We start from the raw sequence: 56784 nt of genomic DNA, 5'->3' as shown, positions 1-56784 counted from the left end.
CGCGTTGCCGGACATGCCCGCCATCTGCCGGAGCGGCCCAGGCCAATGCGGCCGATGCGGCTTGCCAGAACCGTCGTGCTCCGGGCAGGCTGCCGCCGCCGGAAAGGGATGCTAGATGACCGAAGCCGAGACTGAGTTCCGCCCGCACAGCGCGCATTGGGGCGCCTTCTCGGCTGGCTGGCGGGACGGCCGGCTGGTGGTCCGCCCGCATCCCGGCGACCCGGACCCGAACCTCATCCTGCAGAATTTCCCCGAAGCGCTGCGGCACCAGGCGCGCATCGCCCGGCCGATGGTCCGCCGCGGCTGGCTGGAACGCGGCCCGGGCGCCGATGACCGCCGCGGCCGCGACGACTATGTCGCGGTCTCCTGGGACCGTGCGCTGGAGCTGCTGGCCGGCGAGCTGGCGCGGGTGCGCGATGCACATGGGCCGGAGGGGGTATTCGGCGGCTCCTACGGCTGGTCCTCGGCCGGGCGGTTCCACCATGCGCAGAGCCAGGTGCACCGCTTCCTGAACATGACCCTCGGCGGCTACGTCCGCAGCGTCAACAGCTACAGCGCCGGCGCCTCCAACGTCATCCTGCCGCATGTCGTCGGGCCGACCGAGGATGTCAGCCGCCGCAACGTGTCCTGGGAGGCGGTGGCGGCGCATTCCGAGGTGGTGCTGGCCTTCGGCGGCATGGCACTGAAGAACAGCATGGTCGGCGGCGGCGGCATCAGCCGGCATATCGAGCGCGACGCGATGCGCACGGCGGCGGCGCGCGGCTGCGAGTTCATCCTCGTCGGCCCGCTGCGGGACGACATGCCGGCGGATGCCGGGGCCGAATGGCTCAGCATCATCCCCAACACCGACACTGCACTGATGCTGGCCCTGGCCCATACGCTGGCGAGCGGGGGGCTGCACGACCGCGGCTTCCTCGACCGCTACACCCTAGGGTGGGAGAAATTCGAGGCCTATCTGTTCGGCCGCACCGATGGCCAGCCGAAGGATGCCGCCTGGGCGGCGCCGATCACCGGCATCGCGGCGGAGACCATCACTGCCCTGGCCCGCCGGCTGGCCGGCCGGCGCAGCCTGATCACCGTCGCCCATTCCCTGCAGCGCGCCGAGCATGGCGAGCAGCCGGTGTGGATGGGCTTGGTGCTGGCGGCGATGCTGGGCCAGATCGGCCTGCCTGGCGGCGGCTATGCCTATGCGCTCGGCGCGCTGGCGCATACCGGGCGGCGGCAGAACGCCGTCTCCCCCGCGGCCCTGCCCCAGGGGCGCAACCGGGTCGGCGCCTATATCCCGGTGGCACGCATCGCCGACATGCTGCTGAATCCCGGCGGCAGCTACGAGTACAACGGCCAGACCCTGACCTACCCGGCGCCGAAGCTGGTCTATTGGGCAGGCGGCAACCCTTTCCACCACCACCAGGACCTCAACCGCCTGCGCCGCGCCTTCCGCCAGGTGGAGACGCTGGTGGTGCACGAGATCGGCTGGACCGCCACGGCGCGCCATGCCGATATCGTGCTGCCGGTGACGATGACGCTGGAGCGCGAGGATATCGGCAGCAGCCAGACCGACCCGCTGATGGTGGCGATGCACCGGATCGCCGAACCCTATGGCGAGGCGCGCGACGACTACGCCATCTTCAGCGATCTCGCCGCAAGGCTGGGCAAGGCGGAGGCCTTCACCGAAGGCCGCAGCGCGGGCGACTGGCTGCGCCACCTCTACGCCAAGACCGAGGCCGACCTTATTACCAAGGGCCTGCCGGCCCCGGATTTCGACAGCTTCTGGCGGAAGGGGGAACTGCTGCTGCCGCAGGCCGAGGATGATGGCGGCATATTGCGCGCCTTCCGTGACGACCCCGATGGCGCGCCGCTGCCGACCCGCTCCGGCCGCATCGAGATCTTCTGCGAGACCATCGCCGGTTTCGGCTACGCCGATTGCCCCGGCCACCCCGCCTGGCTGCCGCCCACCGAGGCACCGCGGGGCGAGGCACCGCTGCATCTCATCGCCAACCAGCCGGCGACGCGGCTGCATAGCCAGTTCGACTACGGCGGCCACAGCAGCGGCATGAAGCGGCGGGGGCGGGAGGTGATGCGCATCCACCCGGCAGACGCCGCGCCGCGCGGGATTGCCGATGGCGATGTGGTCACCCTGCGCAACACCCGCGGCGCCTGCCTCGCCACCGCCAGCGTGAGCGAGGACATCCGCCCGGGCGTGGTGCAGCTGCCGACCGGCGCCTGGTACGATCCGGAAGATCCGGCGGAGGAGAACCCGCTCTGTGTCCACGGCAACCCGAATGTGCTGACGCGGGATGCCGGCACCTCGCGGCTGGCGCAGGGCTGCACCGGCCAGATCACCACGGTGGAGGTCACCCGCTTCACCGGCAACCTGCCGCCGATCCGCGCCTTCGTGCCGCCGGACCTGGCGGCGGCGGAATAGAGCGGGTCGCGGAGGGGCGTGAACGCCCCGGAGCGTGAATCCGCTCCATCAACAACGGCCTGCAGCGGAGCAGCGTTCGGGATTGAACGCTATCCGTGGCAGGCAAGGAGGAAGATAGGAACATGGCCTGGACGCAGATCGCCGTTGAACGTGCCGGCGCCGTCACCACCATCCTGCACGACCGTCCGGCGATGCGGAATGCCGAGAGCAGCGTGCTGCTGGATGAGCTGGACACGGCGCTGCGCGAGGCGGCGGCCGACGACGGCGTGCATGTCGTCATCATCGGCGGTCGCGGCGACCACTTCTCCGCCGGCCACGACCTGAAGGAAGGCCAGGAGAAGCGCCAGGGCTTCAGCGTGGAGCAGCGCTATGCCTATGAGGAGCAGCGCTACCTCGACTACAGCCTGCGGATCTGGGATTTCCCCAAGCCGACCATCGCCATGGTGCAGGGCGCCTGTATCGCCGGCGGCTTCATGGTTGCCAACATGTGCGACCTGATCGTCGCCTCGGAGGATGCGTTCTTCGCCGATCCGGTCTGCCGGACCCTGGCGGCCTCGGCGGTAGAGGTGCTGCTGCACCCCTGGGTGATGGGACTGCGCACGGCGAAGGAGTTCCTCTACACAGGCCGTCGCATGAGCGCGGTGGAGGCCAAGCAGCTCGGCATGGTCAACCGCGTGGTGCCGCGCGCCGAACTGGAACGCGCCACCATGGCGCTGGCCGAGGAGATCGCCGCCGCGCCGCCCTTTGCCTTGAAGCTGACCAAGCGCTCGCTGAACCGTACCGCCGATATCCAGGGCTTCCGCAATGCGGTGCAGGCGCATTTCGACACCCATCAGCTTTCGCATGTGACGGAGGAATTCCGCCGCACGCGGGAGGCGGGGCTGGCCTCCGCCATCGCCCGCGGCAAGGCGCAGACGAGATGAACGCGCCGGACGCCCCGCTGCTGGTCGAATGCCGCGACGGCATCGCCTGGCTGCGCTTCAACCGGCCGGAGCGGCTGAACGCCATCGACGTGCCGATGGCCGAGGCGTTGCGCGACGCCGTGCAGGGCCTCGCCGCCGACCGCGGACTGCGCTGCGTGGTGCTGGCCGGCGCCGGGCGTGCCTTCATGGCCGGCGGCGATGTCTCGGCCTTCCAGGGGGTGGGGCGGGAGGCGCGGATCGCCGCCATCCTCGACCCGATGCATGCGGCGGTGGAGGGGCTGGCGGCCCTGCCGGTGCCGGTGCTCGCCAGCGTGCAGGGGGCAGCCGCCGGGGCGGGGATGAGCATCGCCCTTGGCGTCGACCTCGCCATTGCCGCCGCGGATGCGCGCTTCACCCTGGCTTATCTGCGGCTTGGCACCGTGCCGGATTGCGGCGGCACCCATGCGCTGGCACGGCTGGTCGGGCTGCGCCGGGCACTCGGCATCGCGCTGCTGGGCGAGAGCCTGGATGCCGCCGCGGCGCTGGCCGCCGGGCTGATCAACCGCGTGGTACCGACCGAGGCGCTGGCGGCGGAAACCGAAGCCCTGGCCCGCCAGCTTGCCGCCGGCCCGCGTGAGGCCCAGGCGCGGGTCAAGGCGCTGCTGCGGGCGGCGGCTGGGCGTGACCTGCACGGCCAGCTCGCGGCGGAGCGGGGGGCTTTCCTGGCCTGTGCCGCCACCGCGGATTTCGCTGAGGGGGTGGCGGCGTTCCTCGGGCGCCGGGCGCCGGCCTTCACCGGCGGTAAGGGCGCGGGGGCCGTCAGCCCTTGCCGAGGCTGACGGCTGGCCGGCCAGGGCGGCCGCATTCGGCGCCTCCCGGAACCAGGCACTGCCGCCGCTCATCGCGGCGATCAGCCCGCCATAGGCCACCAGCAACACCGCCAGGGCGGTGAATACGCCCGACAGTGAAGCGCCCATCACAGCGCCAGCCCGGTGCAAGCCGTGTCAGCGGCACCTGACGGAAGTCCCGGCCGCGCTCGGTCAGCAGGTATTCATGGCGGGCCGCCGGTCGGAGTAGCGCAGGCGCTCCAGCAGCCCGGCCTCGACCAGCGCGGCCAGCCGGCGGGTCAGCATGTCGGGGGCGATACTGACCCCTGGACATGGCTGCCCCCGACAATCCTGCGTGGCACGCAGGATTGTCGGGGGCGGGGCTGGCGTGGGCTACTCGGCGGCGGCGGCCTGGTTTTGCCCGCCCAGACGGAAGCCCTCGTAGCCGGCGGCGGCAATGGCATCGCATTTCTCGCGATAGACCCCGACGCCGCCGATATAGGGCAGGAAGACCCGCGGCTTGCCCGGGATATTGGCGCCCATGTACCAGGAGGCCGCCGAGGGATAGAGCGTGCGGTGGGCGACCTCATTGCCATGCGCCACCCAGCCATCCTCCGCCTCCTGCGTCGGCTCGATGGTGTCGAGGCCGCGGGCGCGGAGATGGGCGATGCAATCGGTCAGCCAATCCACATGCTGTTCGATCGAGACGATCATGTTGCTGAGCACGGAGGGGCTGCCGGGGCCGGTGATCATGAAGAGGTTGGGGAAGCCCGCGCTCATCAGCCCGAGGTAGGTGCGTGGGCCTTCCGCCCATTTCGCCGCGAGGTCGATGCCGTCGCGGCCACGGATCTCGATGGCGGCGAGCGCGCCGGTCATCGCATCGAAGCCGGTGGCGAAGACGATGTCGTCCACCGCCACCTCGCCCGCGGCGGTGCGCACGCCGGCCGGAGTGATGGCCTCGATCGGCGTCGCGGCGACATCCACCAGCGCGACGTTTGGGCGGTTGAAGGTCTCGTAGTATTCGGTGTCGACGCAGATCCGCTTGGTGCCGATCGGGTGGCTCTTCGGCGCCAGGATCTCTGCCACCTTCGGGTCGCGCACCATGCCGCGGATCTTGTTGCGGACGAACTCCGCGGCGGTGTCGTTGGCCTGCCTGTTGGTGATCAGGTCGCTGAAGGCGCCCATGAAGGCGGTGCCGCCATTGGCCCAGCGGCGTTCATACTCGGCCTGCCGTTCTTCCTCCGACACCTCCAGCGCGGATTTGTCGTTCAGCCCGTAGAGGATGCCGGTGCGCATCGCCCGTGCCTTGGCGCGGTGCGCGGCATAGTCGGATTTCCACCAGTTTTCGTACTCCGCATCCATCGGGGCATTGCGCGAAGGGATGCTGAAATTCGGCGTGCGCTGGAATACCGTGACATGCGCCGCCTGCCGGGCGATGACCGGAATCGCCTGGATGGCGGAGGAGCCGGTGCCGATGACGGCGACGCGGCGGCCGGTGAAATCCACCCCCTCATGCGGCCAGGCGCCGGTGTGGTAGGTAGGGCCGGCGAAGCTGTCGCGACCGGGGATTTCCGGCAGCCGCGCGGCCGAGAGGCAGCCGGTCGCCATGACGCAGAACCGTGCCGTCACCCGGTCGCCGCGATCGGTCGCCACCTGCCAGAGCGCGCGCTTCGCATCGAAATGCGCGCTGGTGACCCTGGTATCGAACTGGATGTCACGGCGCAGATCGAGCCGGTCCGCGACATGCCCGGCATAGCGCAGGATCTCCGGCTGCGAGGCGAAGCGTTCGGACCAGGACCATTCCTGCTGGAGGGCATCGTCGAAGGAATAGGAGTACTGCATGCTCTCGACGTCGCAGCGGGCGCCGGGATAGCGGTTCCAGTACCAGGTGCCGCCGACATCGCTGCCGGCCTCGTAGACCTGCGCGCGCATTCCCAGCCTGCGCAGCCGATGCAGCATGTAGAGGCCGGCGAAACCGGCTCCGACGATGATGGCGTCATAGCTCTGGGTTGTTGGCACGGCCGCTTCCCTATCCATTGGTTACCGCAAGCCGACCCCGGAGAGGGCGGCTTGTCAACCTGCGCCGCGGATGGGGCAGGCGAGGGGGCGCTTCACCGCGCCAGGCCGGGCCGGCCTGACACGATCGCGACCCGCCGCTAGGCCTTCCGCTGTTTCGCCCGAGCAGTGCCGGCCCCGGGATAATGCGTCCGTCACGCCTCGTTTCGGCCGGGGGCGGCGATGCGGCCGCCTTCATTGGCAACAGTGGCCTTGTGCAGGATCGTGCCGGCTGTTGCGACGCCGGTGCGGTGGATCGACAGGATCATGCGCGCCTCCGGTGGCAGGACGTTGCAGCCTGGCGGGAAGCAGTGAAGACTGCCGGCAAAACAACGGGAGGGAAACATGCTCCGACGTCGTCATCTGCTGGCCGGCGGTGCCGTGCTGGGCTTGGCGCGACCGGCCCTCGGCCAGGCGCCGAAGGTGCTGACGCATGTGCCGCAGGCAAGCCTCGGCAGCCTCGATCCGGTCTGGACCACCGCCGTCGTCACCCGCAATGTCGCGACCATGCTGTTCGAGACGCTGTACGGCCGGGACGAGAGCCTCGACCCCAAGCCGCTGATGCTCGAAGGGCATCAGGTCGCGGACAATGCCCGGCACTGGACCATGCGGCTGCGCGAGGGGCTGGTGTTCCATGATGGGGAGAAGGTGCTGGCGCGCGACTGCGTCGCCTCCCTCCGCCGCTGGATGGTACGCGACCCGATCGGCCAGACCATCGCGGCGCGGCTGGATTCGCTGGAGGCGCCGGACGACCGCACCCTGGTCTGGCGGCTCAACAAGCCTTTCGCATCACTGCCCTACGCGCTGGCGAAGACGCAGCCGAGCCCGGTCATCATGCCGGCCCGGCTGGCCGCGACAGACCCTTACCGGCAGGTATCGGAGATCGTCGGCAGCGGGCCGTTCCGCTGGGTGGCCGAGGAATACCTGCCGGGCAACCGCGCGGTCTTCGCCAAATCCGACCGCTACCGGCCGCGCGACGAGCCCGCCAGCCATTGCGCCGGCGGCCACCGCGTGCTGGTCGACCGGGTCGAGTGGCAGTTCATTCCCGATGCGGCGACCGCGGCGAATGCGCTGATCAACGGCGAGGTCGACTGGATCGACCAGCCCCTGCCGGACCTGCTGCCGCGGCTTCGCCGTGCGCGCGGCGTGACCGTCGGGGTGATCGACAGTTACGGGACCTTCGGGGCGATCCGGCCGAACCACCTGCACGGCCCAACCGCCAATGCCGGGGTGCGCCGTGCCCTGATGGCGGCGATCGACCAGGTGGAGGTGATGACGGCCGCCATGGGCGAGGACCGCTCACTGTTCCGCGCCCCTGTCGGCTTCTTCCTGCCCGGCACCCCGGCAGCGAATGACGCCGGGATGGAGGTGGTGCGCCAGCGGCCGGGCAAGGACCGGGTCAAGGCCATGCTGGCGGAGGCCGGCTATGCCGGGGAGCGCATCGTCTGCATGCATCCCACCGACCAGAGCTTCTACGACGCCTTCACCAGCGTCTGCGTCGCCGCCTGGCGGGAGGTGGGCGTCAACGTCGACGACCAGTCGATGGACTGGGGCACGGTGGTGCAGCGCCGCACCAGCCGCGAGCCGCTGGACAAGGGCGGCTGGTCGGTCTTCCCCTCCGGCTTTCCGGCGGCGGAGTACCGCGACCCGGTCTTCGCCACCAACCTGCGGGGCAACGGCAAGGACGCCTGGTTCGGCTGGCCGGAGGATCCCGAGATCGAGGCGATGCGCGACGCCTGGATGGGCAGCACCGACGAGCAGGAGATGCGCCGGCTGGATCAGGCGATCCAGCGCCGCGCCTTCCAGCAGGTGCCCTTCATCCCGCTCGGCCAGTATTTGCCGCCTGCCGCCTGGCGGAGCAACCTGCGCGGCATGCTGAAGGGCCCGGTGCCGGTGTTCTGGAACATCGAGAAGGGCTGACCGGCCGCCGGATGGAGAGGGGATTGGGATGGCATTGAAGCGCATGGTCCTGGAGATCGGCATGGGCACCGATATCCGTGGGCAGGATTCCACCAAGGCCGCGGTGCGGGCGCTGCGCGACGCGCTGTGGCACAACGCACTGACCGTCACCCATGCGCTTGGGGTCGATGTCGATTCCATGCAGGTGAAGGTCACCATCGGCGTGCCGCGCCCGCAGACAGTGGACAAGGCCCAGGTGCTGGCGGTGCTGCCGCATGGCACCGGAACGGTAGACTGCGTCGAGGGCGGGCTCGAGATCCTCAACGAGGCCGGCACCGGCGGCACGCTGGTGGCGCATGCGGCGGCCGAGGTCTTCCTCGACCTGCCGGAAGGGGGGCGCTGAGATGCCGGCGAGGCGGGTGATCTTGGAACTTGGCGCCGGCAACGACCTGCATGGCGGCGACTACACCAAGGCGGCGCTGCGGGCGGTGCAGGATGCGCTGCATCATTCCTCGCTTTCCATGCTGCGGGCGCTGCAGGTCGATCCGAAGGCCATGCTGGTGGACGTCACCATCGGTGTGCAGCAGCCTGGGCAGGTGGATGCCGAGCGGGTGCGCGCGTCGCTGCCGCATGGCAAGGTGACGGTGCAGGTGGTGAAGGGCGGGCTGGACGTGCCGGATGCGGAACGCCACGACCCGGCGGTGATCGCCACCGCCGCCATTGCGGTACGGCTGGAGCTGCCGTAGGGCCGGCAGGCGCGGCCCGACGCCCCGGGCCGCTACCGCCGGGCGATCGGCGGGACGAACTGCGCCTCGGTGTCCCAGGGGAATAAAAGCCTTAAAATCCAACACGATGATTTTAAACGGAAATACCGGAGACTAACCCCCTGGCCCATACGCGTCCCATTCAGATCAAAATTGGGCGTTGCTCCCATGTGTCCCGTAGCGGTATGAGCCCGCCCCCGTTCAGGGATCAACCGCATGAGCGTGGTCTACAAGCCCGTCCTAGGCTGGCACTTCGGCCGGGCCGTCTACTGCGACCCCACGACGGGGCAGCCGATAATCCATCCGCTGCCGGGAGCCGTACAGGCACCCGAGCCCGCCCCGGTCGCCCCACTCCCGCCCGCCGCACAGGCGGCGCTCGACGCCAATCCCGACCTGAGCAGGGAGGAGGCAGCGCGGGTGTTGAGTGTCACCGCAGCCACGCTCGCAGACTGGGCGTCGAAGAAGCGGGGGCCGCCGTACACCGATCTCGGGCAGGCGGTTCGCTACCCGTTCCGCGACCTGATGGAGTGGAAGGCCGCACATTTGAAGAACACGGCCGTCGCGCCAGAGCCGGTGCCGGTCAAGCGCGGACGCGGTAGGCCCCGGCAGCAACCTGCCTGAGAAGCGATGTGCTCCGAGACATGAGGCGTCATGTGTCCGCTTGGCAGCCATGTTCTTAACGTAAGACCACGGCTTCGCTATTCAGAAGGCGCGTAGTCCCCAAGCGGAGCCATGCCCAAGGCGCAGGTCGCGCACCCGCGAGGCGCATCACACGGGGACGTGATTGGTCGTAGGCGCTGTGGTATTATGGCGCCCCATTTTGACGTAGAGATTGAAGATGTCGGAAGCGCAGGTCGTAGAAGCGCGTAGATCGCTTGAGCGCGTCCAGAACTTCGACGCCAAGGTGCTGCCGCAGATCGAGAAGCTTGGCGCTGACCTCAGCTTCGCCGAGGCAGTCGCGCCCGCGGAGCGCATCATCAGCCTCTTCGCCCAATTCCCGGCCCAGTACCTTGACGAGTTGCCCGACCAGATGATCGCGCACATAAAGTCCAGTGCGGATTCGCTCTACAGCATCCTCGACGAGATCATTAAGTTCGACGCCAGGCAGGGCGACGCATTTTCGCGGCGGACTAACCTCATCGCCACGCTACAGACGCAGTACGTCCAACACTTCACCACCCTGCACTCGATGATCTCCTACGGCGCGTCGCGGCTGCGCGACTACTCGGCGCTAGAACGAGATGCCCGAGCCGCCATGCAGGCTGCGTCGGACCGCGCCGATGCAATCGCGGCGGAGCTTGAGGGGCATCAGGCCGAGGCGCAGCGCATCTTGGAGGATGTTCGCAAGACGGCCGCCGAGCAGGGCGTGTCGCAGCAGGCAATCTACTTTAAGGACGAGAGCCAGGAGCATGATGCGGAGGCTCACCGCTGGCGCCGGTACACCGTGTCGGTTGCCGTCGCGCTCGGCGTGTACGCGCTGCTCTCGATCGGCCTGCACAAGGTCCCCTGGCTGGCTCCTACCAACACCTACGAGGCCGTGCAGTTGGGCCTGAGCAAGGTGCTGATCTTCGCTGTCATGGGCTACATGTTGTTTCTGTCCGCGCGGAACTTCCTGTCGCACAAGCACAATGCGATCGTGAACCGCCACCGGCAGAACGCCCTGCTGACCTTCAAGGCTCTGGTCGATGCCGCCGGGCAGGAGGAGAAGCGCGACATCGTGCTCACCTACGCTGCGGCCTGCATTTTCGCGCCGCAGGAGACCGGATACACGAAGGGCGGGGCGCAAACCGATCTCCCGACCAACATCTTCCAGGCTGTTCCCAAGCTGACGAGTGCAGCGAGCTAATAATCTTCTCTCGTGTAGCTGTTGCGCCTGCCTTGTGGAGGGGCCGCCTCGGGCGGCAGCGGGGGCCATCAGCGCCGTCAGGAACTTCGGTGAGGGGGTGAGCCACCTCCACACCTTACCCCACCCCAGCGGTGCGGAAAAAGGCTCAGGAGGGGTGCTGGCGGCAGCGGCCGTCATCCTTCCCAGCATGCCGTCAGGAGGCTTGCTGCACAGCGCGCCTCGTCGCACCCCTGCACATCAACGGCGAGGTGGGCGATGCCAAGTCCAAAACATGACCGAGAACCGGCCGGTATTAACGTTGATTTTTCAAAACATATGGTGTAACACCTCTTTCGACGTTCGTCGAAAGGGGTGTGGCAGGGTGGTCAAGAGCAGGTTCGTCGCGCTGTACCGGGTCAGCACCCAGCGGCAGGGTCGATCCGGCCTCGGCCTCGAAGGCCAGCGCGAGGAGGTGCTGTCCTACCTGAACGGCGGCCAGTGGGAGTTGGTCGCGGAGTTCACCGAGACGGTCTCCGGCGCCAAGCTCGATGACGAGCGGCCAGAACTGGCGGCGGCCATTCAGGCGTGCCGCATCCACAAGGCCAAGCTCATCGTGAGTCGCTTGGACAGGCTGAGCAGAGACGCGGCATGGCTCCTTGGCCTTGAGCGGCGCGGCATCGACTTCGTGGTGGCCTCCTGCCCCTCGGTCAACCGCATGACCATCGGCGTCCTCGCGCTCGCCGCCGAGGAGGAGCGACGGGCCGTGTCCATCAGGACCAAGGCTGCGCTGGCGGCGCGTCGCCGTCGTGGCCTGCCGCTGGGCAACCCGGCGAACCTGAGCAACCAGGCGACGGGCCGCATCAACGGCGCCAAGGCGAACAAGGCCAAAGCCGTGGAGTTCGCCAGCGACATCCGCCCGGTGGTCGAGCAGATCATGGGGACGGGTGCCACCAGCCTGCACACCATCGCCGCCGCGCTGAACGCGAAGAACATCCCGACGCGCGGCGGCTCGGCGTGGAGGCCGGTGCAAGTCGCGCGCGTGCTGGAACGGCTCGGCCTGCGAGCCTGACGCGGCACCCACCAATTTATACACTCCCCGAATCCTGAGCCGATCGACATGTCAGGCGATGATGAACGGCATGGGCTCGACCTCGACGCAGCGAACCACATGCAGTGGCACCACCGCCTTCATCGGCTTGAACGAGACGCGCATCGGTTCAAGGCCACGGCGGAGCGAGTGCAGCCAGCCCCACCACTCGGCCCGCCACGACACGGGCCACGGCTCCTCGATCCCGTCCGTGTTGGTGCAGGCATCGAATTTGGAGGCGTAGCCGTTGATATCGGCGGCGTTCTCCCCAGCGAGCTTGTCGCTGTGGAACTCTCGCACGTCCACACGGTGCGGGCCTTCCCACCGCGCTTCCAGAGCCGCCCGCAGTTCCGCCCTGTCCACGTCAGGGTGGTGAACGGCCGCATGGAGGTGCGGAAGCCAAACCACCGGCCCGGCCGCACCGACCATCGGCAGGCAGGGCAGCATCGCGGCGCGGTCGGACAAGAGAAGCGGAACGTCGCCCGACGCCATCGCGTCTACCTCCACGACGCCCGCCACCTCGACGCTGCGCCAGCGGTGCCGCTGACGTGCCTGCCGGTCGCGCAGATCACGGAATGCTCGGCGCGCACCCGCCACCACCTCGCGGATGTCATTCAGGTCGCCGACACGCGCGAGGTGGACTGTCACCAGGCTGCAATCCTCGTTGTCGGCATCGACGAAGCGGTCATGGACCCTAACCTGCCATTCGCGGATGTGGTGGGCACGACGACAGGCCGAGCAGGCCACGGTCTTGCACTGGTAGCCCCATCCCACTCGGATGACATCGCGGAGGTCGCGCCACCGCGACTTCTCGGCCCGCGACTGCTGGCAGCGCACCATCCTCTCGGCAAGCGCACGGAGCGCCGGGTCATCCGACGCGGCGAAGATCGCGGCCATTTCGGCGTCGGCCTGCTCGCGCGCCGAGATCACGATGCGGTTGCTGCGCGCGGTCATGCGGATGCGATCCGCTCGCGTAGCCGCGCCACCGCCCGGCGGTGACGGTCGCGCTCGGCCGCCTCCTGCTGCGTGATGCGGTTCATGCGGGCCAGCCGCGCGGCTGGCTTGTCCATCGCCTCTGCCTCGGTGCGCGCGAGGGCGAGGTCGCGCATCTTGTCGCGGTGTCGGGCGCGCTCGTCGTCGAGCTTTGCGTGGATGGTGGCGACGCGCTCCATCCGCCGGGTCATGTCGCCCGGCTTGAGGGGCTTGCGGGTAGCCATTCACCGGCCTCCCGAGATCAAGGGAGACGGTCGCCCGGCGAGGGCTGCGGAGTAGCACAGCCGGAAGCGCAGCGCGGCCATCGAGGTGGCGAACCGGAACTTGTAGCCGGTACGCTGGTGCTGCTCGTAGATGGCCTCGACGAGATGGGCGCCGGGCGCGAGCCGCGCGGCGGCGGCACGGGCGGTCTGGAACACGCGAACGAAGCGCCAGTCGCCGAGCTTGGCGCGGGAGAGGTCGTGCAGGACGACGACGTGCGGGTGGAGGGCGAGGTCGGTGGCGGTGGGCCAGCCGAACCGAAGGCCGGTGCGTGCCAGGCGGTCACGTAGAGCGGCAGGGTCGAAGGGTTTCACCGGCTATTTAGCCAGCATGGTTCCCCGAACTCTGCGCCAGAGCCCGTGCCCCGTGCGCATCTGCTATGCTACACGTGATGAGCTTGATCGGCCCGCCGGGCCGCTCGCGTATCTTCGTGCAGTGGTGTTCGGCTACGCGGCCTCCGATGTCTCCATTGCCAGCAGCCGGTCGATCGCTGCCGATACTTCGTCGGCGGCCTGCTTGCGAATTTGGTCCTCAACCAGCCGGTAGTGCTGGCGCGTCGTGGCGATGTTGCGGTGGCCGACGTTCCGCTGCACCACTTCAAGCGGCGTGCCCTGCCTGACGGCGAAGTTGATGTAGACGCTGCGGAGATTGTGGACGATCAGCCGCCGGATGCCCGCAACCTGGCAGGCGGTGTCGAGGCAATCGTTGACCGAAGTTATGACCTCTCCGGCCTGTCCAGGGAACACCAACGGCCCGCTGTAGCGCATGCTCTCGCGGAGGCGCGCGGCTTCGTCCAGCACGCGGAGGGCCTGAGGCGAGAGGTGAACCCGCTTCGCGCCCGTGTCGTCGGTTTTGTGCTCCCCGATGACCGCCACGTCCCCCAAGATGTCGCCCACGTGCAGCAGTTCGGCTTCCGCGCGGCGGCAGCCGGTATGGATCAAGAACTCGACGGCGAGATACCCCGCGGGCCACCGCATTGGGACTTCGTCGATGCCCGGCCTCGCGCGCCGCCCGCCGTCCCAAACACCTTTCGCGCGTCCGATGCCGCGCATCAGCGCCACGATCTTGGCGTCGCTCAGTGAGGCCGCGTAGCTGTTGCGGTTGCGTACTTTCAGCAAGCGCTCGTCGCGGATGAGGTTGGAGGCCGGGTTGGTCAGTGGCGCGCCGTCGCGGCCGAACGGAGCTAGGACGCCGCTACGCTGGCAGTAGTTGAACGCTGCACGCAGCGCCTTGACCAGCTTCATCCCCGCGGGCCGGTTGGCCAGCCCGGCAGCCTCCACGACGCGGAGGATCATTTCGCGGCTGAGGTCGATGACCCGCTCTTCGCCGTAGCGCGCCAGCAAGGGCTTCAACGACGAGCGCGTGCCAGCCTCCGTGGCCTTCGGCCGCCGGGTGCGGGTGAAGTCGCGGACCTTCTTAGTCAGATAGTGCTCGCACATTTCGGTGACGGTTCGGACGCGCGGCGTGGCGATAGCGGACTCCACGCTGTGCCCGCGATCAAGCGCAGCGTTCAGCGCGTCGGCGCGCCTTTTGGCCTCCTGATAGGTCAGGCCGCGCTCCCCGGCGGGATCGAAACGGCCCAGCAACTCCGTCCGTTGCCCGGCGCGCCAGTCCCAAACATGCCGCCCGCTGCGGGCCACCCGAAGGCGGAGCCGCTGCGTTTCGAGGTCGGTGAAATAAACCTGTACCCGGTCGGGCGGGCAGGTCAGCGAGGGGGCTTCGGTGCGGAGGCGGATCGTCGGCACATGGGGGCCTTATGGGATCAGGTGTCCGCTTTAGGCCGTGTATGGGCGCTCCGCAACTCATACAAGCACCATACATTCCTCCCCCGATTTCGCCCGTAATTGCGCCTAATACCTACGAATTGCACGCGAAAGGAGAGAGGTGGTGTGGCCCAGGGCAAGAATATGAAACCAAAAAAACTAACAGAATCAGATTTGTAAGCGTGGCCTCACGGCTGATTGGTTGATCTAGCGATCGGTTCTACAAATCGCGCTTCCGTGTCCCAGGGGAACAGGATCCAGGTGTCCTGGCTGACCTCGGTGATGAAGGTGTCGACCGCCGGCCGGCCCGCCGGCTTGGCGTAGACCGTGGCGAAATGCGCCTTCGGCAGCAGCGCCCGCACCGCCTTCGCGGTGGTTCCAGTGTCGATCAGATCGTCCACCAGCAGCCAGCCCTCGCCGTCGCCGGCGGCGGTGGGCGGCTTCACCACCTGTGGCGTGCCGCGCAGCGTTTCCTCATAGGTGACGACGGAGACGGTCTCGATGATTCGGCACTCCAGCTCCCGCGCCACGATCGCCGCCGGGATCAGCCCGCCACGGGTGACGGCCACAACGCCACGGAACCCGCCACGCTCCACCAGCCGCCAGGCCAGCGCCTTGCTGTCGCGGTGGAGCTGGTCCCAGGACACGGTGTAGTAGCGCGGCGACGGCTTCGGGGCCGGGGCAGGCGCCTCGGCCATCAGAACATCCGCCCGCCATCGGGTACCTTGAGGTCGGGGCGTAGCAGCACCACCGCACCATTCTCGTCCGGCGCGCCCAGCACCAGCACCTCGGAGACAAAGGGGCCGATCTGCCGCGGTGGGAAATTCACCACCGCCAGCACCTGCCGGCCGATCAGCCGATCCGGCGGGTAATGCACGGTGAGCTGGGCGGAGCTGCGCTTCACCCCGATAACGCTGCCGAAATCGACCCAGAGCTTGATCGCCGGCTTCCGCGCCTCCGGGAAGGGCTGGGCGTCGATAACGGTGCCGACCCGGATATCGACTTTCTCGAAATCGGCGAAGGCGATCTGGTCTCCCATGCCGCTGGCATAGCGCGTCTCGGGCCGCGAGGGGAAGGGCGGCGAGCGGCCAGCGGGCCGGGGAGTGGTTGCCGTCCCAGCGGGGCCATGCAACAGGATCGGAACAGGACCGCCCGTCGAACACGAAAGACCACCCCATGAAGCGCGATTTCCACGCCCCTGGCCGCAGCGCGGTCTACGCCACCGGCGGGATGGCCGCGACCTCCATGCCAATCGCCACCCTGACCGCGCTCGAGGTGCTGAAATCCGGCGGCAATGCGCTGGACGCCGCCATCGCCGCCGTCGCGGTGCTCGGCGTGGTCGAGCCGCAGTCCACCGGCATCGGCGGCGACTGCTTCTGCCTCTACGCCCCGGCCGGCACCGGCAAGGTCGTCGCCATGAACGGCAGCGGCCGGGCGCCGGCGGCGGCGACGCCGGAGGCGCTGCGCAGCCGCCAGGTCAGCACCCTGGTCAACACCTCCCCGCATGTGGTGACGGTGCCCGGCGCGATCTCCGCCTGGGAGTTGCTGAACCGGACCCATGGCCGGAAGCCGCTCGGCGAGCTGCTGCGCCCGGCGATCCGCTGCGCCGAGGAAGGCTGGCCGGTCCACCCGCGGGTCGCCGCCGATTGGGCCGCAGCCGCTGGCAAGCTGCGCGGCAACGAGGCCTCCGCCCGCCGCTTCATGGTGGATGGCGAGGCGCCCGCGGTCGGGCATCGCTTCGTCCAGCCGGAGCTGGGCCGGACGCTCCGGGCCATTGCCGAACGCGGCGCCCGTGCCTTCTACGAAGGAGAGATCGCCGCCGACATGGTGGCCGCGCTGCGTGCCCTCGGCGGGCTGCACACCGAGGAGGATTTCGCCCGCGGCCTGACCCAGGCGGAGTTCGTCGAGCCGATCAGCATCGGCTGGCGCGGCATGCAGGTGTTCCAGTGCCCGCCGAACGGGTCGGGGATGCATGTGCTGCAGATCCTCGGCATCCTGGGCGGCTTCGACACGCCGGCCCAGGGGCCGATCAGCGCCGAGCGCTACCACCGCCATATCGAGGCGGCGCGGCTGGTCTACCGCGATCGCGACGCCTTCCTCGCCGATCCGTCCCAGGCGGATGTCCCGGTGGCGGCGCTGACCGACCCTGGCTACCTGGCGGCGTTGCGCGGGCTGATCCGCGACGACCGGGCGATGAGGACGCTGCCGCCGGCGGGCCCGGGCGACCTGACGCGGCACAAGGACACCGTCTATCTCTGCGTGGTGGACCAGGACGGCAACGCCTGTTCCTTCATCAACTCCCTGTTCGAGAGCTTCGGCAGCGGCATCCTGGCCGAGAAGTCGGGGGTGATGCTGCACAACCGCGGTTTCGGCTTCCGCCTGCAGGAAGGCCACCCGAATTGCATCGCGCCGAACAAGCGGCCGCTGCACACCATCATCCCCGGGATGGTGATGAAGGATGGCGAATGCATCATGCCCTATGGCGTCATGGGTGGGCATTTCCAGCCGATGGGGCAGACGCTGTTCCTGACCAACCACTTCGAATTCGGCCTGGACGTGCAGGAGGCGATCGATTGCCCGCGGCTCTTCCCCTCTCCGGCGAAGGGCGTGGTGCAGGTGGAGCGCGGCATCCCGACAGCGGTGCTCGATCGGCTGTCGCGGCTTGGCCATGAGGTGGCGCAGATCGAAAAGCCGCATGGCGGTGGCCAGGCCATCCTGATCGACCGGAAGCGCGGGTTGCTGGTGGGTGGCAGCGATCCGCGCAAGGATGGGTGTGCGCTGGGGTTCTGAGAGTGGGGGAGACGCTGTTTCCCCTGCGCCCCCACCGCCGAGGGCCGAAGGGCCCTTGGACGCCGTGAGTTCGACTCAGGCCGGTCCAGGGGGCGCCCGACCCCTGGCAGGTAGGGCCTGAGGAGGACAGCCTCCTCCCCGACCTTGCGTCAGGACCGGTCTGCCATGCTGCGTGCCCTGAAAGCCGACATCACCACCCTCGAGGTCGACGCCATCGTCACCGCGGCCAATGCCGCGTTGCGCGGCGGCGGCGGGGTGGATGGCGCGGTGCATCGCGCCGCCGGGCCGGAGTTGCTCGCCGCCTGCCGCCGGCTCGGCGGCTGCCCGACCGGCGAAGCGCGGATCACCCCCGGCTTCCGGCTGAAGGCGCGGCATGTGATCCACGCCGTCGGCCCGGTCTGGCAGGGCGGTGGGGCAGGGGAGGCGGCGCTGCTCGCCGGCTGCTACCGCGCCGCCCTCGCGCTGCTGCATGGCGTCGGCGGGCGCTCCATCGCCTTTCCGGCGATCTCCACCGGTGTCTACGGCTACCCGGCCGAAGCGGCCTGCGCCATCGCCGTGGCGACGCTGCGGGAGGCACTCGCGGCGCATGCCTCGGTGGACATAATCCTCGCCTGCTTCGACGACCGCACCCTGGCGCTCTACGAAAAGGAACTTGCGACGTGACACGGATGGCGACCGAACCCTGCGACCTGACCGCGACCGAAGCTCGCCGGCTGATCGGCCGCAAGGCGCTTTCGCCGGTCGAGCTGCTGGAAAGCTGCCTGGCCCGCACCGCGGCGGTGAACCCGGCGGTCAACGCCATGGTGGCGCTGGATGCGGAGCGCGCCCGTGTCGCGGCGAAGGCGGCCGAGCAGGCGGTGATGACCGGAGAGAGCCTCGGCCCGCTGCACGGCCTTCCGGTCGGCATCAAGGATCTGGACGAGACAGCCGGGCTGCGCACCACCTATGGCAGCCCGATCTTCGCCGATTTCGTGCCGGAGCAGGATTGCGGCATGGTGGCACGCATCCGCGCCGCCGGTGGCATCGTCATCGGCAAGACCAACACCCCGGAGTTTGGCGCCGGCGCCAATACCCGCAACCGGGTCTATGGCGCGACCGGCAATCCCTTCGACAACACCCGCTCGGCGGCCGGCTCCTCCGGCGGCTCGGCGGTGGCGCTGGCGACCGGGATGGCGCCGCTGTGCACGGGTTCCGACACCGGCGGCTCGCTGCGCAACCCGGCGGCCTTCAGCGGCATCGTCGGCTATCGGCCAAGCCCGGGGCTGGTTCCTTCGGAGAAGCGGCCGCATGGCTGGTCGCCGCTGCCGGTGCTCGGGCCGATGGCGCGCAACATGGCCGATGCCTGCCTGCTGCTCTCGGCCATGGTCTCCGACGATGCCCGCGACCCGCTGGCCTATACGCTGCACGCCCGCCCGGTGCGCGGCGAGGCGGGGCTGTTCCACCCGCCGCGCAGCATCGATCTGGCCGGGCTGCGCCTGGCGTTCTCCGAGGATTTCGGCCAGGCGCCGACCGAGCAGCTGATCCGCCGCGCCTTCCGCCAGCGCGTCGCCGCCATCGCCCCGCTGTTCCGCTCCGCCGAGGCGGCGCATCCTGATTGCAGCGGCGGCGACGAGGCCTTCGAGGTGCTGCGCGCCCAGGGCATGCTGACCGCGCATGGTGAGAAGGTGCGCACCCGGCCGCAGGATTGCGGCCCCAACATCATCGCCAATGTCGAGGAGGGGCTGCGCTACAGCCTGGTCGACGCCGCCCGCGCCGCCGCCTCCCAGACCCGGATCTACCGCGATTTCCAGCGCTTCTTCGCCGAGCATGACGTGCTGGTGACGCCGGCCATCACCATCAGCCCGCGGAACTGGCGGGAGCTCTATCCGGCGGAGATCGACGGCCAGCCGACCCGCACCTACTTCCACTGGCTGGCGCTCGCCTATTACGTGACCCTGGCCGGCCATCCGGCGGTCTCGCTGCCGCTCGGCATAGATGAGCGGGGCATGCCCTTCGGCCTCCAGATCGTCGGCCCGCGTGGTGGCGACGCCTTCGTGCTGGGGGTCGCCACGGCGCTGGAGCAGGCGCTGGCCGGAGATGCGGTGCTCGGCCGGCCGCTGCCCGATCCGGCGGCGCTGCGGGCGGCGGCGCCGATCGCCGGCATGGAAGGATTCCTCGGCTTCGGCTGAGGCGCCCTACCAGCCGCGATAGCGGCCATGCCCATAGCCCGGGCCGTAGCCCCGACGCCCGTAGCCGTGCGCGTGGTGGTTTGGCCGGTCGGTCGCGGCGCCGGCGACCAGCCCGGCGGCGGCGCCGAGGCCGGCGCCCAGCAGCAGCGTATTGCCCCAGTTGGTCGAACCATCCAGATTCTGGCAGCCACCGAGCAGCAGGGCGGTGGAGAGGGCGAGGGCAGACAGAATGCGCGTCATCGGATTATCTCCTCGACGCGCATCCTGCCACCCGGTCGCGGCGGCCATCGGGCCGCTTCGCGGCGAGGTCGGGCGGAACCGGGGCAGGGGTGGCGGAAATCGGGCGGCTTCGTGGCCGCTGGGTCAGGTTTTCCCGGCGGAGAAGGCGTTGAAGGTCTGCAGCGTGTAGGTGTCCTTCACCCCGGGCACGGTCTGCAGTGTCTCCACCACGAACAAGCCGATGTCCTGGTCGGGCTCGAGATAGAATTTTCCCATCAGATCGTACTGGCCGGAGATGGAATGCATCTCCGACAGCTCCGGGATATTATCCGCCATTTCGCGGGCGACGCGGTAGGCGTGGCCCATTTCGCATTTCACCATGACAAAGATCGCGCGCAATGTTTTCAATCCTCTGCTAAGTGTTTTCCGCGTTTTCTCGCTTGGCGCCTTCTAGTGTCACGATGGCGGCTCTGGCGAGGTCCTCCTGATCGGCCGAGCGGTCGTAGTGCTGGACCATGGCCAGGGTCCGCCACCCGCCTGCTGCCACGATCTGGTGCGCCGTGCAGCCGGCCTCGGCTACACATGTCGCGCATGGTTTCCTGAACCCATGCACCGTGAGCCGGCCAAAGGCCAGGGCCTTGACCTGCTCGGTTAACACCCGCCTGGGATAGGGTGGTGTCCATGGCAGTCCGCGCGGGCTGGTCAGGATATGCGTGGTCGGCGTTTTGCGGGCGGCGCTCTCCGCCTTCCATGCGTCGAGGCGTAGCTTCAGATCTGTATGAACAGGAATGGTTAGGGTTGGCTTCTCAACCTGCCGATCCTTACTTCTACTTGACCGGGATGTTCTGCCCGTCATAGGCGCCCCAGGTCACGGCGCAGAGATCCCCGCGGCCCTGTCCGGCATGGCCGCCAAGGATCACGGCCGGCGGTATGCCTCGGGCAGAGCCTTCAGCGCGGCCGATAGCACCTCATCCGTCCATGCAGGCAGCGTGTGGGTCCGCGGATTGCCTTTGCGGTCCCGACCGATCGGCATTCGGCCGATCGGGCCAATGGCCTCCGGCTTGGCCCAGCGCAAGCCGACCCGGTCGTGTCCTGGACAACCGGAACCAAGCCGGCCGTGGACACGAAGCGGCCGCCGGTGGCCTTCGCGTCGGCCCAGTCCTGGCACGCCAACGGCAGCGGCGCGCCCACCGCCCCCTTGAGATGCTGCGGCAGCCGCAATCGGTCGCAGAGACGATTGTCCCCAAGCGCGCATCTGGCCACCTCCGCATCGATCCAGGATGCCCCGTCAGCGGTACCACGCTGCAGCTGCTGTCGCTCGCCTGTTGCGCCACCGTCGGTATCGCCGCTTCCCATCGCGCGGTCCCGTGCCGGCTACGGCATCACCTGCAGGACCGCGTCATCAAGAAGCGCGAACGCCGCCGGAATGTGGGTAATCGGAAGCCCGGCACCTCCTGTACGAGACGCAGCCGCCAATCGAAGCTCGACGCATTCGTCGGATCAGTGCGTCCCGCTTGACAACCTCCAACCTCGTTGGAACCTTGGTCTTTCCCGGCCACTAGAAGACAAGGCTCTCCACTGGCGTTCCTGCTCGACATGGTGACCGCCCGTCTCTTCGTGTCGGTCCTCGAGGAAGGGAGCATCGCGCGCGCCGCCAGACGGGAGGCAATCGCCGCTTCGGCCATCAGCAAGCGCATCAGCGAGCTTGAGCACCGGCTGGGCCTCATGCTGCTGCGGCGCCACGCCGGTGGCGTGGAGATCACCGCGGCAGGTGCAGCGGTCCTGCGTCGCGCGCGAAACCTGCTGCACGAGGCCGGCCAGCTTGAGGCAGAACTGCGCCAGCTCGGCAGCGGCGTCACCGGCCATGTCCGCGTGGCCTCCGGCGAGACCATGCTGGTCAGCCATCTTCCCGACGTGCTTGCGACCTTCCTCCACGACAATCCCGGCATCCGTGTCGATCTCGACGAGCGGATCCACATAGATGTCCTGCGGGCCGTGCAGGATCAGGCGGCGGACATCGGCGTGCTGCCGGGGGAAGCGATGCCGCCGGATGTCTGGACCCGCCCGTGGCGCCGCGACCAGATCGTCGCGGTGATGCGGCCCGACCATCCGCTCGCCGGCTATCCCGGCGTGACCATGGCGGAGATGCTGGACCACGACATGATCGGCCAGGATCGGCGTGGTGCCCTCGGCGCTTTGCTGAACCGGCAGGCGACCGCGCTCGGGCGGTCGATGCGGGTGCGGGTGAGTGCCGATGGCTTCGATGTCGTCTGCCGGCTGGCGCAGCAGGGCCTGGGCATCGGGATCGTCGCCGAAAGCTCAGCGAACCTCCTCGCGCCAGCGATGGGTCTGGTCGCCCTGACGGTGCTGGACTCCTGGGCGCGGCGACAGCACCGGCTCTGCGTGCGGAACCCGGAGCAACTCTCACCTGCCGCCAGGCTGCTGCTGGACACGCTTCTCCAAGGGGCAGGAGAGGAGGCTTCAGGCATCTCCGTTGGAGATGTCATCCTCTCGAAACGCTAGCTCCGCAGGCGGGACATCCGCTCCTACGATCACATGGCAGATCGCAGCAGGACCCTCGCCATGACCCATTTCACGGCCAACAGCCCGCATGCGCGTGACATCGCCTCGGTCCTGCATCCGCAGACCAATGCGCGGAAGCACCGCGAGACGGGTCCGACGATCATGACCCATGCCGAGGGCATCTTCGTCCACGATGATGCCGGCAATGCCTTCCTTGATGCCGGCGCGGGGCTGTGGTGCGCCTCCCTTGGCTACAGCAACGAGCGCCTGGCCAAGGTCGCCTACGAGGCGATGAAGACCCTCGGCTACTACCAGATCTTCCGGCATGCCTCGCACGGGCCGGCGATCGACCTGTCGGAGAAGCTGCTGTCGATCGCGCCGGTGCCGATGTCGAAGGTGCTGCTGCAGTGCTCGGGCTCGGAAGCCAATGACAGCGCGGTGAAGCTCGTCTGGTACCATTGGCATGCGCAGGGCAAGCCGGAGAAGCGGAAGATCATCTCCCGCCGCGGCAGCTATCACGGCTCCACCTGCGTCGCCATCAGCCTGACGGCGAAGCCCGAGTACCAGACCGGCTTCGGCCTGCCTTTCGACGGCTTTCTCTACACCGATTGCCCGGACTACTACCGCACCGCGCTGCCGGGCGAGACCGAGGAGGATTTCTCGCAGCGTCTGGCCGACAAGCTCGAGGCGCTGATCCTGGCGGAAGGTCCGGAGACCGTCGCCGCCTTCTGGTGCGACCCGGTCCAGGGCGGTGCCGGGGCCTTGCCACCGCCGCGCGACTACTTCCAGAAGATCCAGGCGGTGCTGCGCAAGTACGATATCCTGATGGTCGCCGATGAGGTGATCTGCGGCTTTGGTCGCACCGGCCACATGTGGGGCTGCCAGGCCTATGGCATGGAACCCGACATGATCAGCTGCGCCAAGGCCCTGTCGGCCGCCATGCAGCCGATCTCCGCCGTGCTGCTGAACGAGCGCATCTACCAGTCCGTCCTGCAGCAGAGCGACAAATACGGCGCCTTCATCCACGGCTACACCTATGCCGGCCACCCGGTCGCCGCATCGGTCGCGCTGGAGACCCTGAAGATCTACGAGGAGATCGGCATGATCGGCCATGTGAGGTCGGTCGAGCCAGTCTTCCTGCGTGAGCTCGGCGCGCTGAGGGACCATCCGCTGGTGGGTGACTTCACCGGCATCGGGCTGATCGGCGGGCTGGAACTGGTGCGCGACAAGGCCACCAGGGAGAACTGGCCGGCCGAAATCGGGCTCGGCGCCCGCGTGGACGCGCATGCGCGGCGCAACGGGCTGATCCTGCGTATCGTCGGCAACCGCATCGCCTTCTCCCCGCCGCTGATCATCACCGCGGATGAGATCCGCGAGCTGGCGAGGCGCTTGCGGGCGACCCTGAACGCGGTGCATCACGAGGTCAGCGCTCTCTGACCGGGGAACCGACTGACTTGACCGATGCTGCCCGCTTTGTCGTCTTCGACAAGGTCAGGAAGACCTATCCGGGCGGAGTGCACGCCGTGCGCGACCTTGACCTTGAGATCGCCCGTGGCGAGTTCGTCACCTTCCTCGGGCCTTCGGGCTCGGGCAAGACGACCTCGCTGATGATGCTCGCGGGATTCGAGACGCCAAGTGCCGGCGACATCACCCTGAACGGAAAGGCGCTGGCCAATGTCCCGCCCTATCGGCGGAACATCGGCATGGTGTTCCAGAACTACGCCCTGTTCCCGCACATGACGGTGGCGGAGAACATCGCCTTTCCTTTGACGGTGCGCCGCACGCCGCGCGCCGAGATCGAGGCGGCGGTGCTGGGCGTGCTGGACCTGGTGCAGCTCTCCGGCATGCGCGACCGTCGCCCGGCACAGCTTTCCGGCGGCCAGCAGCAGCGCGTCGCGTTGGCCCGCGCCCTGGTCTTCAACCCGCCGCTGGTGCTGATGGACGAGCCGCTGGGTGCGCTCGACCGGCAGTTGCGCGAGCACATGCAGATCGAGATCAAGCACATCCATGCCCGGCTCGGCGTGACGCTGGTGTATGTGACGCATGACCAGGGCGAGGCGCTGACCATGTCCGACCGCGTCGCGATCTTCCGCGATGGCCGGCTGGAGCAGGTCGGCTCTCCGCTCGATGTCTACGAACGCCCGGGCACCAGCTTCGTCGCGCGCTTCGTCGGCGAGAGCAACCAGTTCGCCGGCACCATACGCGAAGTGCGGGGCGAGGCCTGCGTGGTGGAGCTGGATGGTGGCTGGACCGTTCCGGCGATGCTGGCCCATGCCGCCGGTGTCGGTGCGCGCACCATCGTCTCGGTCCGGCCCGAGCGTATCCGTCTCAGCGCCAGCGAAGGGGCGCCGGCCCGTGTCGCGGAGCTGATCTACCATGGCGACCATATTCGCGTGCGGCTCGGCGCGGAGTCCGGGCAGGAGCTGTTCGTCAAGATTCTCAGCGGCGCTGCCCCCGAATGGCTGCGGCCCGAGGCGATCCTCCGGGCCGCTTGGCGCGGCGAGGATGCTCGTGCGCTGGATCCGTCGCCTGCCGACGCGCCTCGCTAGGCGCGCCACCCGCTACCGACAGGAGTAGAGACGAGCATGACCGGTTTCCTGCCCAAGCGAGCGATGGGGCTTCTGGCCCTTGGCGTCTCCCTCATCGCCGGCTCGGCCTCGGCGCGCGATCTCACGGTCGTCGCCTGGGGCGGCTCCAGCCAGGCGGCGCAGCGCGAGGTCTATTACCGCCCCTTCACGGAGCAGACGCGGGTGCCGCTGCTGGAGGATTCCTGGTCCGGCGGCCTCGGCATCCTCCGCACCCGCGTGCAGGCGGGGAACCCCACATGGGATGTCGTGCAGGTGGAGTCCGACGAGCTGCAGCTTGGCTGCGACGAGGGTCTCTACGAGCGCATCGACTGGGCGGCCCTCGGCGGGCGCGACGCCTTCATGCCGGAAGCGGTGAGCGATTGCGGCGTCGGCGCCGTCGTCTGGTCCGTGGGGCTGACCTATGACGGGTCCCGCCTGCGTGACGCGCCGGCCTCCTGGGCGGATTTCTGGAATACCCAGCGCTTTCCCGGCCAGCGCACCCTGCGCCGCGGCCCGAAGTACACCCTCGAGATCGCGCTGATGTCGGACGGCGTGCCGCAATCCGAGGTGTATCGCGTGCTGCGCACGCCGGCGGGTGTGGACCGCGCTTTCCGCCGCCTCGACCAGCTCCGCCCCAACATCGTCTGGTGGACCGCGGGCGCGCAGCCCGGCCAGTTGCTCGCCTCCGGCGAGGTGGTGATGGCAGCCGCCTACACCAGCCGCATGTTCGCCGCCCGGCGCGATGACAGGCGCGACTTCCGGGTGGTGTGGAACGGCAGCGTCTATGCCGTGGACCATTGGGTGGTATTGCGCGGCTCCCAGAACCGCGACAATGCGATGCGCTTCGTGCAATTCGCGACACGCCCGGAGAATCAGAGCCGCTTCCCGACTCTGGCCATGCAGGGTGTCACCAACCTGCGGGCAGCGCGGCAGGTGGATCCGGCGGTGGCGACGAGCCTGCCGACGCATCCCGACAACCTCGCGGTCGCCGTGTCGCTCGATGTCGAGTTCTGGGTGGACAATATCGAGGAGCTTACCCAGCGCTTCAACGCCTGGGCAGCCCGATAGGGATGGCTTGCAGCCCAGGAAGGAGCCTGTGGTGAGGCGCACCCTGCCGCAACTCTCGAACTGGCTGCTGGTCCTGCCGCTGTTCCTGTTCAGCGCGGGCATCTTCGTGGCGCCCATCGCGCTGATGCTGCTGCGGAGCGTGCAGGACCCGGAACTTGCCGCGGCCTTCCCGCGCACCGCGGCCGAGCTGGCGCGCTGGGACGGGCAGGACCTGCCCCGACCGGAGGCGATGAGCACCTTCATCACCGAACTCCGAGGCGTGCGGGGCACGGACCGGATCAGCTTCGCGGCCAATCGGCTGAATGCCGATATCAGCGGCTTCCGGTCGATGCTGCTGCGTACGGCGCGCATGCTGCCGCAGGCTGATGGCGGCGATGCGGCCGAGACCCTGCGCCGCATCGATGCGCGCTGGGGGGAGCGATCCACCTGGACGGCCATGCGGCGCGCCTCAGGTCCTGTCACCGATTACTTCCTTCTTGCCGCGCTGGATCTTCAGCGCGACGATGATGGCGCGGTGGCTGCCGTGCCAGCCGAACGCGCGGTCTTCGTCGGCGTCTTCCTGCGCACCCTGTGGGTTTCCATCCTCGTCACCGGCTTCTGCCTGCTGCTTGGCTACCCGCTGGCCTATCTGCTGGCGAGCCTGCCGGCGAGATACGCGAACCCGCTGCTGGTCCTGGTCTTGATTCCGTTCTGGACCTCCGTCCTGGTCCGCACCACCGCCTGGATTGTGCTGCTGCAGCGTGACGGGCTGGTGAATGGCTTGCTGCGGCGCATCGGCCTGATCGAGCAGCCGCTGACGCTGATCTACAACCGCACCGGCGTGCTGATCGCCATGGTGCATGTGTTGCTGCCGCTGATGATCCTGCCGCTCTACAGTGTCATGAAAGGCATCGGGCGGGCGCCCATGCTCGCGGCCATGTCGCTCGGGGCGCGGCCGTTCGAGGCCTTCCTGCGGGTGTACCTGCCGCAGTCGAGGGCCGGCATTGGCGCGGGCTGCCTGCTCGTCTTCATTTCGGCGCTCGGCTACTATGTGACGCCGGAGCTCATCGGCGGCGGCGGCGACCAGATGATCAGCTACTTCATTGCCTTCTACACCAACCGCACGACGAACTGGGGTTTGGCTGGCGCGCTTTCACTGATCCTGCTGCTGGCGACCGGTCTGCTCTACATCGCCTATGCGCGGCTCAGTCGCGCCACAGGGCCGGCGCGATGAGCCTGCCGCTCGCCCCTGTCGACCGTGCGCTCCGCTGGGGCCTGATCACGCTCTGCGTCACGATTTTGGCTTTCCTGCTGGTGCCGGTCCTGGCGGTGATCCCGCTGTCCTTCAATGCGGGATCGTTCCTTACCTATCCGCTGGCCGGTTTCTCGACACGCTGGTACGTGGATTTCTACACCTCCGCCCGCTGGCTGCCCTCGCTCTCGAACAGCCTGTTCATCGGCTCCATTGCCACGCTGATCGCCACCCTGCTTGGCACCGCGGCCGCGCTGGGTTTGGACCGGATGGGCGGCATCCCGCGCCAGGTGCTGAATGCTGTGTTCCTGCTGCCGGTGGTGGTCCCTGTCGTCGTCATCGGCAGCAGCCTCTACGCGCTGTTCGCCAGGCTGGGCCTGACCGGGAGTTATCTTGGGCTGATCCTCGCCCACGCGCTGCTTGGCGCGCCCTTTGTGGTGATCACGGTGGCTGCAACCCTCGCCGGCTTCGACCGCAGCCTGCTGCAGGCGGCCTTGAGTCTCGGGGCCACGCCCCTCGAGGCCTTCCGCCGTGTCACCTTGCCGTTGATCCTGCCGGGCGTTGTCTCCGGCGCGATCTTCGCCTTCGCGACCTCCTTCGACGAGATCGTCGTCACCCTCTTCCTCGCCGGTCCGCAGCAGCGCACCCTGCCGCTGCAGATGTTCGATGGCGTGCGTGAGCAGATCAGCCCGGCCATCACTGCGGCGGCGACGCTGCTGTTCCTCGTCTCGGTGGGTCTGGTAGGTGTCATCGAACTGCTGCGGCGGCGCACGGAGCGCCTGCGGGGGGCGGCATCGTCCGGGAGTTAGAACTCCTCGAAAAGCCGCCTCGCGGTTGCGCGGGGGCCGCTTCAGAGCGGATTCAAGCCCCGGGGCATTCACGCCCCTCCATGAACCGCTCTAGCCTGGATGATGCCCTCAGCCAACAAAGACTCGCCCGACCTGCCGCCCATGCCCTGGGCCCTGCTGGCCGCCGCCTGCCTCGGCATGTTTGCCGCCTCCTGCAGCGGCACTACCCGGGCACCCTTCCTGCTCGACATGGCGCGGGATCTCGGCACCACCCTGCCGCTGGTCGCCAACCTCATGGCAATGACCTCGGTCAGCTGGGGCATCACCTCGCTGCTGGCTGGCGCCGGTTCGGACCGCTGGGGGCGGCGGCCATTTCTCATCGGCGGCCCGGTCGGGCTCGGGTTCAGCCTGGTCGCCATCGCCGCTTCCGAAAGTTTCCTCGGCGTCGCCGTCTGGGCGGCCATCGGCGGTGGCTGCGCCGGCGCCTATACCGGCGTCATCATGGCGGAGGCCTCGGCCCGCACCGTCGATCGCCAGCGGGGCAGGGCGCTCGGCTGGGTCATGGCCGGGCAGTCGCTGACTCTGCTGGTCGGCGTGCCGCTCGCCGCCTGGATCGGCAGCTTCATCGGCTGGCGCGGGGTGCATCTCACCGTCGCCGGGGTGACACTGCTTGCCGCCATCGCGCTTTTCGTCACCACGCTGCGGCCGGTGGATGGGCCGCGCACCGCCGGTACCCGAGGGCCGAGCGCCCGTGCGGCGCTCTCTGGCCCGGTCGTGCGGCTGCTGGCGATGGGGGTGGCGGAGCGCATCTGCTACGGCCTCACCGCCGTCTTCTTCGCCACCTTCCTGCAGGCGACCTATGGGCTGTCGCTGGCCGGGGTGGCGTTGCCGCTGGCGTTGTTCGCCGGTGGCAACATCCTGGGCACCATCCTTGGCGGGCAGCTGGCGGACCGGCTGCCGAACCGGCTGCTGACCTTCGCCGCGGCGATGGCCGGCTCCGCCGTTGCCGGGCTGGCATTGTTCAGCTGGACTACCGGGCTGGCGGGGTCGGTGGTGCTCGGATTCGTCTATGTTTTCGTCAACGCCATCGCCCGGCCGAGCCTGATGGCGGCGCTGGCCAATGTGCCGGATTCGGTGCGCGGGACGGTGCTGGGGCTGAACGTGACCTCGGCATCGCTCGGCTGGCTCGGCGCGGCGGCGCTTGGCGGCTGGATGATCGCCGAGGGCGGCTTCGCCCTGTTCGGCCCGCTTACTGCCGCCATCGCGCTGATCGGCGGCGCGCTGGCGCTGGTCGGACGGCCGGGCCGCCGCTGAGGCCCGCGGGCCGGGCAGGGGCCCGGCCCGGCGGCCGTCACATCCGTTTGCCGGCGGTCCAGCCGCCGTCCACCGTCAGTACCGTGCCGGTGATGAAGCCGTTCTCCTCGGCGGCGAGGAACAGGATGGCGGTGGCGATCTCCGCCGGCTCCGCCCAGCGGCCGAGGGCGTGGATGCCGCGGATCGTCTCCGTCATCTCCGGGTCCTGGAAATAGCGTTCGGTCAGCGGCGTGCGGACTACGCCAGGCGCCACCGCATTCACCCGGATGCCAAGGCCGCCGAACTCCATCGCCATCTGCTTGGTCAGCCCGACCACGCCATGCTTGGAGGCGACATAGGCTGCCCGCTGCGGCGCCGCCATCAGACCGAGGGTGGAGGCCAGGTTGACGATCCGCCCTGACCGGCCCAGCGCCACCAGCCGCCGGGCGAAGGCCTGGCTCGGCAGGAAGGTGCCAGAAAGGTTCACCCCGATCACCCGCTGCCAATCCTCGAAGGAAAGTTCCAATACGGGAACGACCTCGCGGATGCCGGCGGAATTCACCAGCACGTCGAGCCGGCCGAGCGCGGCCTCCGCCGCCGCCACGAACCCGGTCACCGAAGCCGGGTCGGCGACATCGAGACGCAGCGCCAGCGCCTCGCCGCCGCGTTCGCGGATGCTGGCGGCCGTTGTCTCGGCGTGCTCCAGGTCGAGGTCGCCGACCGCGACCCGCGCGCCCTCCCGCGCCGCGGCGTAGCAGACCTGCTGGCCGATCCCGCTGCCGCCGCCGGTGACCAGCACCGCCTGATCCTGGAACCGCATCCTGTTCCCTCCTGTGTTTGATGGCAGGCTACAGCGGATTTCATTCATGTCTGACCGCAATCCGCTGCATTTCTTGTTTGTGGAGCGAATTCATACCCTTCCGCGATCCGCCCTACGAGCGGGCCTGCACCGGCGCAACGCTGCGTCGCGGCAGGGTGGCGGCGACCAGTATGCCGAGCGCGTTGCCCGCCATGGCCAGCATGATCGCCCCGGCATAACCGCCGCTGAGATCGAAGATGCGCCCGGCGACGATCGGCAAGGTCACCGCCGCGACGCACCAGGCGATGTAGAGCCGCGCGGCGATGCGGCCATAATGCGCCGCACCCCAATAGGTGCCGATCGCCGCGGCGGTGCTGCCGCTGACGATGCCATAGCCGGTGCCGATCATGATCAGCGTCGCCACTGCCATCAGCGGGCCGGGAAAGCCCAGCAGCAGCAGGTCGCCCAGCAGCGCCAGCGCATGCGCGCCGGCCATCACCGCCGGCACGGTGGTGCGGTCGGCCAGCCAGCCGCCGCCGAGCCGCGCCACGGCGATGCAGCCGGTGATGGCGGTGGCGGCGAACAGCGCGAGGCCGCTGCCGCCGCCATAAGCCGCGACGATGCCGGCGGCCTGGCCGATCACCGTCAGCCCGGCGGCGGCGGCCAGGAAGAACACCGCCCAGAGCCGGGCGAAGATCCCGGCATGGCGCTGTGGTGGCACGGTCGTGCCGCCCGCCGGTGCGACCACGGTCATCGCCGCGGCCCGGGCCAGCAGCGCCGCCGCCAGCCCGGCCATCGCCAGGGTCGTCGCCAACCCGGCCAGCGTCGGCCGCAGACCCCATTGGCCGATCGACCAGCCAAGCAGCGGCGCCCCCAGCATGGCACCTGCCGGGTAGAGGCTGACGATGAAGCCGTTCACCAGCCCCTGCCGCTCGCGCAGCAACAGATTCACGCCCTGCAGCAGCAGCACATAGGCGGCCCCGCCGCCGAGGCCGAAGCCGAGGCCGTAGCCGATGGCCAATTGCCCGAGGCCCGTTGCCGCGGCCGCGAGCCCCATGCCGCCGGCGGCCAGCGCCGCGGCGCCGCCGACCAGCGCCCAGGCCGGTGCCAGCCGGTACAGCAGCGGCGCAAGGTTCATCCCGAGGGTGAAGCACACCAGCGCCAGGCCGAAGACGAAGGAGAGCTCCGCCCGGCTGACCGCCAGCGTGGCCTCCAGCGGCCGCAGCAGCACGCTGAACGCATAGACCGTGCCGAGCGGCAGGTTGAGGACCAGCGTCGCCAGCAGCGCCAGAGGAAGGCGCCGCGCCGGCGGCTTCGGCGCGGCGCGGGTCACTCCAGCTCGATCACCACCTCGCCGAAGCCCTGGAAGCCGCCGACGACGCGCTGCCTGCCCTCCACCCAGATGAGCCCGGTGCAACTGCCGGTGGTCACCACCTGGCCGGCTTCCAGCTTCAGCCCGACGCTCGGCAGGAAATTCGCCAGCCAGACCAGCGGCGTCACCGGGTCGCCCGAGGGATTGCCGCCAACCTTCTCCACCTGCACCACGCCGCCGCAGCTCTGCCGCACCGTCAGCCCCGGCAGGTCCATGCCGCGCCAGCCCGGCACGTCGGCACCGACCACCAGCCCGGCATGGGCAATGTTGTCGGCCATCGCTTCCATGAGCGAGACCTTGGACGGATCAAGGTAGCGGCTGGAGACCAGCTCCACCGCCGGGAAGGCACCGGCGACGGCATCCAGCACCTCCTCCCGCGTGTAGGGCGTGCCGCGCGCCGGCAGGTCTTGCCCCAGACGGAAGGCGATCTCGGTCTCGATGCCGATCTTCTCGCCCGCCGGCACCGGCCAGGCGGTCGGCGCGCTGCGCAGCCCGGCCGCGTTCAGCAGGGCGGCGGAGGTTGGCTTGCCCGGCGGAGCGGCGCATTTGTAGCCGCCGATGCGACCACCGATCGCCGCCAGCACCGCACGCTGGATGGCAAAGGCTTCGGCCTCATTGGCCGGGGCGGCGGCGCCGAGGCCGGCGACCTTCGGCTTGCCCTGGCGGACACCCAGCAGGATGTCGGCCGCGATCTTGGTATTGCTTTCGCCCATGAGTCTCGCGCCTGGCTGTTTCCTGGCGCGCAGCATGGCCGCGGATGGCGCGCAGCGGAAGCCCTGGTGCGCCTGCCCGCGTCCCCGCGATCCCCGCCTCGGCACGGCCCGGCGCGGTCAGCGCTGGGCCGCGGGCGCGGGCCTGGACCGGTCGGTGAACCGGTCCATGGCCATCACAGCACCCAGCTATCCGCCGGTGCGGTGAGGTCGGTGAGGGTGAAGTTGACGGTGCCCGCACCCAGCAGCGTCGCGGTGCCGCCGGCCACCGCCTTGCCGTCGTAGGTGATGCCTTCGACGTAGAGGTTGCGGTCGGTCTCGGGGGTGCCGTCATAGGCGTCGTTGAGGAACTTCACCGACAGCCTGTGGTCGCCGGCGGCCCAGCTGCCCTTGACCGTCAGCGTGTCATGCTCGCCGAGGGCATGGCTCGCACCCGCCGTCAGCGTGCCGCCGACCTGCTCCCCATCGACCAGGATGACGTACTGCGCGTCACCATCATAGGCATCCTGTGCGATCTTCAGCACGATGCTGTCGGTTCCGCTGCCGATGGTCGCGTCGGAGCCGGCGGCATCGGGGCCGGTCGCATCCTTGACCGTGAAGTGGGCGGCGCCATTGCCGTAGAGCGTGGTCGCCCGGCCGGCGGCGACGCCGTTGTAGGTCACGCTGTCGACATGCAGGTCGCGGTCGGTGCTGCTGCTGCCGCCCCAGGCGTCGTTGATGAAGCTCACCGACACCTCGTGGCCGCCGAGCCCCCAGTCGCCCTGCAGCGTGACCGTATCCGACTCGCCCGAGCCGGACAGCGCCCTGGCGGTCAGGGTGCCGCCGAGCTGCTCGCCATCGACGCTGACGGTGTATTGCGCATCGCCCTGCCAGGCATCCTGCGAGATCTTCAGCACGAGCGTGTCGCTGCCGGTGCCGATGACCGTGCCGCCGGCATCCACGACGGGCGGCTGGGTGGCCGGTGGCTGGGCGACCGGCGGCTCCTCCTCGGCCGGAGACTCGGCAACGGGCGCCGTCGACGGGCCGGCGATGTCGATGATCAGCGGATGGTCGGTGACCTCGACGGTGATGCTGTCGGCATCCTTCGCGCTGGCAATCGCCGAGGTCCCGGTCAGCGGATCATACACCGTGATCGTCCCGGCCGCGGTGCCGAGGGTGATGGTCACCGACTGGGTCGGGGCGCTGATGGCGGTGCGGCTCTGCTCGTTCCAGATGTCCGGCTCGGCCCAAATCGCCAGGCTGTAGCTGCCGTCCGCCTTCTGCATCAGCAGGGTCCGGCCGGTGTCGGACAGCCCGTCCACCGAGACATCGAGCGCGCTGGTGGTGAAGCTGCTGGCATTCGCCGCGCTGTCTTCCAGGATGACGCCGAGGTTGTGAATCGCCGTCGCCGCCTGCTTGGGCGTGCCGTCGCTGTGGAACAGGCCAAGGCTGCCCTCGATCGTCGTCGTCGGGCTCAACCCGTTGTCCAGCAGCTCATACAGGTAGGTGCGGGCGACGCCGCCCTTGGCCGCATCCAGCAGCAGGTTAAGGTCGAACTTCGCCTGCACCTCCTCGGTGACGCCGCCGCCGCCCCACTCCATCGAATCGACCGCGGTGTAGTAATTGGTTTCGGTGATCTGCACCGCATCCGCGGGGTTGAGCAGCCTGGCCGCGGCGATGCCGGAGGTGATGTTGGCCAGGGGCTGGTCGCCATTGCCGAAATAGGTGTGCCAGGTGCCGTAATCCGCCAGTTCACTCATGTCGCCCATGACCGAGGCCTGCTGCGCCGTGAGGCCGCCGACGGTGAGGTTCAGCACGGGAATGGAGGCCAGCGCGGCGTCGGCCTGGACCTGGCTGTAGAGCAGCGCCTGCACCTCGCGGCCCAGCGCCAGGTTGCTGCCGGTGTTCTGACCCTTGTAGTCGACGGTCCAGGTATTGATCTCGTTCAGCCCCTCGATCGAGGCGACGCTGCCCGGCGAGATCTCGGCCAGGGCGCTGATGCGGTCTAGGTCCGTCTCGAAGCTGCCGGTCTCGTTGAAGGCTGTCGCCATGGTCAGCAGGTTGAACTTCACTCCGGCGTTGGCAAGCTCCTGGTAGAACGGCAGCGTCCAGCCCTCATAGGGTACGCCGTCACGAACGTAGCCGACCCCGAGATACTCGATCGCCTCCTTGATGGTCTCCTGGTTGGCATAGGCGCTGCCGCTGTCCTGCCAATTGATGTGGGTGTTCACGCCAATGGTGTCGAGGAAGTTGGCGGTGCGCATTGCGACCGGAGTAGCTGCCATACAGATGCACTCACGTTTCTGTGTAATGCAGACAATATGCAAAATCTAAAGTTCACAGGCAACCCCAAGTTGTCCTTGCTCGCCCCGTATGCCAGAAGGATGGTCGCCGCTCATGCGGCTTGGCAGCGGCCGAACTCAGCCCCAGGCGCCTGCCCGCATCGCCGCCAGCCGCGCGGCGGCGTATCGTTCGGCAACCCGCAGCTCCACCGCCTCGGGCGCGCCGAGGCAATCGCCCAGCCGGGCCGCCATCCGGCCGGCGAGGATCGCCGCCGCGGCTGGCAGCGAGCCGGACGTCGGAAGCGGTGCGCGCATCGATGCCGCGAGCGTATCGGCTGAGGCTCGCCGGAGCACCGCCAGGACGTGCGGTTCGAGCTCCGCGATGGCGGCGGCGGGCAGGGCGAGTTCGAGGACCGTGCCGAATGGCGGGCAGAGCCGCCAGCCAGCCCCGCCGGGCGGCATTGCCAGCCGCGCCGCGCCGCCACCTGCCACCGGCACGGCGCCGCAGTCGCGCAGCCCGAGGCCAAGCACGCCATCGCCGCGGCATTCCAGCCGCAGGCCGCCGAGTTCCGCGCTGCCCTCCGGGGCGCATCCGCCCTCCACGAGGCCGGGGAACGCGATAATGGCGCAAGGCCAGGCATGCAGCCCGCGCAAGGCGAAGCCGCTCCGCCACAGCGCCGCGCCATCGGCGGTGCCAAGCCAATGCGCCAGTTCGCCGGCGCCCATGCCGAAGGGGAAGCCGGCGAAGGGCTCCAGCGCCGCACCCAGTGACACCGGGCCGAAGCCAAGGCTGCCGAGCACCGCGCCACCCGGACCCGGAACCAGGGTGCAGGCGCCGCCGGACAGCGTCGCGACCCGTCGCGCCAGCGCGCGCAGCCATGGCGTCAGGGCCGCCGCCGCGGGCGCCACCTGAAGCGCCGTCGCCGGCGCGCGCGCCGCTGTGACCGGCAGGACGAGGCCCGGCAGATGGCGACGCCGCAGCATTTCCCTTAGCGTCCGCTCCCGCATACAGGACGGCAGCATGTCAGATGACGGAATGCGCCGTCAGCCGATGGCGGTGGTCGATCGCGGTGACGTTCTCGCGGGGGTCGGCAGCGACGGCGTCACCCGCCCGCTCAGCGTCGCGGCGCTGCGCGGGTCACGCCTCGTCTCCGTGCGCGACCTGGGCGCGGTCGGCGACGGAAGGCATCATCCCCTGTCCGAGCGCTACCGCAGCCTCGCCGCCGCGAAGCGGGACTTCCCCCAGGCCGAGAGCCTGAACGACGAGATCGACTGGGCGGCGACCCAGGCGGCGATCGCGCTGGTCGCGGCCTCGGGCGGCGGCACCGTGCTGTCGCCCGCCGGCACCTACCTGTGCAACCGCACGATCAGCTTCCCCGAATGCCGCGAATACGGCGAGCGCGGGGTCGAGGTGAACTGGCTGGGCGAGGGAAAATTCGCCACCCTCTACCGCTGGCCGATCGATCTCGGCGAGGAGCGCTGCGCCGTGCTCTGTCCGCAGCGGCGCGCGGCGGATGGCATGTACGAAGGGCTCTGGCAGGATATCGGCCTGATCGGCCCGGCCCGCGTCGCCCCGGCGCCGGGCGTGCTGCCGGCCCGGATGGACGGCTGGGGCTGGGGCGCCCGCCGTCGCATGACCCGCTGCGCCGCCAGCCGGTTCCGCGCCGGGCTGAACATCATCGGCGACCATTCGCGGTTCGAGGATCTGGTCAGTCGGGAGAACTACTACGCCGTCTATTTTCCCCGCCCGAGCGAGCATCTCTACGGCGATCTGCTGTTCGAGAAATGCATGTTCTCCGGCTGCGCCATGGCCGCCATCGCGGTGCACCCCGCGGCGCAGATGGGCGGCTGCACGATGATCTCCTGCTACATCGGCGGCTCGCCCTATGCGATCATGAAGGAGGCCGGGCCGCGCGGCGCGCCGGGGAACGACGACGTCATGCTCAGCAATTCGGTCTTCCTGAATTGCATGTTCGAGTATGTCGGCAATGCCTGGCTGCAGGATGCCAACCAGCCGCGCCGCGCCCTGGTGCGCAAGGTCACCTTCGACACCTGCTATTTCCAGTGGTCCGATGACAGCCGCTGGCAAGGCGCGCCGCGCGCCGCGGTCTGGGACCTCTACCGCGCCGAGCACATCCGCTGGCTGCAGCCGAAGGAGCCCTTCGCCCTGTTGCCCGGCGATGAGGCGTTGCTGAAGATCGCCGCCGCGGAAAGCTGCGAGATCGTCGGCCATGCCTCCCATCTGACCTATAATTGCGCCGAGCAGAAGCGGCCGATGCTGCACCCCGGCACGGTGCGCGACAGCAGCTTCCGCGGCTGGCGCCTGGCCGAGCCGGGCGCCTGGGAAGGCCGCTTCGCGCTGGTCGCCGAGGACACCCCGCCGGTCATCCCCGGCGATGTGCTGGAATGGGCGCCGGGCGGGCGGGTGCGGCGCGGCACCTCGGGTCCGGCGCCGGTCGCTGGCGTCTGCGTCATGGGCGCGCCGCCGGGCGGCCTCGCCGTCGCCGCCACCGCCGGGCCGACGCTCACGGTGCGTTCCCCGCCGGGCCGCGCGGATGTCTGGCTGGTCAAGGGCCCCGACGGCACCGCCGAGCCGGCGCCGGCCGCGGGGCCACGGCAGAACACCGTGGGCTGGGCCTACTACGCGACGAATGGCCTGGCCACGGTCGAGCTTGGCGCCGGCGGCTGAACCATGTCGGGGACCGGCTCACCGACTGGTCCGTTGGATGAGGGGCGGGTGATCGGGCGAGCCGGGCGGCTTGTGGTCCCAGAAGGTGAGGTAGGGAAACTGTCCCAGCGGCACATCGCGCGCCGCCAGGATGAAGGCGTGCTCGTCCCAGGTGCCGGCGTTGTCGAAGGTGCTGATCGACAGCGTCGGCAGCCGCAGCAGGGTGGCGCAGCCGGCGATCAGCGCGAGGTCGGCAAGCCACGGCCAGAGCCCTGAGCTTCGCTGCGCATCGCTGCTGGCCTCCACCTGTGGCCGGGCGCGCGGTCAGCCGGATCGCCGGCCGCCGGCCAACGCCAAGCCGATGGCGAGCCAGGCCGGAATGCCCTGCTCGCCGATGTGCACCGCGCCGAAAGGCAGCTGGACCACCCAGCCGAGCACGATCGCCGCGTAGAGGAAGCCCTCGCCCGGCAGCTGCCGGACCAGACCGAAGACCCGCAGCACGACCAGGCCCAGGGCGACGAAATAGAAGGTTGCGGCCACCACGCCGAGGGCGACGACGGACATCAGCAGCCCGCCGTCGATGTAGCCGGGACCGGCGCCGGCCTCCTCCACCTGCGACCCACCGCCGGTGCCGAGGCCGGCGCCCAGCAGCAGCCCGTCGTTCTGGTCGAGCAGGCGTTCGTATTGCTGCAGCCGCTCCTCGCCGCTGGCGTCGGAACGCAACTCGGTCAGCGAGCGCAGCCGCTCGCCGAGGGTGAACTCGATCTCCGGCACCGTGCTCAGCGCGCCCAACGACAGCACCACCGCAACCGCCGTGACCAGGATCCGCCCGCGTTCCCGCACCGGGCCGGCCAGCGCGACGCAGCCGATGGCGAGCAGCGTGCCGGCCCAGATGGCGCGGTACTGGCACAGCCCGATGGTCAGCATGACCGGCAGCAGGCTGGGCAGTGCCAGGGTCACCGGCAGTGCCAGGGCGAACAGCATCGCCGCCATCAGGAAGGCGCCGAGTGAGCCCGCCGAATGCATCGTGGCGAAGACCCGGATGCCGAAGGGCTCCGGCGTCCCGGCCGAGGTCATGCCGATCTGCCGCATGTTGGCGACCCATTCGGTGTCCCAGACGGTGGGACGGAGGAATTGCGCGACGCCGTACAGCGCCATCGCCAGGCCGGCGGCGACGAAGGCCAGCACCACCACGCGGCGGAACGCCGGGCGCAGCGCCGGCTGGGCGATGACATGCAAGGCAAGCAGCGGCCCGACCGCCCATTTCAGCGTCTCCACCGCACCGGAGAGCATCCGGCCGCTGAACACCGCGACGCCGAAGCCGAAGAGGATGCAGCCGAGCATGAGCATGAAGGCGCCGGCATAGCGCGGCCGGGGCCCGAGGCAGTAGCCAAGCCCGGCCACCCCGGCCCAGAGGCAGGCCAGGTAAGGGGCCAGCAGCACCGTGCTCGCCGGCTCGAAGCCGAGCGCGTAATCCGTCATCCGGCGGACCAGCGGCGAGGCGGCAAACAGCCAGATGCAGAGGCCGAGATACCAGGGCGACCGCCGGGCCTGGAGGATGCCGGCCGCGACGAAGGCCAAGCCGGGGTAGAAACTCCGGTTCAGCGCCGACAGCCCGGTCAGGTACAGGACCAGTGGCAGGACCAGCGCGACCATGGCGCAAAGCAGGGGCTCGACACCCCAGAGATCGGCGCCGGGCGCCAGGCGTGATGCCGGGCCGGCGGCAACGCCGGCCTTGGGCTGGACGGCCGTCGTCATGGCTGGCCCCACATGGTCCCGAGTGGCGCCGCGGCCTCGGGACGCCGGCCCGCCGGTGCCGCGATGGCCGCGATGTCGCCCGCCGATGCGCCAGCCAGCCAGACCGGTGCCGGTGTGGCGCCGAGCGGCAGCTTCGGCAACTGCGGCGAGACGATGCCGTCGGCGACCTGCACGACCGGAACGGCCCCCCTTCGCTGCGTCAGTCTGTCCCGCGTCGATACCGCCCGGGTGGCGGTGCCGTGCGCCGGGATCTTGCCGTCACGCCAGGCGCGGTCGAGGAAGGCGAGGATATCGTCCGACATGTCCTCCGACTCGCATTCGTGCAACAGCAGCAGCTCGACGTGGTCCACCCGCAGCGCGCGCAGACTGGCTTCTAGGCTTGCCATGGCGCTTGCGACATCGAATGTGCCGGTGCGGATTATCTCCTGTGCGCGGCGGTTCACCAGGCGGCCGAGGCTTGGATGCCAAGGCGACCAGGCGTGCTGCGGCCTTCGCCGCCATCACCATCGGGGATCGCCGCGGCGCCGGAATGCCAAATTTGGTGGCGACGGCGACCCGGTCCCGCCCGACCGCTGCGAGCAGATCGCCAACCGCGACCTCCGCCTCGCCGTAGCCATGGGAGCGCGCAGTGTCGAAATGCGTGGTACTGGCATCGAAGGCTGGCTGCAGCAGGCGCACCGACCTGTGCCCGTCGGTCCTGCTCATGAGCGCGACGGCGTCATAGCCGAGCCGCGACACGCACGGCGTAGTTCCCGGAAGCGTCAGGCTGTCGATGGCCGATCCTGGGTGGCGGACCGGCGCAGCTGCCGCCGCCCGAGGCTGGCCATCGCGGAACGTATGGTGCTCAGGCACGTGTCAGGTTCCGCCAGAACAGGCCGAATTCGCCAGGCTCCGGAACCAGGCGTGGCAAGCCCATTCCCAGCACCAGGCGCACGCCCGCGACCAGCATGCAGAGCCGCAGCAGCGTGCCGAGTGTAAGGCCGATGGCCACCCCAAGCGCCCCGAGACCCGGCACCAGAAGCAGCATGGCAAGGAGCGACACCACGAAGCTCACAGCCTGGGCGATCGAGACCTGGCTCGGACGACCAAGGCTGAAGTAGAGCTGCGCGACAACCTGCCCCAGGCAGGCGAGCGCCGCTTCCACGACCAGCACGCGAAAGAAGCCGTTTGCGGCGGCGAAATCCGGGCCATAGACCAGGGTGATCGCGGGGCCACCAAGCGCCCAGCCGCCCGCGACGATGCCAAGGACGGCATATAGGACGAAGCGGAGGACCCGATCGTGCAGCGCCTTCGCTTCCGCTGGCGTCCGCCCCGCCATGGCGGCCATGCCGACCGAGGCGACGGTGGTCTTCACCACCTCCATCAGCCGCGACAGGCTGAAGGCGATCGCGTACAGGCCGAGCTCGCGCGGGGTGATCAGAGCGATCAGGATCAGGCGGTCGAGGTGATAGGACAGGTTGGTCAGCAGCCCTCCGGGCGCGGCCCGCAGCGCATAGCCGCTGATCGGGCCCAGCCAGCGGCGGAGTCCGCCGAGCCCCGAGGGCCGCCCGGCCCGAAGCCCGTAGAGCACCACGCAGAGGGTCACGACCGCGCCACCGAACAGGCAGGCCGCCGCGATCTGCGGCGTGAGCGGGACAAGGGCGGCGGCGAACAACAGGAGCACCAGGTACAGCACGGGATCGGCGAAACCGAACCGGTTGGCCAGCCCCTGCCGGTCGAGCGCACAGAGGCTGCTCTTGAGCAGCATCGCCAACAAGTTGACGATGGTGAATGCGACCCCGAGTTGTGCGAAGGCCACCACCGCCGGCGGGTGGCCGTGCGACATCGCCACGGGAACGATGACAGCGCCGGCGAGCATCCCGAGGCAGCCGAGCCCGGCCGCGAGAGCCAGGCCGGCGGTGAAGATTTCCCGCCGTGCCGCAGGCGTGGCCCGGAGGTGGAAGATGACAGAATAGGGCAGGCCAGCGAGTGCGAGCGATGCCAGGAACTGCGGCCAGAAGACGATGGCCGCCAGTGAGCCGCGTCCCTCGGGCCCGAGCAGCCGCGCCACCAGCAGGCCGGTGACGACGTTGACCAGCACGACCGCGACCTGGATCGACAGGGCCTGCAGGAAGCGCGCATGGGTCCCTCGGCCACGCAGCAGCACACTCAGCAGCGCTGCCGCCAGCCCATACAATAGCGCGCCGCGCCGCGCGCCGGATCGTACCCTGATGGGCGAAGATCGGCCATCCATGCTCAGCCGTCCTTGCCCGCGACCAGCTCCGGCGGCGGGTGCGGGACGCGTCGGATCCTCTGCCGCTCCCACAGCATCGCCCAGCGCAGCCACTCGGCATGCGCCACCATCATCCCTTGGACCAGCCCGGCCTCGCCCATGCGCCAGCCGCCGCAGGCGACATAACACCAGAGGAAGCGCAGCGGCGGCTGCAGGATCATCCGCCAGACGCTGCCGCGCTGGCCGCGTGCCATCATCTGCGCCACCTCCAGCTCGGCATTGCCGAGGTAGCGGTGCAGCTGCTCCGCCATGGTGAAGCTGCGCCAATGCAGCAGCACGCCCGGCAGCGGGATGGACCGGCCGGGCACCGTGACCTCCTCATGAATGAGCTGGTCGGGGTTCCAGCGGCCGTGGCCACGGTGGAACAGCCGGATGAAGGCGCGCCTGCGCGCCCGGTTCTTCAGATTGGGAAACAGCCTGCCGAAGAACTCGTCGCGGCGGTCGAGAGCGAAGCCGTCGCGCGGGTCCGGCCCGGCCAGGATCGCGGCGCGAATCGCCGCGGCCAGGCGCGCATCCACCACCTCATCGGCATCGAGGCAGAGCACCCAGTCATGACGCGCCAGCGCCACGGCGCGATTGCGCTGCGCCGAGAAGCCGAGCCAGGGCTGCTCGAAGACCCGGGCGCCGGCAGCGGCGGCAATCTCGCGCGTGCCGTCGGTGCTGCCGGAGTCGAGCACCACCACGTCGTCCACCCAGCTCGCCACCGCGCCGATGCAGCGGCCGATCATCATCGCTTCGTCACGCGACATGATGACGACGCTGAGCGGCACCCGGTCGGGCCGCACAGCTTCCAGGGGCTCCATGGTGGCGGCGAGTCCCGCCATGCTCATGCCTCGAAGTACCGCTTTCGGCTGCCGATCGCATAGGTGGCGCCGCCACCGTACTCGGGTAGCCGGTCCGGGTCGGCGTCGTTGAGCGCGACACCGAATACCCGGACCTGCGCCGTCGCCAGCGCCCGCGCCGCGGCCCGCAGCGCCGCCACCGGGGTGCGGTCCCAGCGGGCGATCAGCAGCATGCCCTCGACCTGGCCGCCGACCACCGCCGCATCGGTCACCAGCCCGGCCGGAGGCGTGTCGATGATGACGTAGTCGAAGCTCCGGCGCGCCTCGGCGAGCAGCCGCTGCATCACTGGCGAGGCCAGCAGGTCCTGCGGCGGCGCCGCCGGCGGGCGGTCGTTGGCGTGCACCACCCGCAGCGGCGTCGCATGGTCGGTCAGCAGCACGGCATCCAGCGGCAGGTCATCCTCGATCGCCGCGGCGAGGCCCGGCTCGACCGGCGGCCGGCCCCAGATCAGCCGCGCCACCTTCGGCTTGCGCAGGTCGGCGTCGATCAGCAGCACGTTGAGGCCGGAGGTCGCCATGCTGCGGGCCAGGGCGACGGAGATGGTCGTCTTGCCCTCGCCGGGCAACGCCGAGGTCAGCCCCAGGGTGCGGGCGCCATGGCCGCGCCCTTCCAGCCCGCGCTGCTGCAGCGCCAGCGCGCTGCGCAGGGTGCGGATCGCCTCGGCGGCTGCGGATTTCGGCTTCTCCACCACCCGCCGGTGCATCGGCGAGCGCAGCGGCATGCGCGGCATGGCGCCGAGGCCGGGCGTGTTCGCCACCTCGCTCGCCTCCTCCAGCGAGGTGATGCGGGAGCGCAGTCGGTCGCGCAGCAGGGCGATGCCGATGCCTGAGCCGCAGGAGCCGAGGAAGGCCACCGCCAGGAACAGCGGTACGTCAGGGAAGGTCGGCCGCAACGGCACGCCGGCCGGCGAGACCATCCGCGCATCGGCCCGCTGGATGCCCTCCTGTGCCGCGAATTGCTTCTGCCGGACCAGCAGGTTCTCGTAGAGGGTGCGGGTGGCGCTGGCGACGCGTTCCAGGTCGCGCGCGCCGGTCTCGGCCCGCTCGGTCTCCGCCAGCCGCTGCTCAAGCTCGGCGACCGAGCGCTGCAGCTCCTGCACCCGGATCCGGCCGATGGCCGCCTCGCTGGCCTGGCCGCGCAGGATCGTCTGCACCTCCTCGGCGATCTTGGCCTGCACCTCGCGCACCTCGGCGCGGGCCGCCACCACCTCCGGATGGCGGTCGCCGAGCCGGCTGCCCGCCTCGATCGAGCGGCGGCGGGCAGTGGCTTCCTGATCGCGCAGCCGGGCAATGGTGTCGGAGCCGGTCACCGCCAGCTCCGCCTCGCTGGCGCCGGACTGCAGGCGGGCGAGTTGGATGCTGCGCAGCCGGGCTTCCTTCTGCGCCAGGTCGGCGCGGGCGATGGCGAGCTGGTTGTTCACCTCGGACAGCTCCTGCCCGACCATCGAGATGCCGCGCGGCGCGAACAGGTTGTTGCGTTCCCGGTAGTCCTGCAGCGCATGCTCGGCCTCGCGCAGCCGGGCCGCCTGGTCCTCGACCTCCCCGGTCAGCCAGGTCCCGGCGGCGACCAGGGCCTCGCGCTTGGCCCGGCGCTGCTCCTCGACGTAGAGCGCGACATGGCGGTTGGCGATGCGGGCGGCGAGCACCGGATCGGTGGACTGCACGCTGACGGAGATGGCGAAGGAACGCCCGTCGTTGAACACCGACAGCGACCGCCGGTAGGTCTCCACCGCGAAGGCGGTTCGCTCGGCTCGGGTCAACGGCTGGTCGGGCGGCGCGGCGCCGACCGGGCGCCAATCCGGCGGGATGCGGAGCGCATCCTCGGCCTGGCGCACCAGCCCGGCCGCCCAGGCCAGCACCGCCGCCCGCCGCGACTGGCGGGGGCGGAAGGCTGGCGCCTGGGTGAGGTCGAGGTCGGCGACCACCTGCCGCGCCAGCTCCTCGCTCGCCAGCATCTCGACCTGGCTGCGGACGATGGTGCTGTCGAGCGAGGCAAGCGAGCCGCTGAGCGGGCCGCGGACGTCGCCGAGATTCAGCTCGCGCATGTCGAGCATCACCAGCGCCGTGGCGCGGTAGCGCGGCGTGAGCTGGAGGATCGCCGCCATCGCCAGCCCGAAGGTGACCAGCACCCAAAGCGCCAGCAGGCCGCGGCTACGCCGCAGCGCGCTGAAGGCGGTGCGCAGCCCGCCGTCGACGTACGGGCTCCCGGGCGCCGGGGCCGCCGGCGCCGGCGTTGCGTCGGGCGGGGCTGATGCGACGGGCTGGCGCAGGGCAGGATCATGGATCATGGCGTGGTCCCTCGGCGGCTCGCGGCCCATTTCGTTCGTGGTCATCAGCCGGTCTGGCTGGCGGCATGGCCGGGCGGTGCCTCGACGGGCCAGTCGGCCAGCCGACGGCCGATCACGCGGAGCGGCGCCTGGCCGCCGCGCTGCCGGGCCAGGGCGCCCTGCACGATGCCGATGAGCTGGGCGCGGAAGGCGACGGCGTCGTAGGTCTCTGCATGCGCCCGGATCACTTCCGAGTCGTAGCGTTCGGGCCGGAAGTTGCGCAGCGCCTCGGCCACGCTGTCGACGGTCTGGTGGGCGAAGAACTCGCCGGTGACGCCGGGGCGCACGGTGTCGAGCGCACCGCCCTCGCCCAGCGCGATGACCGGGCGGCCGGAGGCCATTGCCTCCAGCGCGGTGATGCCGAAATCCTCCGCCGAGGGCAGGATGAGGGCGATGCTGCGGGCGTAGATCTCTGCCTTCTCGGCGCCATCGACGCGGCCGGCGAAGCGCACGGTCGGGCCGGCCATGGAGCGCAACCGGGCCTCATCGCGGCCGTCGCCGGCGACGACCAGTGGCAGGCCGAGGCGGTTGCAGGCCTCGATGATGATGTCGGGGCGCTTCCAGCCGACCAGCCGCATCAGCAGCAGGAAATGCTCGCCCTGGGCGGGGCCGGCGTGGAAATCGGCGACGCGGATCGGCGGTGGCAGGATGATGCTGTCGCGGCGGTAGTATTTGCTGATCCGCTTCTGCACCAGCCGGCTGGTGCTGATCCAATGATCCACCCGATGCGCCGCGGCGGTGTCCAGCGCGCGCAGCCGAGGCAGCATCGCGGTGACCACGCCGCGGGTGACCGGGCCGAGCCGCTCGCGCTCCGCATAGGCGGGGAAATCCCACAGGAAGCGGCCCGGCGAATGGCAGTAGCAGACATGCACCGCATCCGGCCCGGTGACCACGTTGTGGGCGAAGTTGAAGGAACTGCTCAGCACCACGTCGAACTCGCGTAGGTCGAGGCTGTGCATGGCGCAGGGGTAGAGCGGGAACATCGCCCGGTGGTAGCGCCGCGCGCCCGGCAGGCGGTCCAGCCAGCTGGTGCGGATGTCCCAGTCGCGGAACCGCTGCGGCAGGCAATCCGGTGCCCACAGGCCGAGGAAGATCGGCGCCTCGGGGAAGGCCTCGTGCATCTCCTCCAGCACTTTCTCGGCGCCGCCGTACTGGCTGATGCTGTCATGGACGATGGCCAACTTCATAGCGGCATGTCCTTGCCGACTTGGGCGCCGACCCGGGCGCCAAGCAGCGGCTGGTGGCGCTGAACGCACTGGCCGGAGGTGCGCCGCCAGGCACCGAGCACGGCATCGAACCGGCCGGCGACGGCAGCGCAGAAGATCTCCGGCCGGAAGCGAGTGGCATCGGCGGCGGCGCGGCCACCGAAGCCGGCGGCGTTCAGCCCCAGCATCCGCTCCATCGCAGCGGCGAGCGCCGCGGCATCGCCGGGCGGCACGATCAGGCCGGTGCGGCCATGGGTCACGATCTCGGCGGTGCCGCCGACATCGGTGGCGACGATCCGGCAGCCGAGGCTCAGCGCCTCGATCAGCGCCATGCTCAGCGATTCGTGCCGGGTCGAGGCCTGCACCACCACATCCATGGCGCGCAGGCAGCCCGCGACATCGGCGCGGTAGCCGGTGAAGGTGACACGGCCGCGCAGCGCCGGCGCCTCGGCCATCGTCTGCAGCCGGTGCAGGTAGTCTGCATGGTCGGCGAGGGCGAGCTTGCCGACGACCCAGAAGCGTGCCTGCGGCCAACGCGCCGCCAGTGCCGCGGCGGCTTCGAGGAACAGGTGCTGGCCCTTGCGCGGCTCGATCACGCCGAAGACGCCAAGGTGCGGCCCGGGTCCGGCCCCGGCGATGTCGGCAGCCGGCGCCGCCGGCCCGGCGGCGAGGAAGCCGGGATCGACGCCATTGTGGATGATGTCGGTCCGCACCCGGTCGATGCCGAGGCTTTCCAGCAGCGCCCGTCCGGCGCCGGAGACGCAGAGGAAACGCGTGCAGGCGCGGGCACCGAGGCGTTGTGCCGCGGCATAGGCCATTCGCGCCGGCAGCACCTCGTGCATGTGTTGCACCAGCGGCAGGCGCAGCCGTCGCGCCGCGCGCATCGCATAGAGCGTGCCGACCGGGTGGTGAGTATGGAGCAGGGCGATGCCCCGGTCGCGGCAATGCCGCTCCACCGCCGCGGCGCCGTCCCGCCAGGCGGCGGGGTAGCGGAGCAGGCTGCGCGGGTCGGCGGTGATGCGCATGCGATCGAAGGCGACGGGAAGGACTGTGCCACCGGCGGCGCGCGCCGCCTCCGGCAACTCGCCCTCGCCTGGGCAGGCGAGCAGCACCTCGTAGCCATGCGCCCGGAGGCCGCCGATCAGGGTGAGGATGACCCGTTCGACGCCGCCCAGATGGGCGACGCGATTGACCATCAGCACCCGGCGCCGCCCGGCTGGCGGGCAGGTGCTCACACCCTCACCCGATGGCGTTGGCTTGGGCGAGAAGGGGAACAACCGGATGGGCCAAGCTTGCAATGGAGGGCGAAGGGCAAATGCGGCTCCTGAATATTGGTGTCGCTAATATTGGTGTCGCTCTAACTGGCCACAGAGGCCGGAAGTCGGGCCGCCAGTTCGTGCGGTCAGGGCTCAGAGAAAATACATGCATAATTGGTATACGATAAAGTATTCACCAGAATAACATAATTCCGTGATCGGCTGGGCAGGAATGCTCTCCCTCTCGAATTATGCCCGGACGCAATCCCTGCATTCCTCCGGCCCGGCCTCAGCGCAGCGCCCGTCGGGTCGGGCCGGCCGGTGCCGGCTGGGGCGCCCATTCGGTTCCCGGAGGCGTGGCCGCGCACGCGGGCGACATGCCGTAAAGCGCGGCATACTGCGCGGCGCAGCGCGGCCAGCTGAACTCGCGGGCGATCCGGGCCGCTGCCTGGCGGCCCAACGCCTGGCGTTCCATCGGCGCCTGCAGCAGGCGGATGAGGTCCTCGGCCAGCGCCGCCACGGTCGGGCCGGCCAGCACGCCACTGACGCCATCCTCGATCAGTTCCGGAATCCCGCCGACCGGCGAGGCCACCACCGGCTTGCCGAGCGCCATCGCCTCCAGCACCACGATCGGCAGCGCATCCTGGAAGCTGAGGTGGCAGTAGACGTCGGCCAGCCCCATCGGCAGCTGCGGATCCACGACGAAGCCGGTAAGGGTGACGCCATCGACAGGCGTCGCCAGCCCGTGCCGGTCGCGGAACTCCGCCCATAGCGGGCCGGATCCGACCAGCAGCAGCTGCGCCTCGGGCACCGTCCGGCGCACCATGCGAAACGCCGCCAGCAACCGCTCCGCGCCCTGCACCTTCAGCGGATAGTAGAAGCGGGTGATCTGGCAGATCACCGGCCCCGGACCCAGGCGATGCGCTGCGGCGTAGCCCGCCAGCGCCTCGGCCGCAGGTGCGGGCGCGGGTGGCGGCGCGCCGTAGATGACCTCCACGTTGCGCGGCAGCGGCAGCGCCATGTTGTCGAGCCGACGGCTGGTGTCCCTGGAAACCACGACGACCCGGTCGCACAGTGCGAACATCGCGGCGATCAGCGCCCGCTTGAGCCAGGGCTTCCGTTCGGCGGGATCGACATGCACGGTGTGCACCACCCGCACCCGGCCGGGCGAGAGCAGCTTGCCGAGCAACGCGACGGCGAGCAGCGGCAGGTTCTCGTGATTCTGGATGGCGCGCGGCCTGGCCTTGAGCAGCGCCCGGAACAGCCGGGCGGCGATCCGCAACTGGCCGAGCCGGCTGCTGGTCCCGGCCTCTTCAGGGGTCGGCGCCAGCAGCGGGAAGCGCTTGCCATGCGCCGCTTCCAGCGCCGCCAGCAGGCTGCGCACGAAGGCGGCGATGCCGCCGCTTTCCTGCAGGGGGAAGGCGAGGAGGGTGACGACCGGCGCCTCGTCGTGCCGCCCGTCGCTGGGGGCCGCCATGGCTGCGCCCCCGTCAGGCCGCCAGCGTCTGGCGCAGGGCCGCGGCCACCGCATCGCAGACCCGGTCGAGCTGGTCCATGGTCATGGTCGGGAACAGTGGCAGCGTCAGGGTTCGCGCCGCGAACTCCAGGCTGTGCGGCAGGCTGTTCTCGGCCATCTCGGCGAAGGCGCTAAAGCCGGTGATGCAGGGGTAGTGCCGGCTGCTCTGGATGCCGTGTGCCCGCAGCGCCTCGGCGATCGCCTCGCGCGCCGCGGCGCCGGGCGCCACCAGGGTCATCAGATGGCAGGCGCTGGCGGCGATATCGGCTTCGGCGAAGGGCAGGATCACCCCCGGCACCTCCCGCAGCCGGGCCCGGTAGGCGGCGACCAGCGCCCGGCGCCGGTCGTTGTTGCGCGCCAGCTTGGCCAGCTGCGCCCGGCCGAGCGCTGCGCGCAGATCATCCATGCGGTAGTTGTAGCCATTGACCACGACGTCGTAGCTGCTGGCGTGGCCGCGATGCCGCTCCCAGCTCAGGCTGGTCATGCCGTGCGAGCGCAGCCGAGTGACCGCCGCCAGCAGATCGTCGCGGTCGGTCGTCACCATCCCGCCTTCGCCGATCGCCAGATTCTTGTTGCTGAAGAAGGAGAAGCAGGAAAGATGGCCAAGGCTGCCGGCCATCGGCGCATCGGCGCCACCGCCGGCGCGGCCGCCGATCGCATGGCAGGCATCCTCGACCAGCGCCAGGCCGCGGGCGCGGCAGAGGCGAGCAATCTCGACCAGCCGCGTGGCGTAGCCACCGTAATGCATCACCACCACGGCGCGGGTGCGTGGGGTGATCCGCCGCTCGACCTCGGCAGGGTCGAGCACCGGCTCGGCCAGGCCGACGATATCGGCCAGCACTGGCGTCGCCCCGGTGGCGCGGGTGACATTCGCCGCGGCGACGAAGTTGATCGCCGGCTGGATCACCTCATCGCCCGGGCCGATGCCGAGTGCGAGCAGGGCCAGGTGCAGCGCGGCGGTGCCGTTGGCAACGGCGACGGCGTGCTGCACGCCGAGCAGCGCCGCCACCTCGGCCTCGAATTGCTTCACCTCGGGGCCGGTGGAGAGCCATTTGCTGCGCAGGACGCGCAGCACCGCCGTCTCCTCCGCGGCGTCGTAGTCGAGGTCGCTCAGCGGAACGCCGGGCACGGCGCTGGGGTCAGACACGGTCGAACCTGCTCCTTTCCTCGGCGTGCAGCGCCTGCGCCCGCGCGTAGTCGTCGGGCCGGCCAATATCGAGCCAGAGGCAATTGGTCCGGTGGGCGTACACGCGCTCCCCGGCGCGGATCAGCTTCAGGACGAGGTCGGGGAAGTCGAGGTAGCGGCCCGGCTCGATGTAGCGCAGCACGCGGGCCTCGTAGACATAGATGCCCATGCTGACGGGATAGTTGTGCTCGGGCTTCTCCAGATAGTCGGTGACGTTGCCGTCGGCGGCCAGCTTCAACACGCCGAGATCGATCTTCACCTGCTTCTGGTGGGTGGCGATGCTCAGGATGGCGCCCTGCTCGCGGTGGGCGCGCAGCAGGTCCGCGAAGTCGAGATCGGTCAGCACATCGCCATTCATGGTGACGAAGGTGGAGGAGAGGTCGGGCACCAGGGAGAGCGACCCGGCAGTGCCGGTCGGCTCCATCTCCTGCACGAAGCGCAGGTTGAGGCCCGGATAGGCGCCGTTGCGCTGTGCGAAATAGGCCTTGGTCAGCTCCGCCAGATGACCGAGCGTCAGGGTGACGTCGCGGCAGCCGAAGCGGATCAGCCGCTGCAGCAGGGTCTCGATCACCGGAGTGTCGCCGAGCGGCATCAGCGGCTTGGGGAAGGTCACGGTGAAGGGGTGCAGCCGGGTCCCGCGGCCACCGGCCAGGATCACCGCCTTTACCCCGGCGAGGGCGCCAGCGGCGGGGGCAGGGGAGATCATCGCGCCGTGCCCTGGGCTTGCAGGATGCTCGCTGGGAAGATGCCGGTCTCGAAGGCCGACACCACCTCATCGATACCGGATGCCACCGTGTTGCGCGGGGCGAAGCCGAGGGTTCCGGCGATCTTGTCGAAAGCGACACGGTAGTCGCGTGGATCCTCGGCCTTGGCGACGCGAGTGATCTCGGCTGGCGTGCGCAGCCGCTGCTGGACCAGCGCGACGATGTCGGATTTGCGTAAATTCTGCGAGGTGGCGCCGACGTTGAACACCTGGCCGCCCACCGTCCCGCCCGGTGCTTCCAGGCAGCGCTGGATCGCCTCAGCGGCATCGCGCACATGGACATAGGGCCGCCAGAATTGCTCGCCGAAGACGGTGAGCTTGCCGCCGGTCTGCATCTCCGCGGCGAATTGGTTCACCGTCAGGTCAAAGCGCATGCGCGGCGACAAGCCGTAGAGGGTGGCGAAGCGAAGCACGGTAGGGCAGAGCGCGGCGAAGCGGCCGGACAGCAGCTCCCGCTCCACCGCAACCTTGGTCTCGGCGTAGAGCGAGACCGGCCGTAGCTCATGCTCCTCGGTGGCGAGCACCGAGGTATCGGCCATCTTGCCGTAGTTGCTGCAGGTGGAGGCGAAGATCAGACGGCCGATGCCGGCCTTGGCGGCGGACTCCAGCAGCCCGAGCGAGGCGTCGCGGTTAACCGCGATGGCGGTCTCCGGTGCCGCGGCGCAGGCCGGGTCACCGACGATGGCGGCGAGATGGACCACTGCCGTGGCGCCATCAAGGGCCCCGGCCAGGCAGGCCCGGTCGCGCACGTCGCCTGGGATGAAGCGGAAATTCGCCTGTGCCAGCAGCGGCAGCAGGGCCTGGCCGCCGAAGACCAAGCTGTCCAGCACGGCGACCCGATAGCCGGCCCCCAGAAGGCGATGCGCGAGCACCGAGCCAAGATAGCCACCACCACCAGTCACGAGGACGGTCTGCATGTCCGGTCAATTCCTCTGTGCTAATAAATACTTGAACGAAATAGATCGCGGCCAGATGACACCATGCATGGCCGTGGCCATGCGCATTTTGAAATGTGTTCTAATTAGTAGACTTGCATGAAGTGACGGAAAGATTAGGCAGAAGTTTGTATAAATTGCCCAGAAAATCAAACAAAACTATGCGCGATCATGTTGATCGCCTAATGGTGGAGTATCCACCTAGTAATTCTCCATGGACTCCCGCCCTTATCAACCACAAGGCGGGCTAGCCGGTGAAATCAGGTGGCGAGTCGTCCAGCCCCGGCGGCGGTATCGCCTGCGGGTCGCGAGCCAGCAGCCCGGCGTCATTCTCGGCCACCTTGTTGACCCGCGGGCTCACCGGCCAAACCAGCACGCGATCCTCCGGACAGGGCCGCAGCAGGGCCAGCAGCTCATCCGGCCCGGCCGGTTCCTCGCCGAGCCAGAGCGGCCAATGCGCACGCGGCAGGATCATCGGCATGCGGTGGTGCAGCGGCGCCAGCTTGGCGTTGGCTTCGCCGGTGACGATGGTGCAGCTGCGCAGGATGCTGCCGTCCGGCGCCCGCCAGCCTTCCCACAGCCCGGCCAGCGCCATCGGCTCACCATCCGCCAGCGCGATGGCAAAGGGCTGCTTGGCCTTGCCCTCGCTGCGCCATTCATAGAAGCCATCGGCGGTGACCAGGCAACGGCGGCGGGCGAAGGCTTCGCGGAAGGCCGGCTTCTCGGCGATGCTCTCGGAGCGCGCGTTGATCATCTTCGCCGCGCCGGAGGCATCCTTCGCCCAGCGCGGCACCAGCCCCCAGCGCAGCGCGTCCAGGTGGCGGGCGCCAGTCTCCGGATGCCGGCGCACCACCAGCGCGTCCTGCGTCGGGGCGCGGTTCCAGCTGGCCGGGATGTTCGGCAGCGGGTTCACCGTCTCGAAGTAGCGGGCGATCGAGGCCGGGCCGCGCTGCTGAAAATAGCGTCCGCACATGCCGGGAAGATGGACCCGCCGGCGGCGACTGTCGATCCGCCCGGCTCAGAACGGCAGCAACGCATCGAGGATCTGCGAGCCGAGCCGCGGCTGCTGCAGGTCGGAGAGCGTGCCGCGTCCGCCATAGGCGATGCGCGCCTCGGCCAGCCGGTCGTGACGAATCGTGTTGTCGCTGGCGATATCCTGCGGCCGGATCACCCCCTGCACCGCCAGCTCGCGCAGCTCAGCGCTGACCCGCACCTCCTGCTTGCCGGCCACCACAAGATTGCCGTTGCCCAGCACCTGGGTGACCGTCGCCGCCAGCCGCAGCTGCACCGTCTCGTTGCGGCGGACCGTGCCGTTGCCGTCCGTGGCCTGTTCGCCGGAGGCGCTGACCAGCGTATCCGGGCTGGCGGCGCGCGGCAACCAGCGGCTCTGCATGCCGAAGAACTGTGGCATCCCCATGCTGTCGGCGCCGGTGCGGGTCCGCTGGGTGCGGTTCTGCAATTGGGCGCTGTCGTCGATGGTGACCAGGATGGTGATGAGGTCGCCGACCTGGGCGGCCCGCTGGTCGCGCAGGAAGGTGCGGCTGCCCGGTCGCCACAGGCTGTTGGCCGCGGTGGGCGGGTCCTGCGCCGCCGGCATCGGCATGGAGACCGGGCGCCAGGCGGGGTCGGCGGTGGGATCGCTCACCTGGCTCATCTCGGGCGGGCGGCCGACCCGCGACAGCCGCTCCAGCGTGCCGCAGCCGGTGAGCAGCGCCGCCGCCAGCAGCAGGGAGAGATTGCGCATCATCGGCCTCCTCAGCGGCTGACCGGGGTGGCACCCATGGCGACGCGGACCCTTCCGGGGCCGATCACCTGGCCTTCCACCACGGCGCGACTGCCGAGGTTCATCACCGGCACCAGCCCGCCGCGTGGCGCCGCCTCCAGCGCCCGCCCCTGGGCGGTGAGCGAGAGCCCTGGCGCTTCCAGCACCAGCACCACCAGCGCATTCCGCTCCACCAGAGAAGGCGGCGCCAGGTCGGCCCCGAGGAAGGCCATGCCTGCCGCCATCGGCCGGCGAAGCTGCTGCCCCACCACCTCCTCCGCCTGCTGCGCCGCGCCGGCGCGAACCCGTTCGGCCCGCAGCCGGGCCGCGCGGAGATCGCCCGGCCGCACCACCTCGCCGACCGCCATGCGGCGGGTCGCCACCACCACCGGCAGGGTCGCCACGGCGCGGCCGGTCACCCGCTGGCGCAGGGTTGGCATGCCCTCAGCCAGCAGCACCAGCGTCGCGGCGAAGCGGCCGGTGCCGGCGTCGAAGCCGGGCGACTCGACGGCGAGCTGCACCAGCGCCGCCGGCGGCACCATCGGCGGCAGCAGTGGCCCGAGGTCGAGCTCGGCTTCGGCGTCCATGCCAAGCTGCAGCAGCGCCTCGCGCAGCGCGGCGGTGATCTCGTCGCGCGGCACGGCGCGGCCGGGGCGTTCCACCACCACCCGTTCATTGGCCGAGAGCGGCCGCCAGGCGACGCCATGGGCGCGGGCGATGGCGGCAAGCTGCGCCACCTCCAGCACGAAGCGCCGCCCGGGCGCCGGCGCTGCGCCGATCGCTTGGCCAGCGCGCGGGCCGGCATTCTCGAAGATGTCGCCGAGGCGGAGCGTCGCCGCTTCCACCACCGCCAGCGGCCGTGCCGCCGGCATCTCCTGCGCCGCCGCCGGCAGGGCGAGGAGCAGGCCGAGCAGCACCGGGACACTGCGCATTGCCCGCCTCCTCAGCGCATCCGCGACAGCGTCGAGAGCATCTCGTCGCTTGCGGTGATGACCTTGCTGTTCATCTCATAGGCCCGCTGGGCGGTAATCAGATTGGTGATCTCCTGCACCACATTGACGTTGCTGGTCTCGATGAAGCCCTGCAGCACCTGGCCATGGCCTGGCTGCCCGGGGGCGTCGAGCTGCGCCTGGCCGGAGGCCGGGGTCGCCAGCAGCATATTGTCGCCGATCGCCTCCAGCCCGCCCTCATTGGCGAAGATGGCGGTCTGGATCTGCCCGACATTCTGCGGCGCGACCTGGCCGTCGAGCTTGGCCAGCACCTCGCCGGCGACGTTGATGGTGACGTCGCGCGCCGCCGCCGGGATGGTGATGCCCGGCAGCACCAGGAACCCCTCCGCGGTCACCAGCTGGCCTTCCGCCGACAGGCCGAAGGTGCCGTCGCGGGTATAGGCGGTCTCGCCGGAGGGAAGCTGGACCTGGAAGAAGCCGTTGCCGCGGATGGCGAGATCAAAGCGGTTCTCGGTCTGGCTCAGGCTACCCTGCTCGCCGATGCGGTAGATCGCGGCGGTCTTCACCCCGAGGCCGACCTGCGCGCCCGAAGGCAGGATGCTGCCGGTCTCCGAGGACTGCGAACCGACGCGGCGCTGGTTCTGGTACAGCAGGTCCTGGAATTCGGCGCGTCTCCGCTTATAGCCGGTGGTGTTCATGTTGGCGATGTTGTTCGAGATGACCTCGACATTGGTCTGCTGGGCCAGATGTCAAATGTACCCGGCTGACACCGGGCCGGCCTGCGATATCTTCCGTGAAATCAATGGCTTCGAGGAAGCTCAAGGCATGCGAAATGGCTGCCCGTTCTCTGTGTATTCCCGTCAATTCCCGCCACTTCCCGTGAAAACTGGCTAAATGGCTATCGAATTCTACATACGCTAGCCACTGGCCGCGTGGTAACCTGACGGCCGCCCAACGTGCACAGAAATGATGGCCCAGCCGCTCAAGCACAGTGCCGCCAAGCTCGCAGGACCCGCGCCAGGGAAGCCCTTCCGCGACTACACGGACACGTCGTGTGCGGGATTGCAGTTGCGCGTGACCGCCACGGGGCGAAGAATGTGGATGTGGCGCGAGAGCAGTGGCAAGCGGCACCAAATCGGTTCTTTACAGACGCCTAAGACTCCCGATGGCCTCGACTATGAGGAGGCTGCATCCAAGGTGATGCAGGCGCGAGTCACGAAGCAAAAGGGCGGTGACGCGGCAGCAGTGATCATGCCGAGGGGCACTCCGACAACGCTACGCAAGGTCATCGAAACCTACGTCGAATCCGGCCGAGTCAACGATGATACTGCGCGCCGAGTCCGCAGTTCGGTTAGGCCGCTGCTTGACGGATGGACGGACTTGGTCACGAAGGGTGACCGCATTGTTGAGGTTGTATATCGTGCGTATGGAGGTCTGCCGATCCAGGAAGTCACAGCAAAGATGTTGTTCGATGTGACAGAGGCATTGCATTTGACTCCACGGGACCAGCCGGAGGTGTGGCGGCGCGCCGCCGCAAATCGGCTCGTGCGTAATGTAGCCACGGCGATCGACCACTGTCGATTGCCGTCTACAGGCATTCTACCCGAGGCATTCCCCAACGTTGCCGAACTTCTGACGAAGTGTGACGAGCGCCTGAGAATCGGTACTCGGAAAGGCTACAAGCGTGCGCTGTCCCCTGAGCAGATCGTCGCACTTCGCCAAGCCGTCAGAGATGCAATCGCGGAGTACCGGGTGAATGCGCGTCGGGCGCACATCATTCAGGGCCGGCGTGAGGTCGAAGTCGAAATCCGACACCCGCTTGGCTTCCTTCTAATTGAGTTCTGCTTGCTGGTCGGTTGCAGGCCCGGCGAGGCTGCAAAGCTGCGGTGCGATGCGATCGATGGTGATCAGGCGAGGGTGGGAAAGCACAAGAACTCGCGGCGGCAAATTGACCGCATTCTCTACATCAGTGCGGAAGCGAAGACCGTTGTCTCGGAGGCTGATGCATGGCGTCGGCGCGAAGGGCTTAACACATCACCTTACGTGTTCGCTGGTCCCGGCCGCCAGCGGGACAAGCAGGGATACATCCGTCATGCCTGGGCCTATGCGGCTACGCTCGCCAAGCGCACTGGCATCCACTTGACCGCGCACTCGATGCGGTCGATCCACATTAATGCACTGCGCAGAGTGGGAAGAACGGCGGAGCAAATCGCACCAGTGGTCGGCCATCTGCGCGCAAAGACCACCATGGAACACTACGTCGAAGTCTCTGAGGAGGAGGTTAGGGACACTCTCGCTGCAGCCAACGATGCGTTCAAGGGTACTCGGTCTCGGGAGAGTGGGTCGCTGCCCTCGTCGTCGCAGAGCGAGCGAGACGTGATGGTAGACCGGCAACCGGGACGGGTCGCTGCCCAGCACAAGGGCCATCTTCCCTGATACGTTTCGGTCGCCCCGAACTACACTTCATGCCCGCGGGCACAAAAGGCAAATGCCCTCAATGGCGCTCCGAACCCTACCGCCGCCCGACGACCCGGAGAAGGCCGTTCTTTCCTACACCGGGAAGGGCCACTTTGCGAAATGCAGCTTGGCACCAGCCTTAAAGCCCATCCGGGATGTTTCGATTCACGCTGAGGGCTTTCTGGCCAGCCGGCGGAGCATGATGCGGATCATTGCCATGCGGACGAAGGCGGCGGCGATGCGGCAGTGTCGCTCGAAGTCGCGGGCGAGGCGGCGGTTGCGGCTGATCCAACCGAT

53 protein-coding genes and 2 pseudogenes are annotated in these 56784 nt (G+C 69.4%); 21 read left to right on the top strand and 34 right to left on the bottom strand.

The window, feature by feature from the left end; genetic code table 11:
* Window positions 1-115 precede the first annotated feature (115 nt).
* From H7965_RS13450 to H7965_RS13440, 3 genes are all read left to right on the top strand, one after another.
* A complete protein-coding gene (locus H7965_RS13450) occupies window positions 116-2425 on the top strand; it encodes a molybdopterin guanine dinucleotide-containing S/N-oxide reductase (protein WP_186771097.1) in 2310 nt (769 codons plus the stop codon).
* A gap of 122 nt (window positions 2426-2547) precedes the next feature.
* Window positions 2548-3348 carry an enoyl-CoA hydratase gene (locus H7965_RS13445; protein WP_186771096.1) on the top strand — a complete coding sequence of 267 codons (801 nt, stop codon included), beginning with the start codon at window positions 2548-2550 and terminating at the stop codon, window positions 3346-3348.
* Window positions 3345-4166: an enoyl-CoA hydratase/isomerase family protein gene (locus tag H7965_RS13440; protein WP_186771095.1), complete on the top strand. Its 822-nt coding sequence runs from the start codon at window positions 3345-3347 to the stop codon at window positions 4164-4166. Before H7965_RS13445 ends, H7965_RS13440 begins: the two co-directional genes overlap by 4 nt.
* Window positions 4167-4547: 381 nt before the next feature.
* Here the strand turns inward: H7965_RS13440 and H7965_RS13435 are convergent, their stop codons facing one another.
* A complete protein-coding gene (locus H7965_RS13435) occupies window positions 4548-6173 on the bottom strand; it encodes a flavin-containing monooxygenase (protein ID WP_229682599.1) in 1626 nt (541 codons plus the stop codon).
* 381 nt (window positions 6174-6554) lie between these two features.
* On the opposite strand from H7965_RS13435, the gene H7965_RS13430 reads away from it, so the two are divergent.
* From H7965_RS13430 to H7965_RS13405, 6 genes are all read left to right on the top strand, one after another.
* Window positions 6555-8129, top strand: coding sequence for an ABC transporter substrate-binding protein (locus tag H7965_RS13430; RefSeq protein ID WP_186771093.1), 1575 nt, complete (start codon window positions 6555-6557; stop codon window positions 8127-8129).
* A 28-nt stretch (window positions 8130-8157) separates the two neighbouring features.
* Window positions 8158-8511, top strand: a complete 354-nt coding sequence (locus H7965_RS13425) for a Lin0512 family protein (protein WP_186771092.1) — start codon at window positions 8158-8160, stop codon at window positions 8509-8511.
* A gap of 16 nt (window positions 8512-8527) precedes the next feature.
* Window positions 8528-8854: a Lin0512 family protein gene (locus H7965_RS13420; RefSeq protein WP_222440604.1), complete on the top strand. Its 327-nt coding sequence runs from the start codon at window positions 8528-8530 to the stop codon at window positions 8852-8854.
* Window positions 8855-9088: 234 nt separating this feature from the next.
* On the top strand, window positions 9089-9493 hold the full coding sequence (locus tag H7965_RS13415; protein WP_186771090.1) for a helix-turn-helix domain-containing protein: 405 nt from the start codon (window positions 9089-9091) through the stop codon (window positions 9491-9493).
* Between the two features lie 217 nt (window positions 9494-9710).
* A complete protein-coding gene (locus H7965_RS13410; protein ID WP_186771089.1) occupies window positions 9711-10718 on the top strand; it encodes a hypothetical protein in 1008 nt (335 codons plus the stop codon).
* A gap of 271 nt (window positions 10719-10989) precedes the next feature.
* Window positions 10990-11766, top strand: coding sequence for a recombinase family protein (locus H7965_RS13405; protein ID WP_186771088.1), 777 nt, complete (start codon window positions 10990-10992; stop codon window positions 11764-11766).
* A 51-nt stretch (window positions 11767-11817) separates the two neighbouring features.
* Here the strand turns inward: H7965_RS13405 and H7965_RS13400 are convergent, their stop codons facing one another.
* From H7965_RS13400 to H7965_RS13375, 6 genes are all read right to left on the bottom strand, one after another.
* Window positions 11818-12738 (bottom strand): hypothetical protein, encoded by a 921-nt coding sequence (locus tag H7965_RS13400; RefSeq protein ID WP_186771087.1) that lies wholly within the window; start codon window positions 12736-12738, stop codon window positions 11818-11820.
* Entirely contained in the window at window positions 12735-13001 is a 267-nt protein-coding gene (locus H7965_RS13395; RefSeq protein WP_186771086.1) for a hypothetical protein, read from the bottom strand. The genes H7965_RS13400 and H7965_RS13395 overlap by 4 nt, the downstream gene beginning before the upstream one ends.
* Window positions 13002-13352, bottom strand: coding sequence for a hypothetical protein (locus tag H7965_RS13390; protein WP_186771085.1), 351 nt, complete (start codon window positions 13350-13352; stop codon window positions 13002-13004). It lies immediately after the preceding gene.
* A 132-nt stretch (window positions 13353-13484) separates the two neighbouring features.
* Entirely contained in the window at window positions 13485-14783 is a 1299-nt protein-coding gene (locus H7965_RS31720; RefSeq protein WP_186771084.1) for a tyrosine-type recombinase/integrase, read from the bottom strand.
* A gap of 206 nt (window positions 14784-14989) precedes the next feature.
* On the bottom strand, window positions 14990-15499 hold the full coding sequence (gene gpt / locus H7965_RS13380; RefSeq protein WP_186771083.1) for a xanthine phosphoribosyltransferase: 510 nt from the start codon (window positions 15497-15499) through the stop codon (window positions 14990-14992).
* A complete protein-coding gene (locus tag H7965_RS13375) occupies window positions 15499-15840 on the bottom strand; it encodes a tRNA-binding protein (protein ID WP_186771082.1) in 342 nt (113 codons plus the stop codon). Before H7965_RS13375 ends, gpt begins: the two co-directional genes overlap by 1 nt.
* 137 nt (window positions 15841-15977) lie before the next feature.
* Here H7965_RS13375 and ggt point away from each other — a divergent pair, with 137 nt between their 5' ends.
* The 3 genes from ggt to H7965_RS13360 all read left to right on the top strand — a co-directional run bounded on the left by ggt (window position 15978) and on the right by H7965_RS13360 (window position 19759).
* On the top strand, window positions 15978-17591 hold the full coding sequence (ggt, locus tag H7965_RS13370; RefSeq protein ID WP_222440603.1) for a gamma-glutamyltransferase: 1614 nt from the start codon (window positions 15978-15980) through the stop codon (window positions 17589-17591).
* A gap of 165 nt (window positions 17592-17756) precedes the next feature.
* On the top strand, window positions 17757-18254 hold the full coding sequence (locus H7965_RS13365) for an O-acetyl-ADP-ribose deacetylase (RefSeq protein ID WP_186771081.1): 498 nt from the start codon (window positions 17757-17759) through the stop codon (window positions 18252-18254).
* Between the two features lie 5 nt (window positions 18255-18259).
* Window positions 18260-19759, top strand: coding sequence for an amidase (locus H7965_RS13360; protein ID WP_186771155.1), 1500 nt, complete (start codon window positions 18260-18262; stop codon window positions 19757-19759).
* 6 nt (window positions 19760-19765) lie between these two features.
* On the opposite strand, the gene H7965_RS13355 is transcribed toward H7965_RS13360, so the two are convergent.
* From H7965_RS13355 to H7965_RS31955, 4 genes are all read right to left on the bottom strand, one after another.
* Window positions 19766-19999 (bottom strand): hypothetical protein, encoded by a 234-nt coding sequence (locus tag H7965_RS13355; RefSeq protein ID WP_186771080.1) that lies wholly within the window; start codon window positions 19997-19999, stop codon window positions 19766-19768.
* A gap of 123 nt (window positions 20000-20122) precedes the next feature.
* Window positions 20123-20377 carry an Lrp/AsnC ligand binding domain-containing protein gene (locus tag H7965_RS13350; RefSeq protein ID WP_186771079.1) on the bottom strand — a complete coding sequence of 85 codons (255 nt, stop codon included), beginning with the start codon at window positions 20375-20377 and terminating at the stop codon, window positions 20123-20125.
* A gap of 16 nt (window positions 20378-20393) precedes the next feature.
* On the bottom strand, window positions 20394-20834 hold the full coding sequence (locus H7965_RS31960; RefSeq protein WP_186771078.1) for a tyrosine-type recombinase/integrase: 441 nt from the start codon (window positions 20832-20834) through the stop codon (window positions 20394-20396).
* A 92-nt stretch (window positions 20835-20926) separates the two neighbouring features.
* Window positions 20927-21334 carry an IS4/Tn5 family transposase DNA-binding protein gene (locus tag H7965_RS31955; RefSeq protein ID WP_186771077.1) on the bottom strand — a complete coding sequence of 136 codons (408 nt, stop codon included), beginning with the start codon at window positions 21332-21334 and terminating at the stop codon, window positions 20927-20929.
* Between the two features lie 243 nt (window positions 21335-21577).
* Here H7965_RS31955 and H7965_RS13335 point away from each other — a divergent pair, with 243 nt between their 5' ends.
* The 7 genes from H7965_RS13335 to H7965_RS13305 all read left to right on the top strand — a co-directional run bounded on the left by H7965_RS13335 (window position 21578) and on the right by H7965_RS13305 (window position 29469).
* Window positions 21578-22501, top strand: a complete 924-nt coding sequence (locus H7965_RS13335) for a LysR substrate-binding domain-containing protein (RefSeq protein ID WP_186771076.1) — start codon at window positions 21578-21580, stop codon at window positions 22499-22501.
* A gap of 60 nt (window positions 22502-22561) precedes the next feature.
* Window positions 22562-23938: an aminotransferase gene (locus H7965_RS13330; protein ID WP_186771075.1), complete on the top strand. Its 1377-nt coding sequence runs from the start codon at window positions 22562-22564 to the stop codon at window positions 23936-23938.
* 17 nt (window positions 23939-23955) lie between these two features.
* Window positions 23956-25050, top strand: coding sequence for an ABC transporter ATP-binding protein (locus H7965_RS13325; RefSeq protein WP_186771074.1), 1095 nt, complete (start codon window positions 23956-23958; stop codon window positions 25048-25050).
* Between the two features lie 36 nt (window positions 25051-25086).
* The gene (locus H7965_RS13320) at window positions 25087-26136 is read left to right on the top strand and encodes a polyamine ABC transporter substrate-binding protein (RefSeq protein ID WP_186771073.1); all 1050 of its coding nucleotides are present in this window, start codon (window positions 25087-25089) and stop codon (window positions 26134-26136) included.
* A gap of 31 nt (window positions 26137-26167) precedes the next feature.
* Window positions 26168-27349 (top strand): ABC transporter permease, encoded by a 1182-nt coding sequence (locus H7965_RS13315; protein ID WP_229682598.1) that lies wholly within the window; start codon window positions 26168-26170, stop codon window positions 27347-27349.
* Window positions 27346-28176 carry an ABC transporter permease gene (locus tag H7965_RS13310; protein WP_186771071.1) on the top strand — a complete coding sequence of 277 codons (831 nt, stop codon included), beginning with the start codon at window positions 27346-27348 and terminating at the stop codon, window positions 28174-28176. The genes H7965_RS13315 and H7965_RS13310 overlap by 4 nt, the downstream gene beginning before the upstream one ends.
* A 102-nt stretch (window positions 28177-28278) precedes the next feature.
* Window positions 28279-29469, top strand: a complete 1191-nt coding sequence (locus H7965_RS13305; protein WP_186771070.1) for an MFS transporter — start codon at window positions 28279-28281, stop codon at window positions 29467-29469.
* Window positions 29470-29506: 37 nt separating this feature from the next.
* Here the strand turns inward: H7965_RS13305 and H7965_RS13300 are convergent, their stop codons facing one another.
* The 5 genes from H7965_RS13300 to H7965_RS13280 form a co-directional block, all read right to left on the bottom strand.
* Entirely contained in the window at window positions 29507-30268 is a 762-nt protein-coding gene (locus tag H7965_RS13300) for an SDR family NAD(P)-dependent oxidoreductase (RefSeq protein ID WP_186771069.1), read from the bottom strand.
* A 112-nt stretch (window positions 30269-30380) separates the two neighbouring features.
* On the bottom strand, window positions 30381-31580 hold the full coding sequence (locus H7965_RS13295) for an MFS transporter (RefSeq protein ID WP_186771068.1): 1200 nt from the start codon (window positions 31578-31580) through the stop codon (window positions 30381-30383).
* Window positions 31577-32332, bottom strand: coding sequence for a 2-keto-4-pentenoate hydratase (locus H7965_RS13290; protein WP_186771067.1), 756 nt, complete (start codon window positions 32330-32332; stop codon window positions 31577-31579). The genes H7965_RS13295 and H7965_RS13290 overlap by 4 nt, the downstream gene beginning before the upstream one ends.
* A 173-nt stretch (window positions 32333-32505) precedes the next feature.
* Window positions 32506-34593 carry a carbohydrate-binding domain-containing protein gene (locus H7965_RS13285; RefSeq protein ID WP_186771066.1) on the bottom strand — a complete coding sequence of 696 codons (2088 nt, stop codon included), beginning with the start codon at window positions 34591-34593 and terminating at the stop codon, window positions 32506-32508.
* Between the two features lie 135 nt (window positions 34594-34728).
* Window positions 34729-35574, bottom strand: a complete 846-nt coding sequence (locus tag H7965_RS13280) for a type 2 periplasmic-binding domain-containing protein (RefSeq protein WP_186771065.1) — start codon at window positions 35572-35574, stop codon at window positions 34729-34731.
* A gap of 37 nt (window positions 35575-35611) precedes the next feature.
* Here H7965_RS13280 and H7965_RS13275 point away from each other — a divergent pair, with 37 nt between their 5' ends.
* Window positions 35612-37279 carry a hypothetical protein gene (locus H7965_RS13275; RefSeq protein ID WP_186771064.1) on the top strand — a complete coding sequence of 556 codons (1668 nt, stop codon included), beginning with the start codon at window positions 35612-35614 and terminating at the stop codon, window positions 37277-37279.
* A gap of 18 nt (window positions 37280-37297) precedes the next feature.
* Here the strand turns inward: H7965_RS13275 and H7965_RS13270 are convergent, their stop codons facing one another.
* From H7965_RS13270 to flgG, 17 genes and pseudogenes are all read right to left on the bottom strand, one after another.
* Window positions 37298-37564 carry a hypothetical protein gene (locus H7965_RS13270; RefSeq protein ID WP_186771063.1) on the bottom strand — a complete coding sequence of 89 codons (267 nt, stop codon included), beginning with the start codon at window positions 37562-37564 and terminating at the stop codon, window positions 37298-37300.
* An 18-nt stretch (window positions 37565-37582) separates the two neighbouring features.
* The gene (locus H7965_RS13265; RefSeq protein ID WP_186771062.1) at window positions 37583-39016 is read right to left on the bottom strand and encodes a hypothetical protein; all 1434 of its coding nucleotides are present in this window, start codon (window positions 39014-39016) and stop codon (window positions 37583-37585) included.
* Window positions 39013-39459: an aldo/keto reductase gene (locus H7965_RS30880; protein WP_268239717.1), complete on the bottom strand. Its 447-nt coding sequence runs from the start codon at window positions 39457-39459 to the stop codon at window positions 39013-39015. The genes H7965_RS13265 and H7965_RS30880 overlap by 4 nt, the downstream gene beginning before the upstream one ends.
* Before the next feature lie 88 nt (window positions 39460-39547).
* Window positions 39548-39721, bottom strand: a pseudogene (locus tag H7965_RS31950) (aldo/keto reductase); the annotation flags it as partial.
* Window positions 39722-39860: 139 nt separating this feature from the next.
* On the bottom strand, window positions 39861-41249 hold the full coding sequence (locus tag H7965_RS13255) for a lipopolysaccharide biosynthesis protein (protein WP_186771060.1): 1389 nt from the start codon (window positions 41247-41249) through the stop codon (window positions 39861-39863).
* Window positions 41250-41251: 2 nt separating this feature from the next.
* Entirely contained in the window at window positions 41252-42112 is an 861-nt protein-coding gene (locus tag H7965_RS13250; protein ID WP_186771059.1) for a glycosyltransferase family 2 protein, read from the bottom strand.
* Window positions 42113-42114: 2 nt separating this feature from the next.
* Complete coding sequence (locus tag H7965_RS13245) at window positions 42115-44418, bottom strand: GumC family protein (RefSeq protein ID WP_186771058.1); 2304 nt, start codon at window positions 44416-44418, stop codon at window positions 42115-42117.
* Between the two features lie 44 nt (window positions 44419-44462).
* Window positions 44463-45644: a glycosyltransferase gene (locus H7965_RS13240; RefSeq protein ID WP_186771057.1), complete on the bottom strand. Its 1182-nt coding sequence runs from the start codon at window positions 45642-45644 to the stop codon at window positions 44463-44465.
* Window positions 45641-46897, bottom strand: coding sequence for a glycosyltransferase (locus tag H7965_RS13235; protein WP_186771056.1), 1257 nt, complete (start codon window positions 46895-46897; stop codon window positions 45641-45643). The genes H7965_RS13240 and H7965_RS13235 overlap by 4 nt, the downstream gene beginning before the upstream one ends.
* Window positions 46898-47207: 310 nt before the next feature.
* Window positions 47208-48395, bottom strand: coding sequence for a glycosyltransferase family 4 protein (locus H7965_RS13230; protein WP_186771055.1), 1188 nt, complete (start codon window positions 48393-48395; stop codon window positions 47208-47210).
* A gap of 13 nt (window positions 48396-48408) precedes the next feature.
* Window positions 48409-49581, bottom strand: coding sequence for a DegT/DnrJ/EryC1/StrS family aminotransferase (locus H7965_RS13225; RefSeq protein ID WP_186771054.1), 1173 nt, complete (start codon window positions 49579-49581; stop codon window positions 48409-48411).
* Entirely contained in the window at window positions 49574-50326 is a 753-nt protein-coding gene (locus H7965_RS13220; RefSeq protein ID WP_186771053.1) for a nucleotidyltransferase family protein, read from the bottom strand. The genes H7965_RS13225 and H7965_RS13220 overlap by 8 nt, the downstream gene beginning before the upstream one ends.
* Complete coding sequence (locus tag H7965_RS13215) at window positions 50323-51300, bottom strand: NAD-dependent epimerase/dehydratase family protein (RefSeq protein WP_186771052.1); 978 nt, start codon at window positions 51298-51300, stop codon at window positions 50323-50325. Before H7965_RS13215 ends, H7965_RS13220 begins: the two co-directional genes overlap by 4 nt.
* A gap of 265 nt (window positions 51301-51565) precedes the next feature.
* Window positions 51566-52291, bottom strand: a complete 726-nt coding sequence (locus H7965_RS13210) for an SOS response-associated peptidase (protein WP_186771051.1) — start codon at window positions 52289-52291, stop codon at window positions 51566-51568.
* 45 nt (window positions 52292-52336) lie between these two features.
* A complete protein-coding gene (gene flgH, locus H7965_RS13205; protein WP_186771050.1) occupies window positions 52337-53062 on the bottom strand; it encodes a flagellar basal body L-ring protein FlgH in 726 nt (241 codons plus the stop codon).
* Window positions 53063-53073: 11 nt separating this feature from the next.
* Window positions 53074-54012 (bottom strand): flagellar basal body P-ring formation chaperone FlgA, encoded by a 939-nt coding sequence (gene flgA, locus H7965_RS13200; protein WP_186771049.1) that lies wholly within the window; start codon window positions 54010-54012, stop codon window positions 53074-53076.
* A gap of 11 nt (window positions 54013-54023) precedes the next feature.
* Window positions 54024-54776 (bottom strand): flagellar basal-body rod protein FlgG, encoded by a 753-nt coding sequence (gene flgG, locus H7965_RS13195; RefSeq protein ID WP_229682603.1) that lies wholly within the window; start codon window positions 54774-54776, stop codon window positions 54024-54026.
* Between the two features lie 223 nt (window positions 54777-54999).
* On the opposite strand from flgG, the gene H7965_RS13190 reads away from it, so the two are divergent.
* Entirely contained in the window at window positions 55000-56466 is a 1467-nt protein-coding gene (locus H7965_RS13190; RefSeq protein WP_186771047.1) for a site-specific integrase, read from the top strand.
* 186 nt (window positions 56467-56652) lie between these two features.
* Here the strand turns inward: H7965_RS13190 and H7965_RS32270 are convergent.
* Window positions 56653-56784 (bottom strand): annotated as a pseudogene (locus H7965_RS32270) (IS5 family transposase); the annotation flags it as partial.

It is taken from the genome of Siccirubricoccus deserti, assembly GCF_014283215.1.
Classification (GTDB): domain Bacteria; phylum Pseudomonadota; class Alphaproteobacteria; order Acetobacterales; family Acetobacteraceae; genus Siccirubricoccus; species Siccirubricoccus deserti.
The sequence above is the reverse complement of the archived record's forward strand: the minus strand, read 5'-3'. Positions and strand labels throughout refer to the sequence as shown.

Coding starts and splice junctions, on each gene's coding strand:
- H7965_RS13450 (WP_186771097.1), top strand. CDS start 116: ATGACCGAAGCCGAGACTGAGTTCCGCCCGCACAGCGCGCATTGGGGC.
- H7965_RS13445 (WP_186771096.1), top strand. CDS start 2,548: ATGGCCTGGACGCAGATCGCCGTTGAACGTGCCGGCGCCGTCACCACC.
- H7965_RS13440 (WP_186771095.1), top strand. CDS start 3,345: ATGAACGCGCCGGACGCCCCGCTGCTGGTCGAATGCCGCGACGGCATC.
- H7965_RS13430 (WP_186771093.1), top strand. CDS start 6,555: ATGCTCCGACGTCGTCATCTGCTGGCCGGCGGTGCCGTGCTGGGCTTG.
- H7965_RS13425 (WP_186771092.1), top strand. CDS start 8,158: ATGGCATTGAAGCGCATGGTCCTGGAGATCGGCATGGGCACCGATATC.
- H7965_RS13415 (WP_186771090.1), top strand. CDS start 9,089: ATGAGCGTGGTCTACAAGCCCGTCCTAGGCTGGCACTTCGGCCGGGCC.
- H7965_RS13410 (WP_186771089.1), top strand. CDS start 9,711: ATGTCGGAAGCGCAGGTCGTAGAAGCGCGTAGATCGCTTGAGCGCGTC.
- H7965_RS13405 (WP_186771088.1), top strand. CDS start 10,990: ATGACCGAGAACCGGCCGGTATTAACGTTGATTTTTCAAAACATATGG.
- H7965_RS13400 (WP_186771087.1), bottom strand. CDS start 12,738: ATGACCGCGCGCAGCAACCGCATCGTGATCTCGGCGCGCGAGCAGGCC.
- H7965_RS13395 (WP_186771086.1), bottom strand. CDS start 13,001: ATGGCTACCCGCAAGCCCCTCAAGCCGGGCGACATGACCCGGCGGATG.
- gpt (WP_186771083.1), bottom strand. CDS start 15,499: ATGGCCGAGGCGCCTGCCCCGGCCCCGAAGCCGTCGCCGCGCTACTAC.
- H7965_RS13375 (WP_186771082.1), bottom strand. CDS start 15,840: ATGGGAGACCAGATCGCCTTCGCCGATTTCGAGAAAGTCGATATCCGG.
- ggt (WP_222440603.1), top strand. CDS start 15,978: ATGAAGCGCGATTTCCACGCCCCTGGCCGCAGCGCGGTCTACGCCACC.
- H7965_RS13365 (WP_186771081.1), top strand. CDS start 17,757: ATGCTGCGTGCCCTGAAAGCCGACATCACCACCCTCGAGGTCGACGCC.
- H7965_RS13360 (WP_186771155.1), top strand. CDS start 18,260: ATGGCGACCGAACCCTGCGACCTGACCGCGACCGAAGCTCGCCGGCTG.
- H7965_RS13355 (WP_186771080.1), bottom strand. CDS start 19,999: ATGACGCGCATTCTGTCTGCCCTCGCCCTCTCCACCGCCCTGCTGCTC.
- H7965_RS31960 (WP_186771078.1), bottom strand. CDS start 20,834: ATGACGGGCAGAACATCCCGGTCAAGTAGAAGTAAGGATCGGCAGGTT.
- H7965_RS31955 (WP_186771077.1), bottom strand. CDS start 21,334: ATGGGAAGCGGCGATACCGACGGTGGCGCAACAGGCGAGCGACAGCAG.
- H7965_RS13330 (WP_186771075.1), top strand. CDS start 22,562: ATGACCCATTTCACGGCCAACAGCCCGCATGCGCGTGACATCGCCTCG.
- H7965_RS13320 (WP_186771073.1), top strand. CDS start 25,087: ATGACCGGTTTCCTGCCCAAGCGAGCGATGGGGCTTCTGGCCCTTGGC.
- H7965_RS13310 (WP_186771071.1), top strand. CDS start 27,346: ATGAGCCTGCCGCTCGCCCCTGTCGACCGTGCGCTCCGCTGGGGCCTG.
- H7965_RS13305 (WP_186771070.1), top strand. CDS start 28,279: ATGCCCTCAGCCAACAAAGACTCGCCCGACCTGCCGCCCATGCCCTGG.
- H7965_RS13300 (WP_186771069.1), bottom strand. CDS start 30,268: ATGCGGTTCCAGGATCAGGCGGTGCTGGTCACCGGCGGCGGCAGCGGG.
- H7965_RS13290 (WP_186771067.1), bottom strand. CDS start 32,332: ATGGGCGAAAGCAATACCAAGATCGCGGCCGACATCCTGCTGGGTGTC.
- H7965_RS13285 (WP_186771066.1), bottom strand. CDS start 34,593: ATGGCAGCTACTCCGGTCGCAATGCGCACCGCCAACTTCCTCGACACC.
- H7965_RS13280 (WP_186771065.1), bottom strand. CDS start 35,574: ATGCTGCGGCGTCGCCATCTGCCGGGCCTCGTCCTGCCGGTCACAGCG.
- H7965_RS13275 (WP_186771064.1), top strand. CDS start 35,612: ATGTCAGATGACGGAATGCGCCGTCAGCCGATGGCGGTGGTCGATCGC.
- H7965_RS13265 (WP_186771062.1), bottom strand. CDS start 39,016: ATGACGACGGCCGTCCAGCCCAAGGCCGGCGTTGCCGCCGGCCCGGCA.
- H7965_RS13255 (WP_186771060.1), bottom strand. CDS start 41,249: ATGGATGGCCGATCTTCGCCCATCAGGGTACGATCCGGCGCGCGGCGC.
- H7965_RS13250 (WP_186771059.1), bottom strand. CDS start 42,112: ATGGCGGGACTCGCCGCCACCATGGAGCCCCTGGAAGCTGTGCGGCCC.
- H7965_RS13245 (WP_186771058.1), bottom strand. CDS start 44,418: ATGATCCATGATCCTGCCCTGCGCCAGCCCGTCGCATCAGCCCCGCCC.
- H7965_RS13240 (WP_186771057.1), bottom strand. CDS start 45,644: ATGAAGTTGGCCATCGTCCATGACAGCATCAGCCAGTACGGCGGCGCC.
- H7965_RS13230 (WP_186771055.1), bottom strand. CDS start 48,395: ATGGCGGCCCCCAGCGACGGGCGGCACGACGAGGCGCCGGTCGTCACC.
- H7965_RS13220 (WP_186771053.1), bottom strand. CDS start 50,326: ATGATCTCCCCTGCCCCCGCCGCTGGCGCCCTCGCCGGGGTAAAGGCG.
- H7965_RS13215 (WP_186771052.1), bottom strand. CDS start 51,300: ATGCAGACCGTCCTCGTGACTGGTGGTGGTGGCTATCTTGGCTCGGTG.
- H7965_RS13210 (WP_186771051.1), bottom strand. CDS start 52,291: ATGTGCGGACGCTATTTTCAGCAGCGCGGCCCGGCCTCGATCGCCCGC.
- flgH (WP_186771050.1), bottom strand. CDS start 53,062: ATGCGCAATCTCTCCCTGCTGCTGGCGGCGGCGCTGCTCACCGGCTGC.
- flgA (WP_186771049.1), bottom strand. CDS start 54,012: ATGCGCAGTGTCCCGGTGCTGCTCGGCCTGCTCCTCGCCCTGCCGGCG.
- H7965_RS13190 (WP_186771047.1), top strand. CDS start 55,000: ATGGCCCAGCCGCTCAAGCACAGTGCCGCCAAGCTCGCAGGACCCGCG.